The 50,747-nt window shown below is 61.3% G+C and carries 38 protein-coding genes and 1 tRNA gene; 15 read left to right on the plus strand and 24 right to left on the minus strand.

Features of this window, described 5'->3' with window-relative positions:
• Positions 1 to 20: 20 nt before the first annotated feature.
• The 6 genes from PLU72_06425 to PLU72_06450 form a co-directional block, all read right to left on the minus strand.
• Positions 21 to 314: a DUF503 domain-containing protein gene (locus tag PLU72_06425; protein HOT27805.1), complete on the minus strand. Its 294-nt coding sequence runs from the start codon at positions 312 to 314 to the stop codon at positions 21 to 23.
• Between the two features lie 69 nt (positions 315 to 383).
• Complete coding sequence (gene infB / locus PLU72_06430; GenBank protein HOT27806.1) at positions 384 to 2,834, minus strand: translation initiation factor IF-2; 2,451 nt, start codon at positions 2,832 to 2,834, stop codon at positions 384 to 386.
• Between the two features lie 25 nt (positions 2,835 to 2,859).
• Positions 2,860 to 3,939, minus strand: a complete 1,080-nt coding sequence (gene nusA, locus PLU72_06435) for a transcription termination factor NusA (protein HOT27807.1) — start codon at positions 3,937 to 3,939, stop codon at positions 2,860 to 2,862.
• Between the two features lie 14 nt (positions 3,940 to 3,953).
• Positions 3,954 to 4,442: a ribosome maturation factor RimP gene (gene rimP / locus PLU72_06440; protein ID HOT27808.1), complete on the minus strand. Its 489-nt coding sequence runs from the start codon at positions 4,440 to 4,442 to the stop codon at positions 3,954 to 3,956.
• Positions 4,443 to 4,643: 201 nt separating this feature from the next.
• Positions 4,644 to 5,888, minus strand: a complete 1,245-nt coding sequence (locus PLU72_06445; GenBank protein HOT27809.1) for an ABC transporter substrate-binding protein — start codon at positions 5,886 to 5,888, stop codon at positions 4,644 to 4,646.
• A 24-nt stretch (positions 5,889 to 5,912) separates the two neighbouring features.
• Positions 5,913 to 6,980, minus strand: a complete 1,068-nt coding sequence (locus PLU72_06450; GenBank protein ID HOT27810.1) for a hypothetical protein — start codon at positions 6,978 to 6,980, stop codon at positions 5,913 to 5,915.
• A gap of 190 nt (positions 6,981 to 7,170) precedes the next feature.
• Between PLU72_06450 and PLU72_06455 the strand changes: the two genes are divergently transcribed.
• The gene (locus PLU72_06455; GenBank protein HOT27811.1) at positions 7,171 to 8,871 is read left to right on the plus strand and encodes an ABC transporter substrate-binding protein; all 1,701 of its coding nucleotides are present in this window, start codon (positions 7,171 to 7,173) and stop codon (positions 8,869 to 8,871) included.
• 6 nt (positions 8,872 to 8,877) lie between these two features.
• On the opposite strand, the gene PLU72_06460 is transcribed toward PLU72_06455, so the two are convergent.
• The 3 genes from PLU72_06460 to recA form a co-directional block, all read right to left on the minus strand.
• Positions 8,878 to 9,474 (minus strand): YqaA family protein, encoded by a 597-nt coding sequence (locus PLU72_06460; protein HOT27812.1) that lies wholly within the window; start codon positions 9,472 to 9,474, stop codon positions 8,878 to 8,880.
• Between the two features lie 61 nt (positions 9,475 to 9,535).
• The gene (ettA, locus tag PLU72_06465; protein ID HOT27813.1) at positions 9,536 to 11,212 is read right to left on the minus strand and encodes an energy-dependent translational throttle protein EttA; all 1,677 of its coding nucleotides are present in this window, start codon (positions 11,210 to 11,212) and stop codon (positions 9,536 to 9,538) included.
• Positions 11,213 to 11,396: 184 nt separating this feature from the next.
• Complete coding sequence (recA, locus tag PLU72_06470; GenBank protein HOT27814.1) at positions 11,397 to 12,494, minus strand: recombinase RecA; 1,098 nt, start codon at positions 12,492 to 12,494, stop codon at positions 11,397 to 11,399.
• A gap of 146 nt (positions 12,495 to 12,640) precedes the next feature.
• On the opposite strand from recA, the gene PLU72_06475 reads away from it, so the two are divergent.
• Complete coding sequence (locus PLU72_06475) at positions 12,641 to 13,819, plus strand: anhydro-N-acetylmuramic acid kinase (protein HOT27815.1); 1,179 nt, start codon at positions 12,641 to 12,643, stop codon at positions 13,817 to 13,819.
• Here PLU72_06475 and PLU72_06480 read toward each other — a convergent pair.
• From PLU72_06480 to PLU72_06535, 12 genes are all read right to left on the minus strand, one after another.
• The gene (locus PLU72_06480) at positions 13,816 to 15,087 is read right to left on the minus strand and encodes a hypothetical protein (GenBank protein ID HOT27816.1); all 1,272 of its coding nucleotides are present in this window, start codon (positions 15,085 to 15,087) and stop codon (positions 13,816 to 13,818) included. The two genes, PLU72_06475 and PLU72_06480, sit on opposite strands and share 4 nt — an antisense overlap.
• Positions 15,088 to 15,103: 16 nt before the next feature.
• On the minus strand, positions 15,104 to 16,261 hold the full coding sequence (locus PLU72_06485) for a tetratricopeptide repeat protein (GenBank protein ID HOT27817.1): 1,158 nt from the start codon (positions 16,259 to 16,261) through the stop codon (positions 15,104 to 15,106).
• Positions 16,258 to 17,307, minus strand: a complete 1,050-nt coding sequence (locus PLU72_06490) for a bifunctional oligoribonuclease/PAP phosphatase NrnA (protein HOT27818.1) — start codon at positions 17,305 to 17,307, stop codon at positions 16,258 to 16,260. The genes PLU72_06485 and PLU72_06490 overlap by 4 nt, the downstream gene beginning before the upstream one ends.
• Positions 17,279 to 18,598: an ABC transporter substrate-binding protein gene (locus tag PLU72_06495; protein HOT27819.1), complete on the minus strand. Its 1,320-nt coding sequence runs from the start codon at positions 18,596 to 18,598 to the stop codon at positions 17,279 to 17,281. The genes PLU72_06490 and PLU72_06495 overlap by 29 nt, the downstream gene beginning before the upstream one ends.
• Before the next feature lie 13 nt (positions 18,599 to 18,611).
• The gene (locus tag PLU72_06500) at positions 18,612 to 19,601 is read right to left on the minus strand and encodes a carbohydrate ABC transporter permease (protein ID HOT27820.1); all 990 of its coding nucleotides are present in this window, start codon (positions 19,599 to 19,601) and stop codon (positions 18,612 to 18,614) included.
• 10 nt (positions 19,602 to 19,611) lie between these two features.
• On the minus strand, positions 19,612 to 20,490 hold the full coding sequence (locus PLU72_06505) for a sugar ABC transporter permease (protein HOT27821.1): 879 nt from the start codon (positions 20,488 to 20,490) through the stop codon (positions 19,612 to 19,614).
• Between the two features lie 18 nt (positions 20,491 to 20,508).
• Positions 20,509 to 22,200, minus strand: coding sequence for a hypothetical protein (locus PLU72_06510; protein ID HOT27822.1), 1,692 nt, complete (start codon positions 22,198 to 22,200; stop codon positions 20,509 to 20,511).
• Between the two features lie 104 nt (positions 22,201 to 22,304).
• A complete protein-coding gene (locus tag PLU72_06515) occupies positions 22,305 to 24,254 on the minus strand; it encodes a WD40 repeat domain-containing protein (protein HOT27823.1) in 1,950 nt (649 codons plus the stop codon).
• Positions 24,255 to 24,347: 93 nt separating this feature from the next.
• Positions 24,348 to 25,439 (minus strand): flavodoxin-dependent (E)-4-hydroxy-3-methylbut-2-enyl-diphosphate synthase, encoded by a 1,092-nt coding sequence (gene ispG / locus PLU72_06520; GenBank protein HOT27824.1) that lies wholly within the window; start codon positions 25,437 to 25,439, stop codon positions 24,348 to 24,350.
• Positions 25,436 to 27,529, minus strand: coding sequence for a SpoIIE family protein phosphatase (locus PLU72_06525; protein HOT27825.1), 2,094 nt, complete (start codon positions 27,527 to 27,529; stop codon positions 25,436 to 25,438). Before PLU72_06525 ends, ispG begins: the two co-directional genes overlap by 4 nt.
• Before the next feature lie 9 nt (positions 27,530 to 27,538).
• On the minus strand, positions 27,539 to 28,165 hold the full coding sequence (locus PLU72_06530) for a prepilin-type N-terminal cleavage/methylation domain-containing protein (GenBank protein ID HOT27826.1): 627 nt from the start codon (positions 28,163 to 28,165) through the stop codon (positions 27,539 to 27,541).
• Positions 28,162 to 28,776 (minus strand): type II secretion system protein, encoded by a 615-nt coding sequence (locus PLU72_06535; GenBank protein ID HOT27827.1) that lies wholly within the window; start codon positions 28,774 to 28,776, stop codon positions 28,162 to 28,164. Before PLU72_06535 ends, PLU72_06530 begins: the two co-directional genes overlap by 4 nt.
• 77 nt (positions 28,777 to 28,853) lie before the next feature.
• Between PLU72_06535 and PLU72_06540 the strand changes: the two genes are divergently transcribed.
• Positions 28,854 to 29,570 (plus strand): hypothetical protein, encoded by a 717-nt coding sequence (locus PLU72_06540; protein ID HOT27828.1) that lies wholly within the window; start codon positions 28,854 to 28,856, stop codon positions 29,568 to 29,570.
• Here the strand turns inward: PLU72_06540 and PLU72_06545 are convergent.
• Positions 29,564 to 30,148 (minus strand): hypothetical protein, encoded by a 585-nt coding sequence (locus PLU72_06545; GenBank protein ID HOT27829.1) that lies wholly within the window; start codon positions 30,146 to 30,148, stop codon positions 29,564 to 29,566. The two genes, PLU72_06540 and PLU72_06545, sit on opposite strands and share 7 nt — an antisense overlap.
• Before the next feature lie 144 nt (positions 30,149 to 30,292).
• On the opposite strand from PLU72_06545, the gene PLU72_06550 reads away from it, so the two are divergent.
• The 12 genes from PLU72_06550 to PLU72_06605 all read left to right on the plus strand — a co-directional run bounded on the left by PLU72_06550 (position 30,293) and on the right by PLU72_06605 (position 46,707).
• Positions 30,293 to 30,366: transfer RNA gene (locus PLU72_06550), tRNA-Arg, on the plus strand.
• Positions 30,367 to 30,617: 251 nt separating this feature from the next.
• Positions 30,618 to 31,169 carry a tetratricopeptide repeat protein gene (locus PLU72_06555; protein HOT27830.1) on the plus strand — a complete coding sequence of 184 codons (552 nt, stop codon included), beginning with the start codon at positions 30,618 to 30,620 and terminating at the stop codon, positions 31,167 to 31,169.
• Positions 31,170 to 31,261: 92 nt separating this feature from the next.
• A complete protein-coding gene (locus PLU72_06560; GenBank protein HOT27831.1) occupies positions 31,262 to 32,143 on the plus strand; it encodes a hypothetical protein in 882 nt (293 codons plus the stop codon).
• Positions 32,143 to 33,141, plus strand: a complete 999-nt coding sequence (locus PLU72_06565; GenBank protein ID HOT27832.1) for a hypothetical protein — start codon at positions 32,143 to 32,145, stop codon at positions 33,139 to 33,141. Before PLU72_06560 ends, PLU72_06565 begins: the two co-directional genes overlap by 1 nt.
• Positions 33,142 to 33,207: 66 nt before the next feature.
• Positions 33,208 to 33,681, plus strand: a complete 474-nt coding sequence (locus tag PLU72_06570) for a hypothetical protein (GenBank protein ID HOT27833.1) — start codon at positions 33,208 to 33,210, stop codon at positions 33,679 to 33,681.
• Between the two features lie 4 nt (positions 33,682 to 33,685).
• A complete protein-coding gene (locus PLU72_06575) occupies positions 33,686 to 34,471 on the plus strand; it encodes a hypothetical protein (protein ID HOT27834.1) in 786 nt (261 codons plus the stop codon).
• Between the two features lie 2 nt (positions 34,472 to 34,473).
• Positions 34,474 to 36,744: a hypothetical protein gene (locus PLU72_06580; protein ID HOT27835.1), complete on the plus strand. Its 2,271-nt coding sequence runs from the start codon at positions 34,474 to 34,476 to the stop codon at positions 36,742 to 36,744.
• Between the two features lie 99 nt (positions 36,745 to 36,843).
• On the plus strand, positions 36,844 to 38,400 hold the full coding sequence (locus PLU72_06585) for an ATP-binding protein (GenBank protein ID HOT27836.1): 1,557 nt from the start codon (positions 36,844 to 36,846) through the stop codon (positions 38,398 to 38,400).
• On the plus strand, positions 38,393 to 39,787 hold the full coding sequence (locus PLU72_06590; protein HOT27837.1) for a sigma-54 dependent transcriptional regulator: 1,395 nt from the start codon (positions 38,393 to 38,395) through the stop codon (positions 39,785 to 39,787). The genes PLU72_06585 and PLU72_06590 overlap by 8 nt, the downstream gene beginning before the upstream one ends.
• Positions 39,788 to 40,030: 243 nt before the next feature.
• On the plus strand, positions 40,031 to 40,480 hold the full coding sequence (locus PLU72_06595) for a hypothetical protein (GenBank protein HOT27838.1): 450 nt from the start codon (positions 40,031 to 40,033) through the stop codon (positions 40,478 to 40,480).
• Between the two features lie 135 nt (positions 40,481 to 40,615).
• Positions 40,616 to 41,461, plus strand: coding sequence for an EcsC family protein (locus PLU72_06600; GenBank protein HOT27839.1), 846 nt, complete (start codon positions 40,616 to 40,618; stop codon positions 41,459 to 41,461).
• A 56-nt stretch (positions 41,462 to 41,517) separates the two neighbouring features.
• Positions 41,518 to 46,707, plus strand: coding sequence for a hypothetical protein (locus PLU72_06605; protein ID HOT27840.1), 5,190 nt, complete (start codon positions 41,518 to 41,520; stop codon positions 46,705 to 46,707).
• 4 nt (positions 46,708 to 46,711) lie between these two features.
• Here PLU72_06605 and PLU72_06610 read toward each other — a convergent pair whose 3' ends face one another.
• A complete protein-coding gene (locus tag PLU72_06610) occupies positions 46,712 to 49,471 on the minus strand; it encodes a carboxypeptidase-like regulatory domain-containing protein (protein HOT27841.1) in 2,760 nt (919 codons plus the stop codon).
• Between the two features lie 333 nt (positions 49,472 to 49,804).
• Positions 49,805 to 50,747, minus strand: a 943-nt coding sequence (locus PLU72_06615) for a uracil-DNA glycosylase (GenBank protein HOT27842.1), incomplete at its 5' end; no start/stop codon positions are given.

Genomic DNA, 50,747 nt, shown 5'->3' on the forward strand with positions numbered 1-50,747 from the left:
CGTTCACCCAAATTCAACATCTACGTTAACACCCCCAACTGAACATACAAGACGACCTGGATCTGGTCGTGGTCCGCGATGATGTCGTCGATTTTCTGGCTCATCTGCGTCAGGAGCGTCCGGTCGTTCGAGACGAGGGCGACGCCGACCGTGCCGCGCTGCCAGAGGTCGTTATGATCGACTTCCGAGATCGAGGCGTTGAACTTCGCGCGGACGCGATCGATGACGCATCGCAGCACCTGCCGCTTTTCCTTGAGGCTGTGAACCTCCGGAAAATGCAGTTCGAACGTGCCGACCGCCACGATCATCGCCATGTCTCTCGCGCTCCGTTCCGTTTCCCGCTGAAAACGCCGCGAACCCCGGCGGAGTTCGCGGCGGCTACATTATATCGACCGCTGTATTTCTTTGAGTCTGAAGAACTCGAAGACGTCCTTTTCCTTCAGGTCGTTGTAGTTCGCGATGCCGATGCCGCACTCATAGCCCTGCATGACCTCGCGGATGTCGTCCTTGAAGCGCTTGAGCGAGCACAGCTTGCCCTCGTAGATCTCAACGCCGTCGCGGATGATGCGGACCTGGGCGTCGCGGGCGACTTTTCCGTCGAGAACGTACGAGCCGGCGATCGTCCCGGCGCCGGTGATCTTGAACACCTTGCGCACCTCGGCGCGGCCGACGATTTCCTCCTGATATTCGGGCTCATACATGCCCTTCAGGGCCATCTTCACGGCATCGATCGCGTCGTAGATGATGCGGAACACCTTGATGTCGACGCCTTCGCGCTGGGCGATCTCGTCGACCCCGTGGGCGGGCCTGACGTGGAAGCCGATGATGATGGCGTTACTGGCCGCCGCGAGCATGATGTCGGACTCGGTGATGGCACCGACGCCGGTGTGGATGGCGTTCACCTTCACCTCGGCCGTCGTGAGACGCTCGAGCGAATCCTTGAGGGCGCCGGCGGAACCCTGTACGTCGGCCTTGATGATGATGTTCAGGTCTTTCACCTTGCCGTCCGTAACGTGCTTGAAGATGTCGATCAGTTTGAGGCGGTTCTCGCGGGTGAGCCGATCCTCGCGCTCTCGCTTTTGCCGCAGCACGCCGACGTAGCGGGCGAATTTGGCGTTCTCGACGACCATCAGGGTGTCGCCGACCTTCGGCACATCGTTGAGACCAATCAGGGCAACCGGGGTCGAGGGGGTGGCGTCCTTCACGCGCTGGCCGGAATCGTTGATGAGGGCCTTCACGCGGCCGAAGCTGGTTCCGCAGATGATGTTGTCGCCCATCTGGACGGTGCCGTTCTGGACGAGGACGGTCGCGATCGGGCCCATGCCCTTGTCGAGCTTGGCCTCGATGATCGTGCCCTTGCCCTGCCGGTTGGGATTCGCCTTGAGTTCCATCATTTCGGCCTGGAGGAGGATCATTTCGAGAAGCTCGTTGATGCCGTCGCCGCGCTTGGCGGAAACGGGAACCATGATCGTCTTGCCGCCCCAGTCTTCCGCGACGAGGTTGTACGGCATGAGCATCTGCTTCACTTTTTCCGGGTTCGCCTCGGGCTTGTCGATCTTGTTGATCGCCACGATGATCGGCACGTTCGCGGCCTGGGCGTGATGGATCGCTTCGATCGTCTGGGGCTGGACGCCGTCGTCGGCGGCGACGACCAGAATCGCGATGTCGGTGACCTGTGCGCCCTGGGCGCGCATGGCGGTGAACGCCTCGTGGCCGGGGGTGTCGAGGAAGCAGATCGTGCCGTTCGGGGTTTTCACCTGGTAGGCGCCGATATGCTGCGTGATGCCGCCGACTTCTCCCTCGGCGACCCGCGCGTGGCGGATCTTGTCGAGCAGAGACGTCTTGCCGTGGTCGACGTGGCCCATGATCGTGACGACCGGTGGCCGCAGGTGAAGCTCGGAAGCCTCGTCGGGCTCTTCCTCGAACTCGATGACGTCCTCGCTGAACGAAATATCCTTGCCGAACTCGCGGCCGATGATCTGCACCTGGTCAGGTTCGAGACGCTGATTCAAACTTGCGAACACTCCGATCGACATGAGTTTCTTGATGATGTCGACGCCCTCGATATGCAGGTATTTCGCCAGGTCACTGACGGTGACGTCCTGCGGAACGACGACGCGCGGAATCTGCTCCGATTCCGATATCTCCGCGCCCATCTGGAGCTGGGTCTCTGTTTCGAGTTCGGCCAGCTTTTCGACATCGCGCATTTCGGCAAGAAGCTTTTTCGGGACGTGCGGCCCCTTCATCAGCTTCTTGATCTTGTCCTTCTTTTTCTTCAGCTTCTGGGGCGGGGCTTCTTTTTTGACCGGCGTGGTCTTGATGATCGTGATCTGCTGATTGACCTCGACCTCTTCAACCTCGTCGATGCGCGGCGGCTTGGGGCCGAGCTTCTTCTTGTCCTCGCGAAGCAGGGCGACCGCTTGGGCCGGAGTGGGGCGTTGGACCGAAGGCGGCTGCGGAGCCGGGGCCTGCGGGCGCTGGGGCTCGGGAGCCTTCTGAATGGGGGCGGGGGGCTGGGTCGGCCGCTGCTGCTGTGTCTGGGGCTGGGCGGGGCGGGCCTGCTGAACGGGCGGCTGGGCCGGTTTTGCCGGCTGCGCCGCTGGCTGCTGGGCAGCGGGGGCTTTGCCTGCCTGCTGGGCCGGGGCCTTGGCCGGCGCCTGTGGCTGGGAGACCGGAGCTTTGCCCTTTTCGAAATGCTTCTTCAGCGCGTCCATCATCTCGTCGGAAACGGATGTGAACGGATGCTCCTTCACCTGGAAGCCCAGTTTACCGAGGAGAGTGGCCAGATCCTTGTTTGAAAGATTGTATTGCTTGCTGAGTTCGTGTAATCGCATGTATGTCCTTTCCCTCCCCGTGCGCTCAACCGGCGCTCGGCGACTCGTCGCCGGTTTCCGGAGCGGCTGGAGCCTCGGTCTTGATATCGATTTTGATTCCGGTGAGTTTGGAAGCCAGTTTCACGTTCTGCCCCTCCTTGCCGATGGCAAGGGAGAGCTGCGTCGGGTCGACCAGGGCGAGGGCCGAGCGGCCTCCGTCTCCGATCGTCACCGACATCACCTTCGCGGGGCTGAGCGCATTCGTGACGAACTCGACGGGGTTTTCACTATATCTGACGATATCGATCTTTTCCCCGTTCAGCTCGTCGACGATGCCCTTGATCCGGCTTCCCTTGAGACCGACGCAGGCGCCGACGGGGTCGACGCGCGGATCGCTGCTGTGCACGGCGATTTTGACCCGCAGACCCGCTTCCCGCGAGCTGCTCTTGATCTGGACGATGCCGTCGCTGATCTCGGGAACCGCTTGCTCGAACAGCTTCTCGACGAACTTCGAGCTGCTCCTCGACAGGATGATCTGCGGCCCCTTCACGGTGAACCGCACCTCGGTCACATAGCACTTGATACGGTCGTTTGCGCGGAACACCTCGCCGGGAATCTGTTGCTGAGGGGGCATGACCGCTTCGGCGCGGGCGAACTCGACGTACACGTGGCCGCGGTCGACGCGCTGCACCTTGCCGGAAAGGACCTGCCCGACGCGGTCCTGGAACTCCTTGTAGATGATGCTGCGTTCGGCTTCCTTGAGCTTCTGGCTGACGACCTGGCGGGCCGTCTGCGCGGCGATGCGGCCGAACGAGGGCGGCGTGACGTCCTCCTCGACGACGTCGCCGACGGCGGCGTCTTCCTTCAGTTCCTGCGCCTCTTCTATCGTGAACTGCTTGTCGGGGTCGTCCATGTCGTCCTCGGTTGCGACGACGGTGCGGCGGGCGATGACGCGGAAGGCGCCGGTGCTCTCCTCAAGCGTGACCCGCACGTCCTCCTCGGAGTCGAAATTCTTGCGATAGGCGATGACCAGAGCCTCTTCAATGGCCTGGATCAGAACCGACATCGGGAGGTTCTTCTCGGCGACGACTTCTTTCAGGGCATCGTACAGGTTGTTCTTGTTCACGGAGGCCTCCCTTGTCATCCTCGTTTGGTCTTGGCTGGGAATTCGAACACGACGCGGGCTTCGCGCACGCGACTGAGAGGAACTTCCCGAGTTCCGGTTTCGGTAAGAACGACGGCCTTGTCGTCCGCGAAGGCCTGGAGACGTCCGTCGAACACTTCCTTCGGCGCGTCGCCCTCGGGGCGGAGGTGCCATCGCACGAGCCGGCCGAGTTGCCGCGTGTAATCGACAGGCCGTTTCAACAGACGCTCGACGCCTGGCGAACTGACTTCGAGCGTATACTGATGGTGGATCAGGTCAGCCTCTTCCAGATACTCCTCGAGCGCCCGGGAAACGATTTCGCAGTCCTCGACCTTCACCCCGGCCTCGCAGTCGATCCTGACCTCGAGCGTCAGTTGCCGGTTGACGTGCTTGAGCGACAGGTCATACAGGTCGTAACGGCCGGCAAACCTCTGCTCGATGAACGAGCGGACGTTCGCGAGGACCATTCCCGTGTCTTGACTCATGCAAGGCTCTCCCGGACAAACATTCAACGGCAATTCGCATGGATCTGCGCTTCCAGCGCCTGACGATCGCGCGAATTGCCTGTTGGGCCGTCAGTCTAGCATGATCACCCGAGTAAATCAAGGCGCCGTTTCCCCGGGCAGGCGCCGCACGTGTTCAGGCCGATGCCGCAAAAAAAGATAGGCCGGGGCGGCCGCCGGACATTATCTGCCGGTCTGGCCAGCGGAGGAAAGCGGAACGAATCTGCCCCCGGTCACTTTCGCGAAGATGACGGGCCTGCCGTCGTCGTTGTACTCGTTGAAACTGATCGGTCCGGTGACGCCCGGGAAATCGCGCGTGGCCGCCAGGGCGTCGCGGATGCCGACCTTGCTCGTGCCGCCCCGTTCGATTGCGCGCGCCATCATGTACACGGCATCGTAGGCGTGCGCGGCGAATGAGTCAGGGCGCTTCCCGTAGATCTTCTGAAAATCGGCGATGAATTTCTGCGTGACCGGGTCCGTCCGGGTGTCGTCGAAGGGATAGGTGACGATCGTCCCCTCCGCCGCCTCGCCGGCGAGGTCGATGAATTTCTGCGAAACCATCCCGTCTGCGCCGTAGATGGCTCCCCGGTATCCCGATGCGCGGAGGGCTTTGACGAGCGCCGCCCCTTCGGAATACAACCCCCAGATAATCACGGCCTCGGGCTTTTCAATGGCCGTCATCTCCATGAGGTTCGAAAAATCAGACTGGCCGGGCTCGAAAAACTGCTTGAAGATCAGCGGCGAACCGCGGGTCTCGGCGATGTGCGCGATCGTCTTGCCGCCCATCTTGCCATACCGGTTCTTCTGCTGGAAAAGACCCACGCGTTTGTGTCCGCTTTTCCCGAAGACCAGGTCGGCGATGGCCGCGCCCTGGGCCCGGTCGTCGGCCAGACAGCGGAACATCCAGGGGCTGCCGATCATCTGCACCGTCGGATCGGTGCTGACGGTCGTCAACTGGGCGGTCTCCGCCTTCAGGGTGATGCGAGCCGCGACATGGGTGCAACCGGAATGTACCGATCCGATGATGGCGAGCACCTTGTCGTCGAACAGCAGCTTCACGGTCTGGTGGCCGTTTTCCCCCATGTCGTTCCGGTCGTCCCGGTAGATCAGTTCGAGCGGCGTCCCCTTGATGCCGCCCCGGGCGTTGATCTCGTCGCGGGCCATGTCGGCCCCTTCCTTCATCGCAATTCCGTATTCCGCACCGCCGCCCGAGAGTGAAGCGAGGATGCCGATCCGCAACGTCTTCGGGTTCTGCTCTTGCTCGTTGAAGGAACGGGCGGGACCGTTATACTCGAATGGCGCCGTCCACTGGTGGTAGGCTTTCACCTGCTGGGCGGAAGCGGGCCCGGCGATGGCGAGGCAGCCGGCGGCGGACAACCCGCAGGCCAGAGAAAAGACGATGCGGCGAGGAATAATATTGTATAACATATAATACCTTTCGCTTTCAGCCGGTCACATGGACAGCGTCATCGTGTAAAGCCCCGATGCCGTGCCGACCCACAACGTATTCCCGACGAAATCGACGGACCACACGAAATCCCCGGCAGGAGCATCGGGCGTCGTTTCCGTTCTCCAGACGCCGTTCTCGAAGGTGACGAGCTCGCCGCCCGAACCTCGCGTATTCCGGCGGAAGGTGACCCATTTCCCCCGGGCGAAATCATGGATGCAAAGTCCTTTATCGGTCCCGATCGCGCAAAGCCGGCCGTCAGGGGACATCGTGACGGTGTTGATGAAATCGCTCGGCAGGCCCGAGTCGGGATCCTTGACCGTCCATGTGTTCCAGTTTTTGCCGTCATACCGGGTCAGGCCGAAATAGGCGCCGGAATAGACCACGTTGCCGACGGCCGAAATCGCGACCTGGATCTCGTGCAGGGGGCCGTCGTTTCGAACGACATCCACGTCGAAAATTTCGTCAGGGTCGGAATACGAATGGATCGTTCCGTCCTCCTTGATCAGCATCATCCCGCTTCCCCAGATGGCGAACCAGGTGTCTCCGCGGCCGGTCGGCTCCGACGAGACGCCGTAAATCCAGACCTCGTGCATCGGCGTGTTTTTGTCGTCGAAGGTTTTCCAGCTTCCATCGGCCGGGTTGAATCTCGAGATGCCGTTGGTCGTTGCAATCCAGACATACGGCAGGGTGACGGACAAACCATAGACGACGTTATTCACCAACCCGGAATTGTCGGCGGTGAACCTGTCGAATCTTCCGTTCGAAAGGCGGGCTACGCCGCCGAACGTGCCGAACCAGATCGAACCGTCGGTCGGGTGCCGTGCGATCGACGTCACGACGTTGTGCGGGAGACCGTCGGCCGTCGTGTACACGGTCCAGGTGCTCCCGTCGAAATGTGCGGCGCCCTCTTCGGTGCCGATCCAGACGTCCGTTGGCGAGGCGGCTTTGACGGCGTAGACGACCCTGTGAGGAATGGTGTCTCGCTTCACTGCGGCTGATGCGCTTGCGGAGACGAGGACCAACAGGGCAAGAACGACGGGAACAAACGATTTGCTGAAGGGATGAATCATGAGCGATGGCTCCGTGTGATCAGGTGGAGACGCGGCTTCTCCATACTTTACGTGATATTCCGATTCTTTGTCCAGTTTCGAGCAAAACGTGGTATGATCGGCAACGATCCACGGATGTGGACGATCATTCCTCGTCGGAAGAGCGCCCGGCAGGGGCTTGCGCCCGGAGGCGCGTGCATGGAGGATTTGCGTGTCACCTGAAAATAACGGCCGGCGCCGTCTGCTTGGCGAGATTGTCGCGGGTATCTTCGGCATTGTCCTGGGTCTGACCGGATGCGGAGACGCTCCATCGGGGCCGTCCGCAGCCATCGTGGAAGAGAAGCCCCGGACAGGTGGGACCTACCGGCGCGCATTTTCATCGCCCATCATGAAGCTCGACCCGGCCGAAGTGAACGATTCGTATTCCCACGAAGTCGCCCGCCAGGTGTTCGACGGCCTGCTCGAGTTCGACGAGGACGGCCGCCCCGTGCCCGCTCTGGCCGCGTCCTGGACCATCAGCGCGGACCGACTCACCTACCGGCTCACCCTTCGGGCCGATGCCAGGTTCCAGGCGAAGACCGGGCCCGACGACGTCCAGACCCTGAACGGCGGGCGGTCCGTGACGGCGGAAGACGTCTCATACACGCTTCATCGCCTTCTCGCTCCTGGTCACCCCAACCGGAAAGGCAAAAACTATCTGGTGATCAGGGGCGCTGCGGCGTATAACGCCAGCCAGGCCGCATCGATCGAGGGAATCAGGGTTGTCTCATCCGATACGATCGAACTTACCCTCGACAAACCGTTCACCCCGTTTCTTTCGCTGCTGGCCCTGAACTTCGCGTTCATCGTGCCTCGCGAAGATGCCGAGGCGCTCGGCGAGAATTTCGGCTGGAACCCAGTCGGCGCCGGCCCGTTCTCCTGGGGCGGAAGGGCGAGCGATACCCTCGTTCTCAAGGCGAATCCCGGGTATTACCGGGGACGGCCGTATCTCGACCGGATCGAGTTCCCGGTTATAGCTGATGAAATAGAACGGTTCCGCCGGTTCAAGAGCGGAGAACTGATGCACAACGACGTCCCCGATCCGGAATACAAGAACGTCCTCCAGGATCCCCTCTGGGCAAGGCAGTTCCAGGAGGTCAGCCGGTGGGGCATCTACTATCTCGGCTTCGATGTGAAGACCCCCCCCTTCGACAATGTGAAGGTCCGGCAGGCGATGAACTACGCGATCGATCGGGAGGCCATCGTGAAGCTCGTGATCAACGACCGGGCCCGCATCGCCCGGGGGGCTCTCCCGCCGGGAATCATGGGCTACAACCCGAAGCTGCGCGGTTACTCCTACGATCTCGCCAAGGCCAGGACGCTTCTCGCCGAGGCTGGCTACCCCGGAGGGAAGGGATTCCCCGAGATCACGCTCGAAGTGAACCGCGACGAGATCCATATCCGCACGGCCGAGTTCGTGCTCGCGAACCTGCGCGATATCGGCATCTCGTGCCGAATGAAGGTCGTCGATTTTCCGGAACTGCTGGCGGATGTCCAGAACGGCCGGACGCCTTTTTTCCGCATGGGATTCACCGTCGATTATCCCGATCCGGACAACTTCCTGTACAGCCTGTTCCATTCGGGAAACATCGGTCCGGCCGGCAACTACAGCCGATATGCGAACCCCCGCGTCGACGAACTGCTCGACCGGGCGCGGTTCGAGATCGACGCGAAGGAACGGGTCGCCCTGTACCGTGATGCGGAACAGCTCATCGTCGATGATGCGCCGCTCGTGTTCGTGTTCCATTACACGACGCACGGCATCTGGCAACCATACGTGCATGGCATGAAGGTCACGCCCATGGGGACGCCGTATATCGCATACCGCCAGTTATGGCTGTCCAGCCCGACCGCGCGGCTTCCCGGAAAGTGATTGCGGTTACTTGAACAGCACGGGCAGCAGGTAGAAGGCCAGGACGTAGATCGCCACGACCAGCACGGTCAGCAGGTTGAAATACTTCTCGATGAACTCCTTCACCGGCGGACCGAACTTCATTAGCAGGCCTGAGACGAGGAAGAATCTCGCGCCGCGCCCGAACGCCGAGGCGACGATGAAGGGGAGCAGCGAGATGTGCGAGACGCCAGCGGTGATCGTGATGACCTTGTACGGAATGGGCGTGAACGCGGCGGTGAAAACGATGAGCACCGAATACTGCTCGTAAGATCTGCATACCTGTTCGAATATTTCCGGCGTGAAGCCCGGCACGTATTTGAAGAAATACCCGCCGACGGCCGCCCAGAAACCGTATCCGATGAGATACCCGAACATCGCCCCGATGACCGAGCCGGCCGTGCAGACCGTGGCGTACCAGAGGCCCTTCGACGGTTGGGCCAGCGTCATCGCGATCAACAGAACGTCCGGCGGAATAGGGAAAAAGCTGGACTCGGCGAAGGCGATCGCAAACAGCGCCCAGATCGCGCCGGGGCGGGCCGCCAGCGCGAGGGTCCAGTCGTACAGCCGGCGGATGTATTTCATGTAAAATAGTATCCTTGATTCATGGGAAGGCGGGCGGTTCGTGCGGCAACACCGTGCCGGGTCAGTTCGGTTTGAACCGGCGGTATCGGGCGCGGCGGTTCTCGAGTGCGGCGGAGCCGAGTTTGCGCAGTCGCATTGCCTCGTATTCCTCGTAGTTGCCCTCGAACCACTCGACGTGGGACTCGCCTTCGAACACCATCAGGTGAGTGCAGATGCGGTTGAGGAAAAAGCGGTCGTGACTGATGACGAGGATGCAGCCGCTGAAATCCGAGATCGCGTCTTCGAGCAGGCGCAGGGTGTTGACGTCGAGATCGTTCGTCGGTTCGTCGAGGAGGATCACATTGCCGCCTGATTTCAGGATCTTTGCGAGGTGAACGCGGTTGCGCTCGCCGCCCGAGAGGTCCTTGACGAATTTCTGCTGGTCGCTGCCGCGGAACCCGAATCTGCCGCAGTAGGCGCGGGCAGGGATCTTGAGCTTTCCGAACGCGATGTCGGCCTGGCCTTCGCTGATCTCGTCGAACACGGTGTTTTCGCCGTTCAGCGAGTCGCGATGCTGGTCGACCCAGACCATCTTCACGGTGGGGCCGATATCGATCGTTCCGGAGTCCGGCTTCTCGACGCCGGTCAGCATGCGGAACAGCGTGGTCTTGCCGGTGCCGTTCGGCCCGACGATGCCCACGATGCCGCCCTTGGGCAGTTTGAACGAAAGATCTTTGATGAGAGGCTGGTTCTCGAAGCCCTTGCAGAGGGCGGAAACCTCGATGACCTTGTCGCCGAGAGGAACGGCGGGCGCGATCTGGATCACGTTCGATTCCGGCTGGCTCGCGGCAGATTCCCGCACGACGAGCTGCTCATACTGCATGATGCGCTCGCGGGAGAGTTCGTGACGGTCGGAACTGCTCATCTTGATCCACTTCAGTTCGCGATCGAGCGAACGCCGGCGGACCGACTCCTTCTTCTCCTGCTGGGCCAGGATCTCGAGTTTCTGCTGGAGCCAGGATGTGTAGTTCCCCTCGAAGGGGATGCCGTGGCCGTCTTCGAGCTCGAGTATCCATTTCGTTATATTATCGAGAAAATACCGGTCGTGCGTCGAGATGATGACGGTGCCGGGATAGTTCTTGAGATGGTTCTCGAGCCAGTCGATCGTCTCGGCGTCGAGATGGTTCGTGGGCTCGTCGAGCAGCAGCAGGTCGGGTTGTTCGAGAAGCACGCGGCAGAGCGAGACGCGGCGCCGCTCGCCGCCCGACAGTTTGTCGACGATCATGTCGTCGGGGGGCAGGACGAGGGCGTTCGCCGCGATGTTCAGCCGGGTGTCGATCTCCCACCCGCCGCAGGCGTCGATCTTCTCCTGGAGCTGGCCCATGCGCTCCATCGCCTTGTCCATCGCATCGGGGTCCATCTCGCCCATGCTCGTCGAGAGGTCTTCGTATTCCTTCAGCAGCTTCATCGTGTCGGCGAAGGCCAGTTCGAGATTCTCGCGAACCGTCTTTCCCCACGCCAGCTGGGGCTCCTGCTGGACGAAACCGACCCGCATGCCCTTGGTGATTTCCGCGTGGCCCTGGAACTCCTTGTCGAGGCCGGCCATGATCCGCAGCACGGTCGATTTGCCGGCGCCGTTGTGACCGACGATGCCGATCTTCGCTCCGGGGAAGAAGCACAGGTTGATGTCCTTGAGGACCTGCCTCTGGCCGTAAAACTTGTTGAGGCGATACATCGTGAAAATATACTGCTCAGCCATGCGTGACTCCGATGAACTGCGGAAATTTCGCCGGCATCAGATGCCGGGCCGCCGCATGATACCGTATTTGCCCCTCCGGCACAACAACGACTCATCCGCAGATGGCGCAGAGAAAGCAGATGACGCAGAGCGAAAAGAGAAAAAGCCCCCGGGGCGCGGGAGGCGCCTCGGGGGCTGTCGCTGCTTACTTGCCGCGGCCGGCGGCCTTTTCCTTCTCTTTCTGCTCGGGCTTTTCGGCCTGGGACTCGGCGGGCTTGAGCATGCCGAGCTTTTCCTTGACCTTCATCACAATCTCGCCGAACACGTCGGGGTTCTTCACGAGGAAGTCCTTCGCGTTCTCGCGGCCCTGGCCGATGCGGGTGTCGCCGAAGGAATACCAGGCGCCGGTCTTGCTGACGATCTTCATCTCTTCGGCCATGTCGATGATCTCGCCCTCGCGTGAGAGGCCCTTGCCGAACATGATGTCGAAATGGGCCTTGCGGAAGGGCGGAGCGACCTTGTTCTTGACGACCTTGACCTCGGTGGTGTAGCCGACCGCCTGGTCGCCGTCCTTGAGCTGTTCCTTGCGCCGGATGTCGAGGCGGACGGAGGAGAAGAACTTGAGGGCGCGGCCGCCGGGCGTCGTCTCGGGATTGCCGAACATGACGCCGATCTTCTCGCGGAGCTGGTTGATGAAGATGCAGACGCAGCCGGAGCGGGAGACGACGGGGGTCAGCTTGCGCATCGCCTGAGACATCAGGCGGGCCTGCATGCCGACGGTCGCATCGCCCATCTCGCCGTCGAGTTCCGCCTTGGTCGTGAGGGCCGCGACCGAGTCGACGACGAGCACGTCGACGGCGTTGCTGCGGACGAGCATCTCGGCGATCTCGAGGGCTTCCTCGCCGCTGTTGGGCTGGGAGATCAGCAGGTTGTCGATATCGACGCCGAGCAGGCGCGAATAGGCCGGGTCGAGCGCGTGTTCGACGTCGACGAACGCCGCCTGGCCGCCCATCTTCTGCACCTCGGCCACGACGTGGAGCGCGATCGTCGTCTTGCCCGAGGATTCGGGCCCGAAGATCTCGATGATGCGGCCGCGGGGAAGCCCGCCGACGCCGAGAGCGTAATCAAGCGACAGCGAGCCGGTGGGCACGGACTCGATCGCGGCGGTGCGCGACTCGCCGAGGCGCATCACGGATCCCTTTCCGAACTGCTTCTCGATGGCCTGAATGGCCGTGTCGAGAGATTTCTGTTTTTCGCCGGTGCGTTCCATCGAGCGGTTATTCATCATTCGCGGGTCAGACATGTATCGTTCCTCCTGTGGAAATTTGCCGTTGAGCATAGCATAATTGGAACGACGATTGGAAGAGATGCAGGGCCTCGTTCCGCGTGTTCCTCACATACATCCGCCGACCCGCCGGGTTGGGGAAAATAAATCTGGAGAAAAAGTTCATGATTGCGATTCCGTGGCCTTCCGATGCCGATCTGCGAATCCTCGGTCTCATGAGCGGCACGTCGGGCGACGGGATCGACGGCGCACTCGTGACCTTCTCGACGGACGGCGGTTTCAGACTCGAATGGCATGAGGCCGAACCGTTCCCTCCCGCCGTTCGAAACCGTCTCCAGAGGCTGATGCGTGAAGGCACGCCCGACGACGTCGCGCTGGCGGCGACCTGGGTGGCGGAACTCTACGCCCGGGCCGTCGATGCTTTCCGCGGCCGGCATCCGGAAAGCCGCATCGATGCGCTCGCCGCTCACGGCCAGACCCTGGCGCACGTTCCCGCCCCCCGTGACTGGGACGGGATTCCCGTCCGCGGCACCCTCCAGGCCCTCAATGCCCAGCTCCTGGCCGAAAGAGCCCGTCTGCCCGTCGTCTACGACTTCCGAAGTCGCGATCTCGCCGCCGGCGGCCAGGGGGCGCCCCTCGTGCCGCTCGGAGACCTGCGGTTCTTCGGGCATCTCGCCGTCGACGAAACGATCGTCGTTCTCAACGTCGGCGGCATCGCGAATGTCACGGTCATCCGTCCCGGGCCGGCCGGGCCGCATGTTTCGGCCGCGTTCGACACCGGCCCCGGCAACATGCTCATGGACGCCCTTGCGCGTGAGCTGAGCGGCGGAGCCGAAACCTACGACAGGGATGGCCACATCGCCGTAACCGGCCGCTCCGACCAGGCCGTTGTCTCCGACCTGCTGTCGGACCCGTATTTTCACGTCGCGCCCCCCAAATCGACCGGGCGGGACAGGTTTGGCGAAGACCGGCTTCATGCGATTCTGGCCGGAACGCAGGGCACCGTTTCCGGGCCGGATATGATGTCCTCCCTGCTCGACGTGACGGTTGTCTCGATCGCCGAAGCCGTTCGAATCCACGTGAATCCGGGCGGAAAAGCCCGGCGGGTCGTCATCGCGGGTGGCGGCGCCCTGAACGGGGAGCTGTGCCGCAGGCTTGCGTTGCTGCTTCCCGAAGGCTGCCTCCTCGAACGTTCTGACGCTCACGGCGTGCCGGTTTCGGCGCGCGAGGCCATGGGCTTTGCGGCTCTCGGAGAGGCATTCCTGCGCGGCCGTCCAGGAAATATACCGGCTGCTACAGGCGCCACGGGGCCGATGACGCTCGGAGCGATCGTTCCCGCCTAATCCGAGATCTCCAGGTCAAGGACGCGGGCCGTGATCGATTTCGTGCTGCGCATGAAGCGGTTCGGCGGCGGTTCGATGGCGAACATCTTCTCGACCCCGGGCAGAAGCGTGTCGTTGTCGAGAATGAGCGTTTCGAACGAGCGGTCGCCCTCCTTGCCCGACAGCATGATCTCCACCACGACGCGCCGAATGGCGAAATCTGAGATGTTCTTGCAGTAGAGGTTCACCTGGTTCAACGCGAGATGCGGGTCGACCTCGATCTTCAGGACCTGCGTCAGCGTGCGCTCGAAAATCTCGTTCCAGACGGCGAGTTGTTTCGGCTGCTGGCGCGCCCAGGCGATGTTGCTCCGGTAAAACTGGATCAGTTCGTTGTAATACCCGCGTTTTTCCATAGCTAAAGCTATAGGAATGAGCCACCCGCGGTTCATCGTCGCGTAATACCGGTTCAGGCTCGTCTCGATCGCTTCGTTCAGGCCGCTTTCGCCGGCGTTCGCGCGGGCGATCGTCTGGGTGATGGAGGCCCAGCCGTTACCCTGGCTTTCGGTCTGGGGAACGTATGCCGCCGGTGGCTTGAGTTTCATCGCCAGATCGACCCACTCGCGGAGCGTCACCGCCTCGACTTCGTCGACGACAGAAAACTCGTAGTAGCCGTCCCCGTCCGTCCGGTAGATGCGGCCGACGTAGCCGCTTCCGCCTGAGGTCGGGAAAATATACGCCCGGTGGTTCGTGTCCCAGGTGGTTTCGAACACCTTGCTGCCGATGCCTTCGCTTGCGAAAAAGTGCGCCTTGCACAACATGCGCACAGGATGATACGTCGCGTTCAGAATCGTATCGAGAAATTCGAGCGGCTCCGAGGGCATGAACCACTGGATCACACCGGAATCCTGCAGGGAAAGCATCGGCTGGCGTTTTCTCGCGGCGATCGAGATGGTTCGGGAAATGCGTCGCGCGTTGATGCGGAACACCGCGACATCCGGCATTACCCGGACGGGCGTGTAGGTCTTCGGAATATGGAACGTGAAGCCGTGAATGACGACCTTCATCGTTGCCGGAACGTCGCCTGTCGCCACGAGAGAGACGTGCTCCGGCAGGGAGAGGATCAGTTCCTCGGAAAGGTTCATCTTTTTGACGATGTGACTTTTCACGAGGTAGGGGATGAGGATGAACAGGCAGAACGGGACGAACGCGACTGCCGCCGAGACGAGGATTTTCGTGACAGGAGAGATTTTCTTCTCCTCCACCTTCCATTCGCGTTGCTTTTTTGCCATTCTGTCGGGCTCCGCCTTACTGGGCGTCAGGGGTTTCGGGGGCGCCCTCGAGTTCTTGGATTCGTTCGAGGGCGGTCTCGGCGAGGGTCGACTCACGGAACTCCCTGCGGAGGCGCTTGAACACCTCGATGGCCTCGTCGATCCGGCCGAGGCCGATCAGAACTTCCCCGCGCTGGAACAGGAGATGGTCGCCGAGCCTGGCCTTCAGGTCGTCGGGGCATTTGTCGATCAGGGAAAGAGCCTCGCTCCACCGATCCGCTTGAATGGCTCTCACGATGTCCATGTAGATGGAAAGGGCTGCGGGGCTGTCTATATGCCTCGATATGAAGGCTGACTCGCGGCCGGCTTTTTCAGAAAGGTCCGAGGCGGAACATTCAACGGTCACGCGGCGGTACAATTCGAGCGCCGTCTTGAAGTCCTTCAACCCGGCCCGGCATTCGGCGGCGGCGACGAGCGCTTCTGCCTTCGCTTCGGGCGGGAGACGCATCGGCATGCCGCTCATGCCGAGGACGGCTTCGTAATCCTTGAGCGCGTCGAGATACCGCCCGCGCTGGGCGGCAAGACCGCCGCGGTTCATGATCTGGTTGAAATGCGTAGCCTCGGTCAGGCTTTCTCCGCATTTGACCAAATGGTTCCCCTGTAGCCGGTAAACTTCGAGTTGGAACAGGTCGGGCGGGCCGAAATCATGGATCGTGACGGGGATTTTCACGCACAGTTCGGGGCCGTTCTTTCCCTGGACCACGCTGATGTCACGGCCGATGACGGGATTGTCTTCACCTTCGCCCGGCGGGAAGATGCGGCGAATGTCCGGCGAGCCGCCGTAGATGAAGGGCATCAGATCATCCCCTGCATGGTGACGGGCGATGGCGATCACTTCCGGGAAGCCGTCGTTGTCGAGGTCGGCCTTCAGCAATGAGGCGAACTCGAGCCCCTCGAACGTCGAAAGCACGTGCAGATGGCCGCCCTGCTTTTCGATCAGCAGTTGGGCAGCGTCTGCGTCCGCGTCGAGCGACGAAGGCCTGGCCACGACGGCGCCGACCCCTTCGAGTTCGAGACGAAGAGAGCGGTTCCGGCCATCGTTTTCCGTCGTCGGGGCCGCAAGGAGCGTCGATGCGAGAGCGACGGCGAGAGCGAGACCCGGGAAAAGCGATCGAACGAGTGGGCGCCTGTTCATGGCTTGGCGGGGGTGTCGCCGCCCTGACGTGCGCGCAGATCGAAGGCGGAAAGGCTGGCCCTGAGACGATCCAGGGCCTCCGCAACGACGATCTGAAGCGGCGCCTCCCTGCTGCAGCCGGACGCGGCGAGGTGGCCGCCACCGCCCATGGCGACGGCGATCTCCTTCACGTCGAAGCCGCCGCGCGACCTGAACTCACAATACGTCTTCCCGTCGAATCCTTCAAAGACGCCGACGCCGGCGATCACGCCCTGGACCGACGTCAGATGGCCCCAGAGACCGCAGCTGGCCACGTTGTTGAACGCCGCGCCGCACTCCTCGATGTCGCGCCGCGAAAGAACGATGCAGGCCAGCCGGCCATCGGCCTCGAGACGCAGATTCTGAAGCCCTTTTCCGAGAAGTTTCAGCTCGGGAAGAGTCTTCGAACCGTTCAGCCGCGACAGGATCGGCGCGGTGTCGAGGCCGGTCTCGAGAAGTTGTGCCGCAACGGAATGCGCCGACGACTTCAGCCCTTCGTTCTGGAAGGAACGCGTGTCGGTGATGAGACCCAGATACAGCCCCGTCGCGACGTCGGCGTCGAGCGGCAGACCGGCCTGGCGGATCAGCCGCACGATCATCTCGCAGGTCGAGCTGGCGGTGGTGTCGACGAAGTTCACGTCGCCGAATATGGTGTTGCTCGCATGATGATCGATGTTGACAAGGACCGCGCCAGTGTCGTCAAGGTCGGCCTCGAAGCCCGTTCTTGCCAGATCGCCGGCGTCGAGCACGAAGATCACCTCGTGGTCGATCTCGATCTCGCCGGGCTTGCCGATGTGGTCCTCGTCGAGAACGAAGGCGAACCGCTCGGGGGCCGGGTCGGCCAGGGCGACCTGGACGCTCTTGCCGGCTTTGCGCAACGATTTGGCCAGTCCGGATACCGAGCCGATGGCGTCCCCGTCGGGACGCACGTGCGATATGAGGAGGAACCGGTTTGCGCCGTTGATCGTCGAGACGACGTCGGAAATCTGCTCGGAGAAATCAGTCTGGATTGTGTCGGAGAATGCCATCGATATTCTTGCTCATCTCTTTCAGATACGTCGCGGGGTCGCCCATTTCGAGGGTCGCCCGCTCGAGAACGTCGGCCATCAGGTCGCGAACCTCGAACCAGCAGCTCAGCCGCGGCTCGAAGGCGATATACTCGAGTTCCTCGTAGGGGGCCCGGAGGTTCGGATCCTTTGCCAGCGCCTCCGTGAGAATCGGGGCCTGGAGCGAGGACTTCCGGACGGGGACGTAGGTCGTCCTGACGCTCCACTCCGCTCCGATGTCGGTGGAGGTGAACCACTTGATGAACTCCCAGGCGCCCTTGATCTTGTCGGGGTCACCGTTGTCGAAGATATTGATGTTGCTGCCCGAGAGGATAACGGCTCGGGATGCCTCGCCGGGAAGGGGCGCGATGCCGTAGTTGAACTTGATCCCCGATTCCATGTGGACCTTGCTGACGATGCTGTTCTCGATCATCGCGATCCGCTGGGCCTTGAAATCGTTCTGGTGGTCGAATCCCTGGGCCTCGACGGCGATCCCTTCCTTCAGCATCTCCTGGATGAACGCCACCGCCTTGACGGCCGGTTCCTCGTGAAAGTGCGACGTGCCGCCCTTCTCGTCGATCAGGCGACCGCCGAACTGCATGACGCGGCACAGGAACATCCAGACGTTCGCCCTGCCCGTCGCGAAGCCCATGATCGTCGGCCTGCCGCCGTTTTCCGGCGTGAAGTGGCGGGTGATGAGGCGCGCATAGGAGGCGAGTTCGGTCAGCGTCGTGGGCGGTTTCTCAGGGTCGAGACCGACCTGGCGGAAAATATCCTTGTTGTAATATAACACCGGCACGCTCTTGTTGAACGGGAACGACCAGAGCTTTCCGTCGAACGTGTTGTTGTCGAGGAGCACGGGGATGATGTCGGCCTTGATGTCCTCCGCTTCGGACGCGAGCAGGTCGTCGAGACAGACGATCTTCTTGTGTTTGATGAACTTCTTCGTCAGGGTTTCGTAGTTCTGGGCGATGTCCGGCGCGCTCTTCGCGACGAGAGAGGCGAGCAGTTTCTTCGCGAGCGTGTCGTAGCTGCCCATCGGGATGCCCTTGATGTAGTAGGTCGGCTGGCTCTTGTTGAACCGGTCGATCAGGTCGTCCATCACCTTGCCGAGGGGGCCGCCCATGGCGTGCCAGAAGACGACTTCCACCCGCCCCTTCGCGTCGCCGCCGACGCCCGAAAGCGACTGGGCTTCGCGCGCCCGGCCGTCTTTGACGATCAGGCCGACGACGATGAACCAGAAGATGAGAACGCCGATCAGAAAGTTGCGCATGTGATCCGCCTCCTCATTCCTTCATGCCGGACATGGCCTGGGACTCGACGAACTGCCGCTGGGCCAAAAAATACATGACCACGAGCGGGACGATCGTGAACGTCGAAGCCGCCATCAGCGGGCCCCACCGGGTGCCGGCCTCGCTCGCGAAGTAGCTCAGCCCGACCTGGATGACGCGCAGACTCGTGTCATTCGTCACGATCAGGGGCCAGACGAAGCTGTTCCAGGTGCCGAGGAACGAGAAGATGCCGAGCGTCACCATCGGCGGCTTGCTCAGCGGCAGACAGATCTTGAAGTAGAACTGGAGCCGCGTGCAGCCGTCCAGCATGGCCGCCTCGAACAGGTCCTTCGGCAGCTGCATGAAAAACTGGCGCAGGAAGAAAACCGAATACGCCGAGGCGAGCCACGGCACGATCAGCGCCAGATATGTGTTCACCCAATGTAATTTTGACAATATAATATAATCAGGAATAAGAAGCGCCTGCTGCGGCAACATCATGGTGCCGAGCATCAGCAGGAACAGCTGGTCCTTGAACGGGAACTTGAAGAAGGCGAACGCGTAGGCGGCCAGCGATGCGAATACCAGCGACCCGGCCGTGATCGTGATGGCCGTCAGGAACGTGTTGAGGAAATACCGGTAGAACGGTTGCGCCGCCCACGCTTCCTTGTAGTTGTCGAGCAGTTCGAACGGCTTCTGGACCTTCTTCCCGCCGGCCGTCCCGGATGCCGGCTCGGCGAGCGAGGCGGCGTACAGCTCTTTCTGCCGCTGATGCTCGGCGATGCGCTTTTTGTCTTCCTCGCCGTTCAGGAACGAGGGGCGCATCTGGTCGGGCAGCAGGACGATCGTCTTCCCGGTTTTCAGGATCTCGTCCTCGCTCTTGAACGAGGTCATGATCATCCAGACGAACGGGAAGATCATGAAGATCGAGCCGACGATGAGCAGGGCGTGGATCAGGATATGCGACGGATTCTTGATGAGGGGCTTCTTGACGTTCGTGCTCATACGCCGGTCCTCAGGAGTAATGGACTTTCTTCTCAACATACAGCTTGTTGAAAAGGGTCATGCTGAAGATCATGATGAAAAGCACGAACGCGATCGCGAGCGCGTAGCCGAACTCGAACTTTTCAAACGCCTTCTGGTACAGGTAGTAGACGATGACCATCGTGCTCTTGAGCGGTCCGCCGCGCGGGGTCATCATGTAGATCTGCGAGAACACCTGGAAACTGCCGATCGTCGACATCACGAACACGAAGAACGTCGTCGGCGACAACAGCGGGAAGGTGATGTGCCGGAACTGCTGCAGCCAGTTCGCGCCGTCGATGCGCGCCGCCTCGTAGAGGTGCTTCGGAATGTTCTGCAGCCCGGCGAGGAAGATCACGACGTTGTAGCCGAGACCCTTCCAGACGCTCATCAGGATGATGCAGGGCATTGCCCAGAACGGGTCCTGCAGCCACAGCTGCGGCGGCAGGTTCACCAGCGCCAGCAGTTTGTTCAGCAGGCCGTAGTCCGGGTGGTAGATGAAGTTCCAGACGATCGAGACCGCGTTCAGCGACGTGATGACGGGCAGAAAGTAGATCGTGCGGTAGATCCCGATGCCCGAGATCGGGTTGTTGAGCAGGAGAGCGATGCTCATCGAACAGGCGATCGACAGGGGAACGCTGACGATAGCATAGTAAAAGGTATTGACCAGCGACTTGTAGAACATCGGATCGTCGAACAGGCGGGCGAAGTTGTCGAGCCCGACCCATTCGGCTTCGCCGATCAGGTCCCAGCGGTAGAAGCTGATCGCCAGCGAGTAGAAAATCGGCAGGACGTGGAAACAGAGCAGGATGCCGAAGACGGGCACCAGGTAGCAGTAAGCTCCCCAGTCGATCTTTTTCTTGTTGAGCATGGAATGGCCGTCGACGAATCAGCGGCGGCGACCCCGCACCGGCGCGCGACCGCGCGTGGCGCCGGCTTTGACGGGAGACAACTGCTTCATCAGGTTGTCGTACATCAGGGGCGTCTCGTGTGTGAACGGCGCCGGGCCGGGCTTCGAGGCGTTGATGTCGCTGTCGGGATACTGGTAGTCCGTGAAGTTGGAACAGCCGATCACCGTCAGGATGCCGTTCGCAAGCTGCTCCTGTGCCATGATCGCGATCGGGGTGTCCTTTGGATAGATCACCGCGTCGTTCTTCTTGTCGCCGTCCTTGTTGATGGTGTCGTCATCGCCGGTGATCAGGATGTCAACGCCTGCTTCGGCCGTCAGCGGCTTGCCGTCGCGGGTGAGCAGCGAGCAGGTGCCCCAGGTGATGACCGTCTTCACGCCGGCCATGACGGGAGAATCGCTCTTGAGCACGTGAGCGAGAACGCCCCACGGCTTGTTGGTCTTGTTCGTGTTGTCCCAGACCTGGTCGTCATTGTACCGAATGGCCGAACCGAGCTTGCCGAGCAGGTTGTTGAGGGTGTCGCGCCCGTCGAGGTCGGAGGAATCCCAATCGCAGGACATAACCAGCCGACCGCCGGCCATGAACCACTCGACGATCGCGTTCATTTCTGGATCCATGATCGGGAGGGAGGTGTTCGGAATCATCACGATGGCGAACCGGTTCAGCATCTCGGGGGTGATGAGGTTCAGCGTGTAATACACCTTGAAGCCGTTCTTCGCCATGTGGCGCTCGAACGTCTCCATCTTGTCGGAAGCGGCGTTCCCGTGCGCGGCGTCGACGAGGATGTTGATCGCGCGATCGGAAACCGCGGCCTCGTTCCAGAACTTCACTTCGCGGGACGGAATGCGCTTCGTCGGATTCCGGCCGGTGACCCACATCATGGCGTTGTAGGCCAGCTGGGGGTGGGAATACATGAACGAGTCGTAGCTGTCGTGAAGCTTCTTCACCCCGCCGGCGCGGCGCGCAGAAGGTTCGGCGACCGGCGTCGAGGTGCCGTCGTCGAAGGGCGAACTGTCGCCAAGAGCGATCACGCGGCCTTTTCCCGCTTCGGCGGCGACGACGTAGGGGGCTTTCTTGTAGCGACTGTCGATCAGGCCGATCGCCTTCGCATCGTCCTTCGGGGTCAGCGTGAAGGTCGAGGCGGCCCAGGCGCCGACGCCGCGGACGCCGAACATCGCCGGGTGTTCCTTGTTCATCGCTCCGCTGACCGGGGCTTCATACAGGTAGTTGCCGGTGAAGGTGAAGCCGAACTCGCCGCAGAAGGTGTTCAGAGCTTTGACGGCGTCCCAACCGTCGTTGTCGCGGTCGGCGTTGCCGTGATCGCCGATCAGGAAGGCGCCGCCGCCGTTCCTGACGAACTCGACGATCGCGGTCTGCTCGGCCTGCTCGTAGGGATTGTTCGGCTCGGCGAGAATGACGGCGTCGTATCCGGCGAGCAGGTCAGGTGTGAACCGGCGGTTCGACGATACCTTACTGAGGGAGTCGATGCTGAAGCCGTTCTCCTTGAGCATGTCGCACATCTCGGAGTAGGCGCCTGTGACGATCCAGTCCGCGTTGCCGGCCGTCTGGCCGTGGGTGTCGTCGTACAGCACCTTGATGTCAGCGGCCGAGACGGGCAGCCAGACGCACAGAATCGCCGCGACGGCGAGGACGAACGTCAGAGATTTCTTCATATCAATTCCCCCTGTATGAGAGTAATGCGTTTCAAGGAGTATACGAAATACCCATGAAATGGGCAAGTGATGAGTGCTGCTACCCCGAAAACCGGCGCGGCCGGCTATTCTTCCGGGAGGGGGGGCAGATCCGTCGCGGCTCCGGGCGGCGGTGTCGAGGTGGCCGTGGTCGCCGAACCGGACGCGAGGTCGTCGGTTGCTTTCGGCTCTTCCTCGTCATCATTCGAGGCGCGAGGCGGTTTCACCTCGCCGATGCCGGCGGCGGGCCCCTTCCAGAGACTCAGCGGCCCGCGGCTGTTTGAGAGAAAATACAGGGTCTGCAGGTCTCGCGACAACTCGAATCGCCGGAGATTGTACGACTCGAGAAGATTGACGAGCGACGTGATGTCCGGCTTCGAAAGCGGCATGAAATACATCTCGTTTCGCTCAGGGAAGGGATACGGCATCTGCCGAAGGCAGAATGTGGTGGATCGGTTGGACATCGCCGTCGGCAGGGCAAGCCCGAGGAACCATCGCGTTTTGAAGCGATCCATGAAGAGCTGGTTGCCCTGTGCCATCCCGGCATCGTAGAGAAGACGGAATTTCGAGTCCATCGTCTTGAAGGCGTAGCAATACTCCATCGCCAGATCGACGGCGCCGATCTCCGAACCGCCGCCTCCGTTCTTCGCGCCTGGTTCGGGGGTGAGGCGCGCGGCGAACGTCTGCGAGAGATCCCAGAGGGGGCTCGATGTGCGCTGCATCCGGAGGTGTCCCTCGAGAAAGAGCACCCGGTCGCGCGTCCAGAACGAGACGAGCTTGATGGTATCGCTCGAAACATGCCGCTGCTCGGGCAGCTCGATCGCCTTGCCGAACTCGTTCAGGTTGTACCGGCGCAGCGTGGAACCCCTGAAGTCGCGGTCGTCGAACTCCTTCTTGTCGCGCGACTGGCCGTCGACCTCGACGAGGGCGAACGCGCGCGCGTCAGGCGACCAGACGATCTCGGACAACTGGCTCGAAACCGTGACGATCTTCGGCGCAATCAGCCTGGCGCCGAGATCGATGAGGCTGATGTCGTGATCCGTGACGAAGAACAGCCGCTTCCCGTCGGGAGACCAGATGGGGTAAGCGAACTGGTAATTCCCGTCGATCTGGGTCTGGTTCGAAACGAGTTCGTCGAACCGCCCGTTCGATGCGTCATAGACAAAGAGCACCCGGTCGAGCGTGTCCCTGTTCAGCACGATGCCGGCGAGTTGCTGGCCGGCGGGAGACCATGCCATGTCGAGAAGCTGGGCCTGGATGTCGGGAAACAGCGGAAGCGGCTTGGCGTCCTTGCTTCGCAGATGGAGCAGGTGCGGGCTTCCGTTTTCGGTGTAGGCAAGCCATTTCCCGTCCACAGAGCATCGCAGGAAGCCGAACGGCCAGCGGCCGTGTTCCAGCAGGATCGAACCGGTCGCGGGGTCTGACAGGCGGACGATATGGTTCGTCGTTTCATCCGGGCGCAGGGTCAGAATCCCCTCCGTGCCGGTCAGTTCGAAGTCGACGTCGGGATAGATTTCCCGGAGCCCGTCGGACAGGCAGGTAAAGCCGTGCCGCGTTTCCACCGTGTTGTCGCGTCTGGGCAGATGATCGCGCATCTGCATCACGGATTTCACGTCGTCGATCAGGCGTGATGACGTTGTTCCGCGAAGTTTCTTGAGCGCCGCGTTCACCTGAAGAAGAATCGAGTTGAGCCCGAGATCGTTCAGCGTAATGCGATTGGGCCCGGGATTCGTCGCCATGTTGTTCGCCGAAGAATACTCGAGCGTCAGCTGGGTGTCGGAGGCGATGTGGCCCATGCGAATGAGCGCGGCGAGATAGTGATCGAGAAGGTTCGTGACGAAGTTGAGGCGGGAGACGTCGCGATTCAGCGGACCGCCGTCGCCCTGCCGGAGAGGTGGCTGGAAATGAATCTTGACGCGGTCTCCCGTGAACGCGATGCTGCCCTCGCTTGGCCCGGGAGCCGCGGATGCGGGAACGGGAGCCGCGAACACGAGGCAGGAAACGGCGATGAGGACGAAGGCAATGGCGCGCTGCATGGATACGCTCCCGGGAATGGTCTGTCTCGCCCCGGCGATGCCGGGACAAGGGTATTTACCACAATTCGCGCCATCTCGGAAAGGCGGTGCGCGTCATTTTTTCGGTGCGGCGTCAGGGTCTTCGCCCAGGCTTTGGCGGATCACCTCGAGCAGACCGTCGACCAGTTCCGATGCCGGAAGGGTTTTCACGATACGGCCGTTTTTGAAGACCAGCCCGCTCTCCTTGCCGCCGGCGATGCCGAAATCAGCCTGTCTGGCCTCGCCCGGGCCGTTGACGGCGCAGCCCATGACCGCGATCGTGACCGGGGCGCGAAGCGATGCGACGCGCCGGCTTACCTCGCGGGCGATGTTCTGCAGCGGAATCTGGCAGCGGCCGCAGGTAGGGCAGGAGACGATGGTTGGCCCGACTTCGCGCAGGCCGGCGCATCGCAGAATGCGGATGCCGGTCGCGATCTCTTCGGCGGAGTCGCCGGTGAGGGAGACGCGGAGCGTGTCGCCGATGCCCTCCATGAGCAGGGTTCCGATCCCCATGGCGGAGCGGACGATGCCCTCTTCGGGAAGGCCCGATTCGGTCACGCCGAGATGGAGCGGATGCTCGCAGGAGCGGGCGACGATGCGGGTGGCCTCAAGCATCGTGGGCAGGTCGAACGCCTTCACGGCGATCTTGATCGCCGAAAACCCGACGCTTTCGAGCAGGGAAACCTCTTTCAGGGCCGACTCGGCGAGCGCCGCCGCCGTGACGCCGCCGTGCTTGGCGGCCATCGCCGGGTCGAGCGAACCGGCGTTCACCCCGACCCGGATCGGCACGCCGCGCTCCGCGGCCGCGTGGGCGACGCTCCGCACCTTGTCGGCGTCTCGGAGATTGCCGGGATTCAGGCGCAGTCCGTGAACGCCCATCTCCAGGGCGCGGAGGGCGAGGGTGTGATCGAAATGAATGTCGGCGAGGACCGGGATCGGCGAGCGCGGGACGATCGCGCCGAGCGCCTCCGCCGCGGCCATGTCGGGGACCGCCAGCCGGACGATCTCGCACCCGGCGAACGCGAGCCGCTCGATCTCCCGGATCGTCGCCTCGGCGTCGCGCGTGTCCGTTTTCGTCATCGTCTGGACGGTGACGGGCGCCCCGCCGCCAACCTGGACGTTGCCGAGCCGTATCGCGTTCGAATGGCGCCGCTGCGGTATGGTCATGAGTGTGTTCTCCGTTGTATAATTACGTATGATATATCATCAGGGAATGTCGAAAGGCCGGGAAGTCCGGAAAGACGTTCCTGGAGCGCCGCGTGGACTTCCTCGACGCCCTGCGCCGCAGGGCCCGTCAGCCCGTCGAACCCCGCCGCCCCGGACGCGGAGAGCGCCTTGGTGAGGCCGTTCGTGGAGACGATCAGCAGATCTCCCGGTTCGAGGTCGACGGAGAGACGCTCGACGGACGCGGCCTGGGATACGCCGAGCGGTTCTCCCTTCGGGCCGGCGCACTCGGACGGTCGCCCTTGCCGGATGACGACGGGGCGAGGATTGCCGGCGAGACGGAGGGACAGACCGCCGGATGCCGGTTCGACGAGCGTCAGCGCCGTTCTCAGCGGCGGGGCGGTGAAGCGCCGGAGGATCTCGTGGATCGGGGTCAGCCGGTCCGTCGGCTGCGCCGCCCGCAGAGCGGCCGTCACGGCATGGAGAGTGACTGCGGCGGCGATCCCTTGGTGAAACGCATCGCAGACGGCGATGAACGGATGTTCCGCGCGGTTCTCGACGACGATCAGATCTCCCTTGATCTCGCGGGCGAGAGATGAGTATATATATGCATCATATACATCGAAAGAAATTTTCCCGGATGGTTCCTGAAGCTCGCGATACAGGCTCTCGGCCCATTCGAGTTCGCGGCTTGCACGGTCGCGGCTGACCATCTCGCCGAGAAGCGCGAGCGTGTCGAAAACCGGCGGGATCTCCTGGCACAGGCTCGAAACCAGGCTGCGTTCCTGCTCGGAGTAGGGGAGACGGCCGGGTTTCGGCGCCAGGAGAAACGCGCCCTGGATCGACTGCTCGCGGCGTATCGGAAAGGCCCAGTGGAATCCGAGCTCCCGCCAGCGGACGAACGTCGCGATCTCCAGTTTCCCGGTTTCCTTTGCCATTTCAAGGAGGGCGTCGATTTCGTCGACGGGAGGCCATTCCGCGGGAATCCCGGCGCTCGCCGAGGCAGACGACGAGGCAGACGACGAGGGCCACGCCCGGGAGATCCCGCCGGCCATCGTGACTGCGGCCCCGCTGAAGTTCAGAACCGGCTGGAGTTCCTTCAACAGCGCATCGACGACGGCATCCGGTGAGTTCGCCTTGCGCATCGAATTGAGAACGTGGCGGATGACGGCGGCCGTGTCGAAGGACTTGCGCCCGAAGAACTTGTCGACGCCGGCGACGATCAGGTCCTTCAAAGGCGAGAAGACCGCCGCGAGGACGAGGGTCGAGACGATCGTCGCCACGCCGCCCGAAAGGTCGAGAAGGTTCTGGAGGCCGTTTTCCAGGAGTTCGAGGACCCCCGCCAGCACCGCCGTCAGAAGCGTGTAGACGAGGCCGATCGAGAAAATCATGTCGATCTCGAGCAGGTTGTGGCGGAGGATCGCATACCCGAGAATCGCGGCCATTGCGATCCCCAGTGCGGGAAACAAGCCGAAGGTGTACATGGTCTGGCCGGTCAGGTAGAATTTTCCGAGGGCGATGAACACCGAGCCCGCCGCGGCAGGAAGCACGAAGGCCGCGAACGCATATCGCAGACGTCGTTCCTGGAAGTCGGTTTCGAGCTCTTTCTGCGCCGTTCCCAGCGTTTTCATCGCGAGGAGCAGATAGCCGACGACGATGCCCTTGGCGAGATACTCGAGTTTCCCGAGAGAGATCAGGAACCCGCCGGGAACGGCGTCGAGCGAGTGGATGAGACGGCCGCTCCAGAGGATGCCCAGCAGGACCGCCGCCGGAGCGAAAACCAGGAGTTTCTGCATCGGCGTGCCCAGTTGCCACGCGGAGTCGACGCGGCGCGGGAACAGCGCGGTGAACAGGGCGAACGCCGGCGGCAGGAGGAACATCGGCGTCAGCAGAAGGTTCACGAGCCTCGTTCCGGGCTGTGGCGCGCCGCGGGTGACGAGAAGAAGTTCGGCGAGCGACCAGACGAAAAACAGGAAGAGCAGGACGCTGAAGCACTGGTTCGTCTGCTGCCGGGGCGCGCGCATCAGCACGAGAACGCCGAGGGCGAGATGGATCGCCATGGCGAGCCCGCACAGCAGCGAGGCCAGAAGCATCGGCGTCTCCTAGCGGAATTTCCAGTTCGGCTGAACGATGCGGGAATGGGCCGTGCGCAGCGTGACGGCCGTCGTCAGCACCACCTGCTCGCGGTTCTGTTTCGCTCTGATCCTGATGCGCATGAAGGAAATGCGTTTGCGCTGGCCGGAATCGTTCGATTTCATGTCGAAGGGTTCGAACGTCACCGGCCCGCCCTCTTCGGCGGCCGGCTGCTCGAAATACGGGAAAAACATCTCCTGGTCGATCTGGTCGGCCGAGAAAATCTCGATCGGCGCTTCGCCGCGCTCCGAACGGTACAGCGTCCAGCGGCCTTTCCGGCGCTCGAGTTCGTAGGTGACGGTGGTGAGCGCCGCGTCTCCGGTGAGATCCTCGTCGTCGCCGATCCTGAACCGTGCGAGCCGCAGATGCGTCGGGGAAACCTCGAGCACCTCGTTCGAACAGCGCAGATCGTTGACCAGTCGTTCCATTTTTCGTCTCATTTCCGACTGGAGGGTCAGGCGGACGGTGCCTCGGGCCGCTGTGGACATGCCGGTCGACTGGAGAAGATAGAGAACGCCGCCGACCAGGACGGTGAGCGCCATGCCCATCAGGAGTTCTACCAGCGTGAAGCCTGCGAACGTGCGGCGGCGGCTCATCGGTGCTGCCCCACGAGCGTGACGACTTCGGCAAGGCGATGCTGCTGCTGGTCGTAGACCCGGACGGTCACCTTCTTCAGCCTGGCTGGAACGGAGGTGTCATACCGCGAATCGACGTCCATCACGCGGCGATACGGCTTCACGTCCTCCGGATACAGTTCGATGTCGCGCAGAAACGCCGATTTATAAAGATTCTTGAGCCGTTTGTACGTTTCGGCGTCCGGGTCTTTCTCGATGCTCGAAGGGGTGAAAATGTCGGAAAACGTCTTCTCGAACGTCTCGCGGCTTTCGAATGCCTCGTCGAAATCGGGCCGGTCGCGGAAGACGGTGGCGAAGTTCTCGAAGTCGGATTTGACGAGGTGGAACGGAAGGGAGCGAACCTCTTCGATCTTTTCGCGGGCGAGGTTGTAGGCGATGATGTGCTCGAGGTTTTCGGCGCTTCCCTGCATGCCGAACAGGAACATGCGCGTGAACGGCAGGGCCACGAAGCCGACGATCGTCATGACCATGAGGATTTCGACCAGGGTGAACGCGGACGTGCGTCGAAGCGTGCGCGGCCCTGTCTTCGGGGTGCGCACGTCGGCGGTGAATTTCGCTGAATGTGTTGGCATGAGGGGAGAATCCGTGATATGTCACATAGGGTATCGATCTGACACCAAGTTATACCATCGGGAGGATGAAGATGTCCATGATGAGATCGCAGCATAATATACTTGCCGGAATACTTGTCTGTCTTGCGCTGTTTTGGAGCGCGTGCCACGCAGACGCTGTTTCCGTGCGGGTTCTTCAGGGTGGAATTCCCGTGGGCGACCTGCAGCAACTCGTCGAGGAAGGCTTCAGGCTCGGAAACGAGCGGATGCTGCGCCAGGCCTGGGATGCCTACGAGAAGGCCGTGCATCTCGATCCGGACGCGACCGACGGCTACAGGCAACTCGGCCGCGTGTATTTCAACCTTTCCCTCATCGGCGCGGCCGGCGATGCCGATTTTGCCCGGGCGAGCGAGTATGCTCGCCTGCTCGAGGTGAAGGAGCCGGGATCGGCCGACGCCCATCACATCATGGGGCTCGTACTGTCCGGCAAGGGGGCTTTTCTGGACGCGCTCGACGAGTTGCGGCTGGCGTTGAGCCTGAAGCCGGCGAACGAACTGATCCTGTGCGATATCGCTTCAATCCATCTCGCCCTGCATCAACCAGACGAAACGATCAGGATGCTGGAGGGGAAAGCCCTCAAGCGCGGCTGGTCCTATTACATCCTCGCGATGGCCTGGCTCCAGAAAGGCGAGCGCGGTCGCGCCTGGCTCAACCTGCTGAAGGCCCGGAAACAGGGTTTCTCGGGATACTGGGTCGACACGACCCTCGAGATGCTGATGCGGGACATCCGGCTCGAACGGAAAGCCGCTCAGTAAAATATATTTCTGAATATATACAGACAGAAGAGCAGGCCAATTCCCGCGATGATCAGGGTGGTCATCGGATTGCGGGCGTAGTGATATTTGAAGTTCTCGACGGCCGTCGGTTCGTAGGAAGCCCACCGGAGCAGGTTGTCCGCGTGGGTTTTGTATTTCGGGTTGCCCATGTATTTGCTGCTCGTATACGCCGTGAATTGAAACTCGTGATACCGGAACGTGGTCGACTGGTCGCCGCCGATCAGTCCGTGCAGGTCGCAGTACCAGTCGAAGTTCTTCGGATCCTTGAAGATGAGAAAATACTCGCAGTCGAGGGTTGGCGGTTTGGGGGCGTTGGGCAGAAAACGGTTCGTCAGGATCATCGTCCGGACATCCCTGAATTTTGCCCAAGTCGGGAACTCCTTGACGCCCGATTCGATGCACTTCTCCGTCGCCTCCCGGAGCATCGCCAGATTCGACCGGCAGGCCTTTGCGAGTTCGTATCCCGGATCAGCTGCCTCCGATATGCAGACCCCCGCGAACGTCAGTATCGCCGTAACCGCGCCGATCATCACACCCCGCAGCCTTGTCGCCACCATGTGCCACCTCTCCGGTCGGAAAATCAGAACAATGCGTCTGCGTCAATTCTACCTCATCAACGGCTGCGATGCATCTCCCCGCGGTCTCTTGATTTCTCCCCGACGAAGTTGTACAATAACCTCGGTTTGAACGACACCCGATTCGCGCCTATAGCTCAGGTGGATAGAGCACAGGATTCCTAATCCTGGTGCCCCAGGTTCGAGTCCTGGTAGGCGCACCCGCAAAGCCGCTTCTGATGAATGTTTCAGGGGCGGCTTTTTGTCTCCATGGAGAATCCTGTGATGAACAGTAAGGGGCCCTGATTTTATGCGGCTTTCCCGTGGGTGGCTTATCCGGGGCCGCGCTTGGCTGCCATCGTTGGCTGTTATAGTGGTGTGGCTTGTTGCCCCGCTTCCTGCGCGGTGGGAACGTGTGAAGAGTTGTCTGTGGTAAAATCGTGGAAAATCAACGGTGGAGTGAATTGAGTTCATGAAGCGTTTTCTGGCGGGAATGATCGTTGGACTGTGCGTGTCGGCCGCTGCTTTGGCGGGAACCGTCGAGGAACTGAAAATTGCCGCCGAGCGTGGGGATCCTTGGGCGCAAACCATGCTCGGTGTCCGGTGGGCCACGGGCAAAGACGTCGGGATCGATCCCGTTGAGGCCGTGGAATGGTTTCGCAAGGCGGCCGAACAGGGATATGCCTGCGCCCAGTACAATCTGGGGTATATGCATTTCAACGGGCTGGGCGTCATCAAGGATTACCGAGAGGCCGCGAACTGGTATCGCAGAGCCGCCGAGCAGGGATACGTCAATGCGCAGATGAATCTCGGCAATATGTACGTCCTCGGACAAGGGGTCCCCCGGGATATCTCCGAAGCGTATTTCTGGCTGACGCTCGCGGCCAGTCGGAGCCGAAAATGCATCGAGCTTCGCGACAAGGCGGGCGAAGCCCTGACTCCTGCCGAACGGGAAAACGTCAAGGAGCGCTGCAGACAATGGCTTGACTACGTCGAGAAACGCGACGAGCAGCACGGAGATTGAGCGCAACGGATTTGACGACACGGCGTGCCGTGATTACAATGAATGTAAGTCTTTGCCGCATGGCGGCCGTTCGATTCTTTGGAGGTGAATTCATGATCCGATCTTTCGGAAAGGTATTCGCGACGGGACTGCTTGCCGCGCTGCCGCTCGTATGCACCGCTCAGGGCGCAGAGCCGGGGCAGGTCGGCCAGGCGGCCATTCCGCCCGCGCCTCCGGCGATTGAAACTCCGACAACCCAGGCCGAAGAGGGATTCGTTCCCTCGTGGAAAATCGGCGACAAATGGACTCTCGAGGCGACCTACCGCGATCAGCGCAATCCCGGCGAGGTCTGGATGCCCCCGATCAAGTGGGTCTTCCATGTGAAATCCCGCAAGTCCGTTCATCGCACCGACTGTTACGTCCTGCACATCTATCCGGCGAAGCGGAACCTGAAAATGCAGGCCGTCCTCTACCTGTCCGTGCGGGACCTGAGGCCCATGCGACTCATCGAGATCTTCCCCACGCTCTTCGGCGCGAAGAGCAGGGAAAAACCGATCGATCCGTTCCATGCCGAACCGCTGATCGGCGACGATACGCTGATTCCCTACGACATCCCCGTGTTTCCGCTCGTGCGGCCTTCCGTCCAGCGCGCCGACGGGTTCGGCGCCTATGCCGCGCCCGAGCCGAAGGTATTCGACAAGATCAAGAAGGTTGCCGGGTTCTCGTTCAAGCGCCAGGTCAGCCAGACCGACAAGAAGCCCGACCGCCAGCATGCCGACGCCTTCACGGCGTATCGCCTCGGCGGAGAGACCTTCCAGGTCGAACTGACCGATACCCGGTCCGGCGCCGTTCAGACGCAGCTGTGGCAGGAAGGCTCGCCGTGGGCGATCTCGTGCGAGAGTCGCGACCGGCGCGTCCGCCTGATTCCGCCGACGCTTCCCGAAACGCTGCCCCCGGCCCCCGGGAGCGCCGAACCGAAGGAAGGTGAAGAATAATGATGAACCTCCGACGCCTGTTTGCCATCGCTCTCGTTGCTCTTCCGCTTTTCGCTTCGGCTCCCGCTTCCGCCGAAGACGGATCGGCCCGGGGGGAAATCAAGCCGGCTCCCTGGTCCGGCGACTGGTGGTCAAGAAAACGCGGCCTGCTCGTAAACGGGTGGAGCGGCCATCAGCCGTCTCCCTTCGCCCGATACGACGCCTACGTCCAGTCCCGTACGGGGCGCAACCCGGGGGCCCACGCCTGGGAGTCCAATATCAATAATACCCACTATAATCCCCGCGCGGAAAACTGGGAGGGGCACTGCAACGGCTGGGCCGCCGCCGCCATCCTGACTCCCGAACCCCGCGAACGCCGTGTCAGGAACGGGATCGTGTTCGAAACGGCCGATCAGAAGGGTATTCTGAGCGAACTCTATATGAACACCTACTGCATGTTCTACGGCAAGCGCAACTGGGGCAACCCCGGCGACGACCCGCAGGACATCTATCCCGACGAGTTCCATCGTCTGCTTCTCGAATACATCCAGAGCGGCAAGAGCGCGATGATCTGCGACACCACCCCCGACCGACAGGTCTGGAACTACCCGCTGTTCAAATTCGAGTCGACATGGAATTCGGGCTGGCTCGACGATAAGAAGCTGAAAGTAAAGACGACCGTATATTATGCCGACGACAACGTCCCGGTCGAATTCCTCGGAACGAAGTGGTTCTCGACGACCTACACCTACAACCTGTTCGTCGACGGCAACGGCAACATCACCGGCGGCGAATGGACCGGCCAGAGCCGCGACACCCATCCGGACTTCGTCTGGGTGCCGACCGGCGACGCGCCGAACCCGCCCAACACCGTCCAGGAAAACCCCAACCTCGATCCCAGATTCGTCCGCGAAATCACTCAGGGGCCCGCAACCCTCGATCAGCGCGCCGGAGATGCGATTCCCGCGCCTGAAGCCGTCATGGTGGAGGCAGGGCTCAATCCTACGGACCTTTTCTGACACGGAGCAGACCCGATCAGCGCGGGGAACGGTTTTCTGCCGTTTCCCGCGCGTCGTTCCCGAAACATGACGATCCGAACGAGGCGCCGCCGGGGGCTCACGATGGTCGAACTGACCGTCGCGGCGTCGCTCATGACGGTTCTGTTCATCATCGGCTGGACCATCGCGAACAGCTTCGTCGGCGTGCGCAAAACCCGTGATTTCGAAACGGCCGTCGCGCTCGCCGCGCAGACCGTGGAAGCCGTGCGAGCCGCCCGGTTCCAGCAGATCGGCTCGTCGAAGGACATCCGCCGCGACACCCTCGTGGGGGATTTCAACTCCGGGCGCGAGGTATACGACTCGAACGAGGGGTTCATTCCCGTCGTCAAAATCGGCAGGACCGAGTTCAAACGCGAAATAACCGTGGCCGACTGTCCGTCGAAGATCGGCGGCGTTCCTTCGGGCCTGAAGGTGATCAGAATCCTCGTCTCCTGGCGCGCGACCGAGGACGGGACGCCCCTGACGTTCGAGACCGTGACCACCCAGGCCGATCTCTGGTGAGCGCATGACGTTTCCGACTCTCACGCCTGGCGACCGGGGCGCGACCGACATGCCCGGGCGGAACGCTTCGTTCGGACGGCGTCTGCCTGCCGGGGGAGTGACGCTCGTCGAGATCATGATCGGGTTCGCGCTGTTTCTCCTGCTGATGCTGGCGATCTATCGCCTGTTTTTCGCCGAGATCCGTTCGATCAGGACGGCCCTCGAGCATATCGGTGTGAACGAGAACGCGCGGCTCTTCCTGTCGCAGTTCGCCAACGATGTCAGAAACTCGAACCGCGTCGTGTTCCCCTCGCCGGTCATGCGAGAGGCCGTTCCGAAGCTGATCTGCACGGGCGAGGGAAAAGTGTGCACGTTTGAGGGACAGTCGCTCGACTTCGCCGTCAAGCCGCCCGACGAGAATTTTCTGAAGCTGACGACCGTCGACTGGCGGCTGGTCAAGGCGAAGGACGGAACGTTCGATCTCGTTCGCGACATCAACTCTGAGGTTCCGACCAGGCCCGGCGGACCGGCCCCCTGGAGAGGCACGCGGACGGTCTGCGGCGGCGTGAAAGATATGATCGTCTATACGGAAATCCGCCGGCCGGTGAGGTTCGGATCGGTTCCCGGCCTGCCGCTGAAGAGTTTCATCATCACCGAACCGTATGAAACCGACGGGACCGGCCCGTATCTCGTTCACGTCAGAATCACCTTCGTCCGCCAGGGCGGCGGCTCCGGATCAAGAACCGACGCGGCGCACACGATCCGCACGTGCTTTTCCCTGCGCGGCCGGCCGAACGGGGTGAACCCATGAATATGAGTCGATATTCATCCGGCCAGGCCCTCATCGTCGTGCTGATGATCGCGCTCATCCTCGGCATTCTCGTCGGGGCGGTCTTCCGGTTTCAGCAGGGGCAGATGCATCTGCTTTCCCGCAGCGCGAAGGATTACCTCGCACTGTGCGCCGCCGAAGCCGGCGTTCATGCCGTTCTGGCGGAGATGAAGGCCGACTACCAGTTCGTCACCCACGGCAACCCCTATATCCCCATGAAGGGCTGGTCGAACCCGGCGAAGCACAAATACTGGCTCGTCGGCGATGCGGACGGCCTCCAGCTGGACCACCCCGAACGCGGCGTCTACACCGGGCGCATCACGATGAAGCGCACGCGCATCACCGGGGAGTTCAAGGTCCGGGTGAAGCTCGCCGGAGCAAAAAACAGCGTCGATACGAAGACCGTCGACGAGTCGCACCGGTATTTCATCCTCGAGGCGATCGGGAGCGTCGGCGACGCCTGCCGCAAGGTCGAGGCGGTGATCGAACGTACGACGCCGGGATCTTTTATGCAGTATGACGGCCAGGTCCTCGACCTCGCCGAACTCGGCCCGAACCGCCTCGTGCCCGGCATCGTCAGGCGCGGCCGGCTGTACGGCCAGGAAATGTTGAAAGTCGGAAAGCGCGGCCCGCTCGACGCCGGACTCGAACTGCTCGACATGGAGAAGATCTCGACTCCCGGCTATTTCAAGACGACGGCGGGAATGCGGGTCACGTTCAGGAACGGCAAGAGTGGCCATCTCAAGCCCGACGCCGATTCCGATCTGCCGGAAGGGTTCGAGACGTTTCCCGACGTGGGCATGGGGAAAGTGCTGACCCAGTTCGTGCTCGACGGCATGCGCGGTGGAAAATCCGAGAAGTTCCCGGTCCTGAACCCCGACTACTGGCGCAAGGCCCGCGATCCGGCGCCGATCGTCCTCCTGCCGGGCTTTTCCTTCAAGGGATTCGGCCCCTCGAAGTGGCGCAACCCCGCCAAACCGTCGGAAGTCGTCTACGATCTGAAATTTCCCGACAAATACCTGACGAACCAGGCCGAGGCCGAGGATGCCTCGAAGCCTTCCGATACGCATCCGGACAACCGCGACAAGACGCTCATCTATTCGACGGTTCCCCTGCGGATTTGGGGAAACCCCCCGTTCAAGGCGCTCACGCTGGTCTGCGAGAAGGACGTCTACATGGCCGGCGATTTCAATCAGAACCCGAAGAACCCCCAGAACTGGGACCTCGGCTGGCGTGAATACGACAAAAAACTCGAGAACGGCACCGACAAGAACGGCGTGATGGTGATTTCATTCGGCCGCATCTGGTTCGACTACTCGAATCCGCTCAACTTCCTTCGCGAAGAGCTGAAAACCCTGCTGGACTACGAGATCGGGATGCGGCTCGGGGGCAACGAGCTGAATCCGGTTTCGATGATTCCGATCACGTATCCGCCGCGATTCGGCACGACCGCCCGGGATATGCGGCTGCCGATGCTCGCGTTGAATTTCAACAAGATCGGAACGCTGTTCGCGCTTCCGAAAACGCCGCCTGAGGTCATTCCCGTCACAATGGGAAGCCTGATGGTGCATCCGGCGCTCAAGGAGCTTCGCGAGTATTTCGAACCGACGTCCGATCCGGCGGTATATAAACAGGGGTTCTGCATCAAAGGCTTTCTTGCGCGTCAGAAGATTCTCGAAACGATCGGCGGGGCCTGCTACATGACCGGCGCGCTGCTGCCGTTCGAGCGCGATATTGCGATCGACATGATTCTCGAGCGGATGGAAAAGGAGATGGACGAAGAAGAGCCGGACCGAACACTCGGCATCTGGAACGCCTGCGATCGTCTCTTCAAGATGGCGGTGAAGAACCCCAAGACGGGGTTCAGGATGCCGGAAATGACCGTCAACGCTCTCCTGATCGACTGCGCGGAGTTGAATGCGCGCTGGGATTCGCTCGACGGCACCGGAAAAGTCACGAACGAACTCGGGAACATCGACGACGGGCTGATGAGATGCTTCCGATACGCCGGGGACGACACCCGGGTGATTCTCCGCCACCACGGCGGGATGATCCACCTGCGAAACAGGAAGGCCGATGTGTTCCTCGACGGACGGCTTCGGGAAGACCAGCCGATCGTCCGTCGCCGCTCCTGGGACTCGACGTTCGTCCGCGGCGGAGGCGACTACTTCCCGCCCTATCAACCGGCGGCGTTCAACATCATCACCTGGCATGACGAGACCGCCGCCCTCGAAGAGTTCAAGGCCTTCGAGTGATTTGCCGGGGATGACTGGCAAACGGGCGCTCTTCGCCGTATAATGCGGGCCGCGTCGCCGACAGCCGGCGCCGTGTAGTTCCGGTTCCGGAGGCTTCGATTGCGTCGGTTCGGCCTTTCCCAGCGCGTGATTCTCGGTTCCCTGCTCGTCTGCGTCCTGATGGTCGCGTTCATGGGAATCGCCCTGCGCCGCTTTTCGAGCGTCATCGATGCGACGGCGCATCTGCGGGTCGCCGACGACGTGCTCCTGGTCGGAAGCCAGGTGCAGAACGACCTGCTCGAACTGTTCCAGACGTCGGAGATTTTCGATCAATACATCTCGGACCAGACCTGGCGGCATTACTTCTCGTTCAGCCAGCGCGTCGACACCCTCCTGGACCGGGCCAAGGAACTGCGCCAGTTCCGCAAGCAGGGGGAGGAGTTCGCCGTGCTGGACCGGACGCGTCTCGAAATGGCCGAACTGCTCCAGAACGCGACCTACACGATCAACCCGAATTTCCCCGTCGGCGCCGTTTCTTCGGCAACGCTGCAACGGATCAAGGCCGCCCGGACGCGGCTCCACGAGCAGATCCGGGAACTGCTGAAGCAGGAACGCGAAAACCGGAAGGCCCTCGACGGGATCATGCGGCAACAAATCGAGTCGATGAGCCGGACGATGCTGTGGGTGGCCGCCCTAGTGCTTGCGGCCGGGCTGTTGTTCGCCTTCTACCTGCATCGGGCGGCGATGGCTCCGCTGCGCAGTCTCATGGACATCATGCGCACGTCCGGCGAGCCGGGAAAAGTCGCGTTTCTCGAGCCTGCCGGAGCCCCGGAAATGCGCGAGCTGATCGACTCGTTCAACCAGATGAACACGGCGATCGGAAGGCAGCAGAAGCGTCTCTCCTCGATGCTGCAGCTGGCGGTCACCGTCGCGCACGAAGTGCGGAACCCGGTGGCGGCGATCGGAACGGCCATTCAGGCGCTTCAGAACGGATATCCCGCCGACGGCCCCGACCGTGAGATCTTCGCCGAGATTCTGAAGGAGGTCTACCGGGTCAACGGCATCATTTCCGACCTGCTCGTCTTTGCCCGGCCCCGGTCTCTGAATCCGGAGCGGATGAAATGGTCAGAACTGATGGACGAGCTGAGAATCCTTCTGCGTTCCTGGCTGGAGGAGAGAAGAATAGTTATGAATATAGATATTCCGCCCGGACTGGACGAGGCGGTCGCGGACAGGAACCAGCTCCACCGCGCCCTGTTGAACCTGCTGACGAACGCGATCGATGCCGTCGACCGCGACGGGAGGATCGAAATCTTCGCGGAGGCTTGCCCGGCCGGCGTCAGAATCGTCGTCGAGGATTCCGGGCCGGGCATCCCGGCCGAACGTCTGGAGCGCATTTTCGACCCGTTCTTCACGACGAAGACGAAAGGCACGGGCCTCGGCCTCGCCATCGTTTCCGGCATCGTCGAGAGCCACGGCGGAACCGTCCGGGCGGCAACCGGGCGGCGTCTGACGGGGGCGCGTTTCGAACTCGAGCTGCCGCGGGAGGTGGCGCCCGCTTCCGTCGGGGGAACGCCTTCGCCTTCGGCAACCAGTTTTTCCGCGGCCGAGATCGGCTCGCCGGCCGCGACCGGGGCGGCCGGAACTGCCAGGGAAGGAGAAAACACGAATGCATGATCTGCTGCTGATCGACGACGAAAAACTGATTCTCTGGGGTCTCAAGCGCGACCTCGAACGCAGCGGATACCGGGTCTGGGCATACGCGAGCGCGGAAGAAGCTCTTCCCGTCGCGGAAAGACAGCGGTTCCACGCCGCGGTCGTCGACGTGCGCCTGCCAGGGATGCAGGGAACGGCGTTTCTGGAGCGGTTGAAGCAGATCGACCCCGACGTGCAGGTCATCATGGTCACGGCGTTCGCCGACGTCGAAACCGCCGTGACAGCGATCCGCACCGGAGCTTTCGACTTCATTCTCAAACCCTACACGCTTGAAAAAATACGACTCACGATACAAAACGCCATCGAGGCGGCGAGGCTCAAGAAGGTCGTCGCTTCTCTCGCCACGGAACGGGCTCAGCGCCAGCCGAAATACGCCGTCCTGGGCCGCTCGGCCAGAATGCAGGAAGTGATCGGCGCGATCGAACGCATCGGCAAGGCCGGGGCCGGCGTCGTCCTGCTCGGCGGCGAGAGCGGCACCGGCAAGGGACTCGCCGCGAACGCGCTTCATCAGATCGGGCCGCGGGCTTCGGGGCCCTTCATCGAGATCAACTGCGGGGCGATTCCCGAGAACCTGTTCGAATCCGAGCTGTTCGGTCACGAAAAAGGCGCGTTCACGGGCGCGGACGAGATGAAGAAGGGGCTGATGGAGGTTGCGGATGGGGGGACTCTGTTTCTCGACGAAGTTGGCGAAATGCCGCTTCCGATCCAGACGAAGTTTCTCAAGGCGCTCGAAGAGCAGACCGTCAGGCGGGTGGGAGGAAGCCGGCCGATCCAGGTCGACCTGAACATCATCGCCGCCACCAACCGTGATCTGTCACAGGCGGTCAGGGACGGCGCATTTCGCGAAGATCTGTTTTACCGCCTGAATGTCGTGCCGATTTTCCTGCCTCCGCTCCGGGAACGCCAGGGCGACGCCATGCTGCTCGCCGGACATTTTCTCGAAGTATACTCTGCAAAATATAAAAGAACGCTCAGCGGCTTCGCCGACGGCGCCCGCCAGCTCATTTCCACCTATCACTGGCCGGGAAACATTCGCGAGCTCAAGAACAGCATCGAGCGTGCCGTGATTCTCGAACCAGGTGACCAGATCACGGCGCCGAGCCTGGGCCTTGGTGCGCAAAACGGGACGGTTCCCGGGCCTGCTTCCCATACCATTCTCCAGGAAGTCGTCCCCATTCCCGAGGGGGGAATGGATCTCCAGGGGCATCTCGAAGAGATCGAGCGCCGCTACCTCGAAGACGCTCTCGCGAAATGTAAGGGAAACCAGTCCCAGACCGCCAAACTTCTCGGCATGACTCGGGATATTCTTCGGTACCGCCTCAAGAAATACGGTCTTGCCGATTCCTGATTCGAAAAGGCCTGGGGGCGGGTTGCATGTTCCCACCTCGCGAGGGGAACGGCGTGGGGAAAATACCCCAATGTTTCGGGAAATGCGGAAAATTACGCAGAAAAGGTGGGGAAAGATACGCTTTTCCCGAGGTGCCAAAACGAAGAAATCTGTGTACAAGCCAAAATCGATAGGTTGGCATCGGCTTTGCGATAACCAAGCTCGAGGTTGAACCTCAAAATATTCAAAGGAGATTTCAAAATAATGAAACGCGCACTGATTCTCTCTCTGATGGTTGCTTCCTTCGCTCTCCCGGTTTTCGCTCAGGACGCCGCCGCTCCGGCTCCGGCCGCTGACGCCGCTGTCGCCGCCCCCGCCGCTGACGCCGCCGCTCCGGCCCCCGCCGCCGAGCCCGCCGCTGCCCCGGCTCCCGTGAAGCTCGAAGGCGCTGTCGTCGTCGTGAAGGGTGAGAATGGCGCTCCCGATACCATCACCTTCAAGACCGCTGATGCCGAGCTGACCCTCCTCCCCGGCGACAAGCTCACCGAACTCCTGGCCGTCGAGAAGGTTGCCGAGAAGACCTTCGTCCTCGAGGGCGAGAAGGTTGCCGCCAAAGACGGGAAGTCCGAAGGCTTCATGATCAAGTCCTTCGAAGAGAAGAAGGCTGACGCCGCCGCTCCGGCCGCTGCTCCGGCCACCGAAGAGAAGAAGTAATTCTTCCCCCGGTTCTTCCGAATACATCGGAAACAAGGAACCCGGATCCCTCGCGGATCCGGGTTTTCTTGTTTCCGGCGATCACCTGCCGTACAATATCCATTATTCGACATCCAGAACAGCCGGAGGCAACCGATGGAAAACATGAGAGGCGCATACGAGCAGCAGCAGCTCAACGGGATCGAGGCGTGGGAAGCCCAACCCCCTTCGACGATGGCGAGAACGATGGGATTCATCGCGGCCCCTCTGGCCTGGGCGGCCCAGAAGATGATCCCCGAAGAAATCATGGAAAAAGCCATCGATGCCGCCCTGAAGGCCGCCGCCGCGGTTTCGGGAAGTGACGACCTGCTGACCGATGCGAAAAAGCTGGGTTTCGATGCCGCGTCGGTGCGCGATCTTGCCAAAGCCCCACTCCATGTTTCCGACGGGCTCGCCGAGAATGTGATCACCTGGGCGAAGGGACTGGCGGCGGCCGAGGGAGCCGTCACCGGCATGACCGGCCTGCCTGGCCTGACGGCGGATATCCCGGCTCTGCTCGTCCTCACGATCCGCACCATCAGACGCCTTGGTGCCTGCTACGGTTTCGACAGCGCCGAGGAGGCCGAACGCTCGTTCATCCTTCAGACGCTTCGCGCCGGGGCGGCAAACTCGATGGAAGACAAGAAAAGCGCCATCACCGGCGCCGCCGAGATCCGGACGGTCCTGGACGCCCCGGACACCGCCGTGTCGACCCGTGAGCAGGGCTCCATCCTCGGCCGTGAGGCTTTCGCCGCCGCCATCCGAAACGTGGCGAAACAGCTTTGCATCAACCTGACCCGCCGGAAAGCCGTGCAGGTCATTCCAGTCGTCGGGGGCGGCGTGGGCGCGGCGATGAACGTGATGTTCGTTTCCGACGTCGCCGAAGCCGCTTTCAGGCTCTACCAGAAGCGGCGGCTCGAGATACAGGCGGTCAGCACCTCCGCCGCCCTGGCGAAAAAATAGCAGCCGGAACCGCGTCCCCACTGCTCTGCGCGCTGGTTTTATGATATCCTTCCCCAATGAAGAGGCTGGCGGTATTTCTGGTCGTGGCCCTCGGCGTCCTGATCGGATGCATGGGCGGGGGCGGTGGGGGAGGCGGCGTTGCCGGCTCTTCCGGAACGCTCGGCCATATTTCGGGAAAACTGACGCTCCAGTCCGGTCTGGCCAGCGTTCATGCCTCGTCGACCCGTTCGCTCGCCTCGGTTCAACCAGGTGACGCCGTCGTTTTTCTCGAGGAAAACCCCTCGATAACCGCGGTGCCGGCCGCCGACGGCTCATATCGCATCGACGGCATCCCGTTCGGCAGATATTACGTCCTCGTCAGGGTCCGTTCCCTCGGCGGCAACACCTACAAGGTGCGCTCCCTCGGCCAGGCCGCGCTCACAGCCGACGCCCCGGCTGCCCAGGTCGATCTTTCGGTCGCCCCGGCCGACGTTGCCGACCGCCGTGCTCGGCTCCTGGTCTACACACCGGCCGGCCAGGCCGCAGCGAACTGCGCCGTGAGCGTCTGGGGCGAGCCGTTCGATCCGATGGGGAACGGTATATATCAGTCGCCATATATGCCGGCCGGCGGTGTTGGAAACATTTTCATCGAGCCGCCCGCGGGAACCGCGTGGGAGCGGGGCGTGCTCGCAATCCCGGACGGCACTTTCAGGAGCGATACCCAGGTCGTCATCGGCACGACCATGGTTCCGGCCGGAAGCACGAACCACCCTCCAGTCGTATGTCTGACCGCGCCTCTCCGCACGACCGAGGGAAACGGGGCCATTCCCCTTTCGGCGGCCGCGTCCGACCAGGACGGCGACTCTCTCGCGACCTCCTGGTTCTCCAGCGGCGGGAGCTTTTCGCAGGTCGCGAGTTTTTCGGCCACCTGGATCGCGCCCGCGGACGCCGCCTCCGCTACCGTCACCTTCGAGGCGAGAGAGACGTCCGGTTACGGCCCGTATCTCACCTCCAAGGCGCAGTTCGTCATCTACGTTTCGCCTCCCGGCAGTGCCGAAATCCCGGGCGAAATCACCCTGTACGCCCCCAGGAAGCTCGCGGAAATCACCGGGACGGCGACTGCGCAGATACAGGGCAATACGGATGCTAATTATATAGCGAGTATTACATGGCCTTCCGATGTCACCCCGGCCGTCTCGTGGACCGCCACGAAGGGAACGCCGACGTCGCATTCCGGAACGACGTTCGCCTGGCGCTCGCCGGCTATTTCCGCCGGAAGCGTGGATACGGCGGTCATCACCCTCGTCGTCTCGGACGCCACGACGCGAATTGAGCGCACGGTGTCCATTCTGATATCCTCACTCCCGGCGGCGCAGATCACGTCCCCGACCGAGTCGCAGTTCGAAGCCGGCTCGACGGTGGCGTTCAGGGGCGAGGCGAGGGATTACCAGGGGGTGTCGATTTCCGCCGCCAGCCTCACCTGGTATCTTGCGACGGGCTCTTCGGCCCTGCAGCCCGTGGCGAGGGGCACGCGCGATTTCTCCTGGGTATTCGTTTCACGCGGAGCCTACCAGATCGCTCTCCGTGCCGTCGACAGCAAGAACGTAGCGGCCACGGTGACGAAGGATATCACCGTCGTCAATGCCCGCCCCGTCGTCACCATATCGAGCCCGGCGGACCAAACCAGCTACCTCGAGAATGTGGCGGTGAACTTCGAGGGCAGCGCCGTCGATCTCGAAGACGGGGCGATCACCGCGAACGACGCGCTCGGCTGGAATTCGAGTATCGACGGATTCCTCGCATCGGGACCGAGTATCAGCCGGTCCGATCTGTCCGCAGGTTCTCACCACATCACCCTGTTCGCACGCGACTCCGAAGGCGGGATCGGCACGGCAAGTATAACGGTAAGAATAAATCTGCCGCCCGCGATGGATTTCACGCCGGCCGATGATGCGGCCTTTTTCAGCGGCCATACGATCGCCTTTCAGGGCGTCGGAACGGACACGAACGGCGCGGCGATTCTCCCGACCCGGATGACCTGGTTTCTCGACGACGCCCCGACTGCATGGCGGACGGGAATCGGCTCGTTCGACGTTCCGGATACCGCCCTCACGGCCGGAACCCATCGCGTCCGGCTCGAGGGGACCGGGGCGCTTTCCTCGATTGGAAGCGTGACCCATCGGTTCCACGTCCGCGTGACGCCGTCATCCATCACGAGCCCTGCTGACGAAACCCGCGTCGACATCGGAACGCCCGTGACCTTGACGGCGACCCCCTCGTCGATCGGCGCTCTGACGATGGAATGGTGGAGAAGCTGGGGCGGGGCGGGGGCCGAAAGAATCGGTGCTGACACGCCTCTCATCCATACGTTCCCGGCGGGCCGCCATACGATATCCTACGTGGGCACGGACAGTCAGGGAGTCGTCAGCGCCGACTCGGTGGACCTCATCGTCGAAAACCTTCCGCTGATGGCGTTCACGCCCCTGTCGGGAAGCGTCTTCTTCGTCGGCACCGCCATTCCGTTCCGCGGCGTCGGCACCGATTCCGACGGCCTCAGCCCGATGCCGGCGGGGCGCATGACCTGGTACATCGATTCGCGCGGGGATGCGCCCTGGAAAACGGCCACCGCGTCATTCGACCTGGTGTCCGGCGTCGAGGCCGCGGGCGCAAGGCGCGTCACGCTTGCCGGCCTGAGTCTTCTCGGAGGGGCGATCGGTTCGGTGTCGCATGATATCACGATCGAATACCCGCTTCCCGAGATCACCGCCCCGGCATCGGGGACGACGTTCGATCCGTCGGAGCAGCTCGTTCTCAACGGAGCGCCTGTGGCGGACGGGGCGATCCCGATGCAGTGGTGGCTCGATTACGACTCACCGGGACGGCGGTTGCTTGGAAACACGACGATGGTTTCGACGGATTCCCCTTCACTTGGATGGCATTACGTAAGCTATATAGGTACTGATACAGCAGGGATCGGGAACCGCGACGACATCATGGTCCTGGTCAGGGCCAAGCCTGGCCTCGCGATTACGCCACCGGACGGGACGTGCCTGTTCGGTGGAGATGGCATCAACCTGATCGGCATGGCCACGGAGGCCGTCACCCTGGCGCCCATTCCTTCCGGAAATCTGACCTGGTATCTCGACGGAACCTTCTGGAAGACCAACTCGCCGAATCTCGTCGCGCCGGCGGAGGTGGCGACGGGGCTACACCGTATCGGCCTCGTGGCGGTCGATTCCAGCGGCATTGCTTCAGCCGCGACGAGCTCCATCTATTTCGGGTATACCCTCCCGTCCATTCAGAGCCCGGCTTCGGGAACACAGTTCACCGGCGGTTCGAACGTCACGTTCAATGCCGTTCCGCCCTCGACGGACACGATCGCGATGCGGTGGTATGACGACGGCGTCGAGTTCGGCACCGGCGACTCGGTGTCGTATGCGCCTGCGATTGGGCTTCATACGATCTCCTACGCCGGCACTGATCGGCTGGGCCGTGGCGCGACGCACACCATCCAGATCCTCGTCGATGACCCGCCAACCGTCGCTCTCTCCTGGGGAAGCGGCGTCGCCGTGCAGAACGGCGACATCGTGTTCGGGGGACATGCCTACTCGATGATCGGAGCAGGCACGCAGAGCACGAACCTGCCGGTGCCTTCCGCGAATCTGAAGTGGTATCTCGACGGGGCTCCCTGGAAAACCGGCACAAACGTGAATATCGCTGCCGGCGAGCTTGCGACCGGCTCACATCGGATCGCCCTGTGGGCAACCGATGAGTTGGGACTGGAAGCCTCCGTCACTCGTACCATCTTCATCGGATACCCCGTGTCGGAGATCACCTCTCCGGCTTCAGGAACGCGCGTCGATACCGGTATCGATACCACATTCACGGCGGTTCCCGACTCGTCCGGCACCACGATCGTCATGAACTGGTATTGGGACGAGACGAACGCATTCGGAACCGGCGAATCGGCCACGACGAACGCCATCGCAAGCGGCCGGCGCACGATCACCTACGTCGGCACCGACAGCGCCGATTTTGAGAGCCTGAACAGCATGACGATTCTGGTGAATCGACTGCCGACCGCTACCGCGCTGATAGTGAGTCCTGCCCAGTATGCAACCGCGCCTGGCGATATTCCGATATTCATTGCCAGCCCCGGAATTCCGATCGTTCTGAATGCGACGGGAACGGATTACGAACTGGGAGGAATACAGCCTGCGGCAAGCCTCTCGTGGTATTTCCCTCCTGGAAATTTCAGAACCACGGGAGCGTCCCTCTCGTTGAATATCGAAAATCCTGGTACGCAGACGGTGGTCCTCACCTCGACGGACAACTTCGGCTCGGTAGCCACGACAACGATTCAATTCTGGGTCTGGGATGCGGAAATTTATGATAATTCCAGGATTTCTCGGGGACTCTCGAATCCGACGGGAATCGTCGGATATGACCTGGATACCGTGTTCGTCGCGAACGCCTCGAATTCTGAAATCGTCAAATTCAAGCGGGGCAGGCTGCTCACCGCAAGCGGCGATCTGATGCTCGAGCCCGATCCGGCGACGGTCTCTCAGAACCTGACAGCCGGTGGCTTATTAACGAACAGCCTGATAACCATCTCCGGTGCAGGTGATTCCGTTTATTCTCTGGAAATGGATATCGGTGCCGGAACGAGTCGGATAAAACGATTCGCTGCTGGCGATCTGGCGGAGAAAATGATCAAGCCGGCGAAAACATATCAATTTCCGCTTGGTGGCAGCGATGATCAGCTCGATCATCCAACCGACATGCAGATTGTGGGAAATGTCGATGCAGTGGAGGCTTCGGTATTCTATATCGCGGACCGTGCCAACGGGAGAGTCGTAAAATGGGATATTCCGAACGATGCATTCTACAGCAAGAAGACCGGGCTCAGCGCTCCTGCGGCCGTGCGGTTCAACGCCTCCGACCAGCGAGTCTACATTCTCGAACAGGGGCTTGGTCGAATTTCCGTGTATGACAAGGAACTCAACACTTCCTATACCAGTTACAATATTGGGGCTCCCGGTGCCTCGTTCTGCATCTCCGCGACGAAAATCTATGCCACCGATCCCGCAAGCGGGCAGATCGTCATGTTCGACATGAACGGCAATACGCTTTATCGGTTCGGCCGGCCAGGGACCCAGCTTGGCGAGTTCTCCGAGCCGTGGGGCATTGCCGTCATCGAGAACGACCTGTATGTGGTCGAACGGGGAAACAACCGCGTTCAGCGGATACGCGGAGGCAGCTGGTGACGGCTCAGTACAGGTCGAGCGATTTGGCGCCGGCGTAGACTCCGCCGGTGGTGCCGACCCAGATGCGCCGCTTCGAGCCGGGCGGCCCCTCGGACTGGGTGAAGCAGTTCACTGTAAGTTGCCCACCAAGGCCTGAACTGATCTTTGTCCAAGTTGCACCCGCGTCTTTTGATCGAAATAGGCCATCTTCAGCTCCGACAAAGAAATACGTAACATTTGTTGGATCAATCAGGGTGCCACGTGCGTTGATTCCTGTAACAACCCCAAGGGAAGTGAAACTCACTCCTTTGTTGATGCTTCTGAAGGCTCCGACCGAAGAAGACACAAGCATTGTCCAGGGACTATTGGGATCAACTGATATATCAGTAATAATTCCATTTGGCGGAGACAATGATTTCGAATTGTTGTCTACCAGCCAATATCCGTTAACGAAGCTACGAGATGCGCCTGTCTCAGTGTCGAAAACCGGCTGATTGGTTTGCCAAACGAGAGGACCAGTTCCTTTTTGAGCATTCTTGATATAGCCGAATTCGCCATTCTCTGTTCCGAAATAAAGTAGATTTGGATCAGAAAAAGAGAGGTTCAAAGATCTAATAGTCCCTGTATAGAGAAGCTCTGTATTATTGGGATACGCTTGCACTGGGACAGGTGGGCTTGCAAACGTATTTGTTCTTTCCACCATTTTGGTTGCGGTATAATAATCTTTAAGCCAAAATGTTTGTTTAACAGGTTGTTCTGTGTATGGTTGAAAAATTCGGTCGATTCCAAAGTCTTGTGTGATGTAAAGATAGTCGGGGTTATGCCGATCCCAAGCGATTCCTTTGGTGGCGCCCGAAGCGATGGAAATGACTTGAGAATAGTCTCTTATGCCGCCTCCGAGGATGAAAACACCATCTTCTGTTGCAGCCGCGATGTCGTGATTTGACGTGTTGATTGCAAGCGAATTTACTATATGACTTAAAGGTGTGATCAGGGCAGTCGAGGCAAGTCCGCTTTTATTCCAGGTAAATGTTGCTGCATCAGTTTCAACCGTGGAGTCGACACGAGCCCACCAGACGCCGTTTCCATTCGTGCCGGCAAATAGAAAATAATCTTCATTGGGTTGCCAAATTGGATCCGCAATCAGGCAGTATACAGGAATGTCGCGGCCTGCATCATTTTTCATGCCGTCTTTTCTAGGTTTCCAGAAATCTTGTAAGTCGATATATATTGATGCACTTCGAACTGATGTTGCTCCAGATTCAGAATATTGATTCTGTGAAGTTGCCCTAATTTCTATTTTGCTGACCGCTGGACGTGCATTGGGAGTTTTATAAGCACCTGTCAATGAATCAATAGTGCCATATGCCTCATTCCCTCCGGTGATTCCATTAACAGTCCATATCGGTGAGCTTTCGATGATTGTTGGCCCATTAGCAGAAGAGAGTGACCCCCTTTCGATGACGGCTGCGGTAAGTTGGATTGAGTCGCCCTCTAACATGAGAGTGAATGTTTTTCCTGAAATATTTTCTGCATTCGTCGTTGGTAGCGCGTTACGACCGATTATCATGTCTGTTAGGACATCGGGATCAACAGTTGAGGAGGAAATTCCAGTAGTTCCCGATGCTGTTCCCGAAGCAGTTTCCGTGGGTGTGGAAAGAAGCGTTGAGGCGGAAAAGACCAGACTCGAGTCGATGCCTGTTCCGGAAAAGCGGGCGTAGACGGTTTTTGTGCCGTCTCCGGAAGGAAGATTCCAGCGACGATACTGCGTGTAGCGCTCCCAATAGGAGACGGTGAACTCGGCGTCGTTGGCCACCTGCATTTTGTCTGCACCTGGATACAAGAGATTCAGGAGGACATTCGTGGAAGTGACTGCTGTGGCGCCGTTTTCGATCCATACGCCAAGATATCCTTCCTTGCCGGTAGCAAGAAAAATCGATGCGTTGAGGATCGGTGAGACGTTGCCGCTTGCATCGCGGAACTGGGCATACACGGTTTTCGTGCCGTCAGGACCTGACAGAGTGATGCTTTTGCTGGTGGCATACGTTTCGAGAAGAGCGTCAGACAGATCGGCCTTCTGGCCGACCCGCATCTGCGTCGCGCCGGAGGCTCGCAGGTAGACGGTGACGGCCGAACTGTGTGATTCATAAGCACCACTATTTATCGAGATGGAGAGGTTCGTCGGCGTGGCGCCCGAGGCTGTCCAGGTGCCGAGCCCAGAGCGGGTCACGCGCTGGCCGGAGGTGGTCTGCAGGTGGATCGTGAAGTCGTAATAGGTGTTCGATGCCAGCCCCGTCACCTCGATCGAATGAGAAGTCGCCGCGGACGCGGAAACCGTCGTCCTGAGCGTCGAAGCACCGTAGGAAATCTGGGAAACAGCGGCAGTGTTCGATTTGAACACGAGCCTGACGCTCGAGCTCGTGATGCGGTCGAAGTAGGCCTCCTTCACCGCCAGCAGCGATGTTTCCGGTACCTGGACGGGCTGGTCCGCGCCGATCTGGAGCCCCGTGGCGAAGAGCGTCTCGCTGTCTCCCGTCGTCGCCGTGAGGCTGTAGATGCCCGCCGCCAGGTTCTGGAATGAAAAGATGCCGGCGTTTCCGGTGTAGGTCGTCGCGACGGTGGTGCCGGCGGCGTTTTTCGCGACGACGGCGATTCCCCCATAGAGCTGTCGTTCGGCAAAATACACCTGGCCGGAAACCTGTGTGGCCACCGCCGGCTGGGTCGAAACGCCGCCGCCGCCCCCGGCTCCCAGACACCCCGAAACCGCGAGCGCCAGAGCCGCCATGACGGCGATCCACCTCAAGATCCTCATGCCCCGCATTTTACCAGATCGTCCCGAATCGTACAAGGGCTGAAGACATCATGGTTCAGTCTTGGAAAACAGCTTCACCACAGAGTCACGGAGGCACAGAGAAAATTTCACCCCAAAGACACAAAAACGACCGCACTATATCCGTCGGGGCGGTTCGCGACTGGCATGTTGGTTTCGTATCGAGAGCCGATCCGCAGATGGCACAGATGAAAACCTGAGAATTCCTTTTCCGGAGTTTCCGAACGCGTCACGATGCGCCCGAAAACCTCTGTGGCTCAGTGTCTCTGTGGTGCGTTGCGCTGTTTTTCAGGCGAGTTCGTCGTAGCGGCGCTTGAGGGCCTGGATGTCCTGCCACATTTCCCAGTTCGGGCTGCCCCGTTCGCGCGACTGGTTGCGGAGCAGATACGACGGGTGATACATGGGCATGCAGGGGATGCCGAAAATCGAATCGAACCATGTGCCGCGGATCTTCGTGATGCCGAGCACATCTGGGCCCAGCACGTATTTGCACGAGGTGTTGCCGAGCAGTCCGATCAGCTGGGGCTTGATGAGGGCAAGCTGGCGCCGCAGGAACGGCGTGCAGCATTTCATCTCATCGAGGGTCGGCGTGCGGTTGTCGGGGGGGCGGCACTTGAGAATGTTGCCGATGAACACTTCCTCGCGCCTGAATCCCGCGGCGGCGAGAATCTTGTCGAGATGCTGGCCGGCGCGGCCCACGAACGGGCGACCCGTCGCGTCCTCGTCGGCGCCCGGCGCCTCGCCGATCAGGATCAGACGAGCATGGGGGTTGCCTTCTCCCGGGACCGTGTTCGTGCGGGTCTCGCAGAGAGAACAGCGCCTGCATGCCGCGATATCTGCCCGAATCTTCTCGAACGAATCGTCTGTGTCCTGTGCCGCGGAAGAAACCTCGCTCACGCCCGAATCACTTGCATATGACGCCACCGCGTCGATGACATGGGGTGAATCCTGTATAATACTTGATGTGCTATTTTCGATGCCGGACAGGCTCGAGGATGCCTTGCCGGCTTCAATATCTGCCTGAGCCCAGGCAAAAAACGTTTCGGCCCAGCTCTTCTTCGTCGACGGCCGAGCCAGTTCGAAATCATACGGCGATTCCCGCCCAGGTGGGGTCAGGATCTCGAACAGATCGACGCTTGCCGGGGGCTGGCCGGCGCCGCCCTCTTTCTTTTTCCTGGCCATTACGCTTCGTCCTTCGAACTCGGGGAATCGGAGCGGAACACCTTGGTGA

The sequence above is a fragment of the Candidatus Ozemobacteraceae bacterium genome (assembly GCA_035373905.1).
Classification (GTDB): Bacteria; Muiribacteriota; Ozemobacteria; order Ozemobacterales; family Ozemobacteraceae; genus MWAR01.

Bases quoted from the DNA above. Each gene is read 5' to 3' on its own strand.
- PLU72_06425 (HOT27805.1), bottom strand. From the start codon at position 314: ATGGCGATGATCGTGGCGGTCGGCACGTTCGAACTGCATTTTCCGGAG.
- infB (HOT27806.1), bottom strand. From the start codon at position 2,834: ATGCGATTACACGAACTCAGCAAGCAATACAATCTTTCAAACAAGGAT.
- rimP (HOT27808.1), bottom strand. From the start codon at position 4,442: ATGAGTCAAGACACGGGAATGGTCCTCGCGAACGTCCGCTCGTTCATC.
- PLU72_06445 (HOT27809.1), bottom strand. From the start codon at position 5,888: ATGTTATACAATATTATTCCTCGCCGCATCGTCTTTTCTCTGGCCTGC.
- PLU72_06450 (HOT27810.1), bottom strand. From the start codon at position 6,980: ATGATTCATCCCTTCAGCAAATCGTTTGTTCCCGTCGTTCTTGCCCTG.
- PLU72_06460 (HOT27812.1), bottom strand. From the start codon at position 9,474: ATGAAATACATCCGCCGGCTGTACGACTGGACCCTCGCGCTGGCGGCC.
- ettA (HOT27813.1), bottom strand. From the start codon at position 11,212: ATGGCTGAGCAGTATATTTTCACGATGTATCGCCTCAACAAGTTTTAC.
- recA (HOT27814.1), bottom strand. From the start codon at position 12,494: ATGTCTGACCCGCGAATGATGAATAACCGCTCGATGGAACGCACCGGC.
- PLU72_06475 (HOT27815.1), top strand. From the start codon at position 12,641: ATGATTGCGATTCCGTGGCCTTCCGATGCCGATCTGCGAATCCTCGGT.
- PLU72_06480 (HOT27816.1), bottom strand. From the start codon at position 15,087: ATGGCAAAAAAGCAACGCGAATGGAAGGTGGAGGAGAAGAAAATCTCT.
- PLU72_06485 (HOT27817.1), bottom strand. From the start codon at position 16,261: ATGAACAGGCGCCCACTCGTTCGATCGCTTTTCCCGGGTCTCGCTCTC.
- PLU72_06490 (HOT27818.1), bottom strand. From the start codon at position 17,307: ATGGCATTCTCCGACACAATCCAGACTGATTTCTCCGAGCAGATTTCC.
- PLU72_06495 (HOT27819.1), bottom strand. From the start codon at position 18,598: ATGCGCAACTTTCTGATCGGCGTTCTCATCTTCTGGTTCATCGTCGTC.
- PLU72_06500 (HOT27820.1), bottom strand. From the start codon at position 19,601: ATGAGCACGAACGTCAAGAAGCCCCTCATCAAGAATCCGTCGCATATC.
- PLU72_06505 (HOT27821.1), bottom strand. From the start codon at position 20,490: ATGCTCAACAAGAAAAAGATCGACTGGGGAGCTTACTGCTACCTGGTG.
- PLU72_06510 (HOT27822.1), bottom strand. From the start codon at position 22,200: ATGAAGAAATCTCTGACGTTCGTCCTCGCCGTCGCGGCGATTCTGTGC.
- PLU72_06515 (HOT27823.1), bottom strand. From the start codon at position 24,254: ATGCAGCGCGCCATTGCCTTCGTCCTCATCGCCGTTTCCTGCCTCGTG.
- ispG (HOT27824.1), bottom strand. From the start codon at position 25,439: ATGACCATACCGCAGCGGCGCCATTCGAACGCGATACGGCTCGGCAAC.
- PLU72_06525 (HOT27825.1), bottom strand. From the start codon at position 27,529: ATGCTTCTGGCCTCGCTGCTGTGCGGGCTCGCCATGGCGATCCATCTC.
- PLU72_06530 (HOT27826.1), bottom strand. From the start codon at position 28,165: ATGAGCCGCCGCCGCACGTTCGCAGGCTTCACGCTGGTAGAACTCCTG.
- PLU72_06535 (HOT27827.1), bottom strand. From the start codon at position 28,776: ATGCCAACACATTCAGCGAAATTCACCGCCGACGTGCGCACCCCGAAG.
- PLU72_06540 (HOT27828.1), top strand. From the start codon at position 28,854: ATGATGAGATCGCAGCATAATATACTTGCCGGAATACTTGTCTGTCTT.
- PLU72_06545 (HOT27829.1), bottom strand. From the start codon at position 30,148: ATGGTGGCGACAAGGCTGCGGGGTGTGATGATCGGCGCGGTTACGGCG.
- PLU72_06555 (HOT27830.1), top strand. From the start codon at position 30,618: ATGAAGCGTTTTCTGGCGGGAATGATCGTTGGACTGTGCGTGTCGGCC.
- PLU72_06560 (HOT27831.1), top strand. From the start codon at position 31,262: ATGATCCGATCTTTCGGAAAGGTATTCGCGACGGGACTGCTTGCCGCG.
- PLU72_06565 (HOT27832.1), top strand. From the start codon at position 32,143: ATGATGAACCTCCGACGCCTGTTTGCCATCGCTCTCGTTGCTCTTCCG.
- PLU72_06570 (HOT27833.1), top strand. From the start codon at position 33,208: ATGACGATCCGAACGAGGCGCCGCCGGGGGCTCACGATGGTCGAACTG.
- PLU72_06575 (HOT27834.1), top strand. From the start codon at position 33,686: ATGACGTTTCCGACTCTCACGCCTGGCGACCGGGGCGCGACCGACATG.
- PLU72_06580 (HOT27835.1), top strand. From the start codon at position 34,474: ATGAGTCGATATTCATCCGGCCAGGCCCTCATCGTCGTGCTGATGATC.
- PLU72_06590 (HOT27837.1), top strand. From the start codon at position 38,393: ATGCATGATCTGCTGCTGATCGACGACGAAAAACTGATTCTCTGGGGT.
- PLU72_06595 (HOT27838.1), top strand. From the start codon at position 40,031: ATGAAACGCGCACTGATTCTCTCTCTGATGGTTGCTTCCTTCGCTCTC.
- PLU72_06600 (HOT27839.1), top strand. From the start codon at position 40,616: ATGGAAAACATGAGAGGCGCATACGAGCAGCAGCAGCTCAACGGGATC.
- PLU72_06605 (HOT27840.1), top strand. From the start codon at position 41,518: ATGAAGAGGCTGGCGGTATTTCTGGTCGTGGCCCTCGGCGTCCTGATC.
- PLU72_06610 (HOT27841.1), bottom strand. From the start codon at position 49,471: ATGGCGGCTCTGGCGCTCGCGGTTTCGGGGTGTCTGGGAGCCGGGGGC.